Source organism: Actinosynnema sp. NPDC050436 (assembly GCF_040655415.1).
Classification (GTDB): Bacteria; Actinomycetota; Actinomycetes; order Mycobacteriales; family Pseudonocardiaceae; genus Actinosynnema.
The window spans coordinates 1-57,671 of sequence record NZ_JBFAJV010000008.1 but is presented as its reverse complement, the minus strand read 5'-3'; the positions used below and the strand labels follow the sequence as shown (position 1 = coordinate 57,671).

The window sequence follows — 57,671 nt, the reverse complement described above, 5'->3', positions numbered from 1 at the left end:
CCGGCGACGCACCCGCGCTTCGGCGGTGGGCGGCGGGAACGCCCCGCCACGACGACAGTGGCGGGGAACCCGAACCCCGCTCGAACTGTCTCAGTAGGGTGGTGCGACCGTGGAACAGGGGGCGTCGATGACAGCGGACCAACGGTCCGAATTACCGGACTTCGGGCCGTACCGCATCCTCGGGGTGGTGGGCCAGGGCGGCATGGGCGTGGTCTACCGCGCCTACGACACGGTCAACGACCGGATCGTCGCCCTCAAGAAGCTGCCGACCTCGGGCACCGACCCCGAGTTCCGCGCCCGCTTCCAGCGCGAGTCCCGGCTCGCGGCGGCCCTGAGCCACCCCAACATCACGCCGGTCAACGCCTTCGGCGAGATCGACGGGCAGCTCTACCTCGACATGATGCTCGTCGACGGCCTCGACCTGCGCCGGATGCTCGGGCAGGGCGCGGTCGACCAGGACCGGGCGCTGGCCGTCCTGCGCCAGGTGGCGCGGGCGCTGGACGCCGCCCACGGCGCGGGCCTGGTGCACCGCGACGTCAAGCCCTCCAACATCCTGGTCGACGGCGCGGGCAAGGCGTACCTGGCGGACTTCGGCATCGCCCGCGAGACCTCCTCCGACGCGACCGTGCTCACCCAGTCCGGCGACCTGATCGGGTCGTGGGACTACATGGCCCCCGAACGGCTGTCCCGGGGCCTGGTCGACGGCCGCGCCGACCAGTACTCGCTGGCGTGCGTGCTGTTCGAGTGCCTGACCGGCCGGCTGCCGTACCCGATGGACGACATGGCCGCCAAGGTCGCCGCGCACCTGCTGCAACCGCCGCCCGCGCCGTCGGTGTTCCTGCCGACGATCACGCCCGCGCTGGACGCGGTGGTGCTGCGCGGCCTGGCCAAGGAACCCGCCCGCCGGTTCGAGTCGGTCACCGCCCTGCTCACCGCCGCCGAGGAGGCCGCCTACTCCGGCGACACCGCGCGGTCGGCCAAACCGACCCTGCTCGGCCCGTCCAAGGAGCGCGACCAGGCCCGGATCGTCAAGGCGATCGTGCGGGCCTCCGGCGCGCGCCGCCCGGCCACCCGGCGGCTCGGGCAGCCGCCGGTCTGCCCGTACCCCGGCCTGAGCGGGTTCGAGCGCTCCGACGCCGACATGTTCCACGGCCGCGACCACGTCGTGTCCGACCTGCTCGTGCGGCTGGCCGAGCAGGTCGACGGCGGCGAACCCGTCGTGGTGGTCGGCGCGTCCGGCTCGGGCAAGTCCTCCGTGCTGCGCGCCGGCCTGCTGCCCGCGCTGGCCGGCGAGGCGTCCGACGCCGAGTGGCCGCAGATCGTGCTCAGCCCCGGCCCCGACCCGGTCCGGGGCCTCGCGCACGCCATGGCCGCGCGGTCCCAGGTCGGCCCGGAGGAGTGGGCGCGGGTGGTGCGCGAGACGCCCGACCGGTTCGGCGAGCTGTGCGCGCGGTCGGTCGGCGCGACCACGTCCCGGCCGGTGATCCTGGTCGACCAGTTCGAGGAGCTGTTCACCTACGGCACCCCCGAGTCCGACCGGCTCGCCTACGCCACCGCGCTCACCTCGGCCGCCCCGGCGGTCGTCGTGCTCGCCGTCCGCGCCGACCTGGTCGACCGGTGCATCGAGCTGGCCCCGCTGCGGCCCGCGCTGACCGCGCCCGTCCTGCTCGGCCCGATGGACGCCACCGAGCTGCGGCAGGCCATCGTCACGCCCGCCCGGGACGCGGGCCTGGAGATCGAGCCGGGCCTGCCCGAGCGGCTCATCGCCGACCTCGGCGTGCGCGGCGAGATCGGCTACGACCCCGGCGCGCTGCCCCGGCTCGCGCACGCCCTGCGCGAGACGTGGAACCACCGCGAGGGCAACGTGCTGACCCTCGCCGCCTACCGGCGGGTCGGCGGCATCGACGGCGCGGTGTCGCGCACCGCCGAGGAGATCCACGACCGGCTCGACCCGCTGGGCCGGCAGTACCTGCGCGACACCGTGCTGCGCATGGTGACCGTGTTCGACGACGGCACGGCGGTGCGCCGCCGGGTCGACCCGCGCGAGCTGCCCGCACCCGCGATCGTGGACCACCTGATCACCGCGCGCCTGGTCACCGTGGACGGCTCCGGCGCGCGGCTGAGCCACGAGGCGCTGCTCACCGCGTGGCCCCGGCTGCGCGGCTGGATCGACGAGGACCGCGCGGGCCTCATCCAGCACCGCCGGTTCGCCGACGCGGTGCGGGTGTGGGCCGAGTCCGGCCGGCTCGCCGACGACCTGTACCGGGGCGTCCGGCTGGCCTCGCTCACCTCGTGGCTGGACACCGCCCGCGACCGGGTCCGGCTCCAGCCCGTCGAGCAGGAGTTCCTGGTCCGCTCGAACGCCGCCGAGCACGCGGGCCAGGTCGCCGCCCGGCAGCGCACCCGGCGGCTGCGGGTGCTGGTCGCCTCGCTGAGCGTGCTGCTGCTGGTCGCCTCCGGCATGGTGGTCGTCGCGATCAAGCTCCAGCAGAACGCGAACGACCAGCGCGACCAGGCCAACGCCGCCCGCCAGCTCAACCTGTCCCGCCAGCTCGCCGCCGAGGCCGCCCAGACCCGGGGCGTCGACCCCCGGCGCGGCGCGCTGTTCGCCCTCGGCTCGTGGCAGGCGGGGCAGACGGTGGAGAGCCGCAGCGCGCTGCTGTCCGCCCAGTCCGACAGCTACCGGGGCCGGATGAGCGGCCACGACGGCGTCATCTCGACCCTGGCCATGAACGGCGACGCGAGCCTCGCGGTGACCGGCGGCCGGGACGGCACGCTGCGCCTGTGGGACGTGCCCGGCCGCCGCGAGCTCGCCAAGCTCGACGAGTCCGGCGGCTGGTACCGGACCGTGTCGATGTCCGGCGACGGGAAGCTGGTCGGCGTCGCCAACCCCACCCAGAAGGCGGTGACCGTCTGGGACGTCGAAGAGCGCAAGATGGTCAAGCGGCTGCCCGGCGTGGGCATCGACGTCGCCATGGCCCGGGACGGCAAGACCATGGCCGCCCTCATGGACAAGGGCGTGGTCATCTACGACACCTCGACGTGGGCCGAGATCACCTCGTTCCAGGCGTCACCGTCGATCTACCTCGCCTACAGCGCCGACAGCACGCTCATCGCCACCACCAACCAGGACAAGGTGGAGGTGCACCGGGTCGCCGACGGCGCACTGGTCGCCACCCTCGGCGAGCACACCAACATGGTCTCCGCCATGGCGTTCAGCCCCGACGGCACCACGCTGGCCACCGTTGCGATGGACGGCGCGATGCGCCTGTGGGACACCAAGACCTGGGCCTCCCGGCTCACCCTGCCCACCACCGAGGGCGGGCTGAGCGCCGTCACCTGGAGCCCCACCGGGTCCACCGTGGTCGGCAGCGGCATCGGCACCAGCGTCTACGTCTGGGACCCCCACAACGGCTCGCTGGTCGCCCGGCTGGCCACCCGCTCGGTGACCATGTACGGGGTCGCCGTCTCCGCCGACGGGCACACCCTGGCCGGCGCCGACAGCGCGGGCGAGATCACCGTCTGGTCCCTGCTGCGCACCGCGCTGGGCAACCGGTCCGGCGCGGTCATCGGCACCAAGTTCCAGCCCGACGGCGACCTGCTGGCGTCCGTGGACGGCGTCGGCGTGCTGCACCTGTGGGACAGCGCCAAGGCCGACCTGGTCAAACGGGTGCAGGCGCACCAGGGCGCGGCCTACGACGTGGCGTTCAAACCGGACGGCACCGAACTGGTCACGGTCGGCGAGGACGGCGCGGTGGTGCTGTGGAACACGGCAGGCGTCGAGCTGCGCCGGTTCAGCCGGCCCGGCACGGTGTTCACCGCCGTCCGCTACAGCCCGGACGGCAAGCGGATCGCGGTCGGCGGGCGCGCGCCGGTCACGTCCGAGGAGGACCGCGACGAGCTGCTGCTGCTCGACGCGACCAACCTGGCCGAGTCGCCCCAGCGCCGGCCCACCCGCGACAACCCGCGCGGCGAGCGGTCCGACGAGACCAAGTCCAACTACCCCAACGGGATCGCGTTCAGCCCGGACGGCAAGGTGCTGGCCGTCACGCTGTCCGGCGGCAAGGTCGGCCTGTGGAACCTGGTCGACCCCGGTGCCGAGCTGACCATCCTGGAGGGCCACGACGGCATCGCCATCGACGCCGAGTTCAGCCCCGACGGCACCACCCTGGCCACGGCCGGCTCGGACCGCCTGGTGCGGCTGTGGCGGGTCCGCGACGGCTCCCAGGTCGGCACCCTGACCGGCAGTGACTCGACCGTGCGTCGCGTGACCTACAGTCCGGACGGCAAGATGATCGCGACGGCCGGCCAGGACACCGTGGTCCGGGTGTGGGACGCGGTCGACCTGCGACCGCTGGCCCGGATGGACCGGCACGAGGACCAGCTCAACGACGTGGCGTTCGACTCGTCCGGCCGGCGGCTGGCCAGCGGCGGTGCGGACGGCGTCACCAGGCTGTGGGACCTCGACCCGGGCAACGGGGTCGAGGTGCTGTGCGGTTCGCTCAACCGCGACACGCTGGCCGACGAGTGGAACGCGTTGGGCTCGGACCGCGGCTCGCCGCCGTCCTGCCCCAACTGAGGAGAGGTGCGATGCAGCGCGTGGTGGTGCGGGGTTCCGGCATGGCTTCGGTCGTGCTGCGACCGGGCGAGTCCCTGTTGTTCGGCCGTGCCCCGCACGCCGCCGCGACCCCGGGACCCGGCCGGATCGCGCTGACCCTGCCGGACTGCGCGGCCCACGTGTCCCGGCTGGTCGGCGAGCTGGTCGTCGGCGAGAACACGGTGATGCTGCACTGGCTCGGCGCCGGCGAGGCCCAGCTGTCCAGCCTGTTCGACGCGCCCGGCGGCGCGCGCCGGGTGATCCTGGCGCGCGCGATGTCCGCGCTGCTGGACCGGGGCGAGAACCAGCTCGTGCTGCTGCTGGGCCGGCAGAACGGGCAGGGCTTCACCGACCTGGTGGTCAACATCGACGTGGAGACCGCACCGGAGGCGCTGCCCGACCTGCCGGAGGGGCTGGACACCGCCAAGGGACCGGGCCTGGTGCGCGGCAGCCGCGACTGGTTCGTGGCGCTCGCGCTGTGCGAGCCGTGGCTCGCGGGCAACGACGACTACCCGCGCCCGCCGTCCAACCGGGAGATCTACGAGCGGGTCCGCCAGTGGCACGGCTACACCTGGAACCTCCAGCGCCCGCAACGGGTCGACGACGCCATCCGGGCCATCTCGGCCATCGCGTTCGGGGCGTCGGACGACCCGTTCGCGGCACCGCACGTGGGGCGGTTGCAGAACATCCGCTTCTCGGTGGCGCGGCGCGCGGCGGAGGTCCGCCTGGTCACCTCGGCCGACCTGGCCGACGTCGAGCGCATCGCCCGCAATCGGAACTTTCCACCCCCCGAGGGGTCGCCCGCCCCGCCCACCGGCCAATAGCCTCCAGCGACACCCCGGAAACCGTCGATCTGCCCGGAAACCCCTCCCGGGCAACGGTTCCCGCCGTCGTGAGGAGACTCTGCCATGACCCGTTCGCACCCCGACCTGCCGGCGGCCGGCCCGCGCCCCAAGAAGGGCGCGGGCATCGTCGTGATCCTGGTCCTGATGAGCTTGGCGAACCTGTTCACGCTGCTGATCGGCGTCGTCGCGGTGGTGGACGAGATCGACCACGGACGCGACCTGTCCGACGAGGACTTACAACTCGCCCTGCTGGTCACGGTGGTGAGCCTGGTCGCCGTGGCCGGCCTGGTCGGCGCGTGGATGACCCGCAAGTGGGGTCCCCGCCTCTACGCCGTGACGGCGGCGCTCGGTCTGGTCGTCGGACTGGTGACCTCCACCTTCACCCCCGTCAGCCTGGTCGGCATCGCGCTGGCCGTCGCCCTGTGGATCACCGCCGAGAACAACTGGTAGCGCCGAGAGGTCCGGGGCGGAGGTGGACACCGTGGGCGCGTCCTCCGAAGCGGGCACCTTGACCTGTCGCGTGACGGTCGGGTGCCCGTCCGGCGTGGGTGCCCCGTTGGTCGGCGTGCGGGGTACCTGCTGTGGTGGCGCGGGTTGTGGTGCCGGGGCCTGCGCGGTGGGGAACGGCTGCGGCATCACGGCGGTCGGCTTGGGTTGCGCCGCGGGGGTCCGGGCCCACGGCGACACCTGCGAGTACCCGCCGCCCGGAGTGGCGGGGTACCCGCCCGCCGGAGTCGCCGGTGCGTACCCGCCGGCCGGGGTGCCCGGTGCGTACCCGCTGGCCGGCGTGGCCGGTGCGGTGGCCGCGTACCCGGCGGCCGGAGTGGTCGGCGCGTACCCGCCCGGTGGGGTCGGGAGCGGCCCGCCCGGTGCGGCGGCCTTCGCGGCGCGCTTGCGGCGCGCGAGCAGGATCGCGGTCCCCGCCGTCGCGGTCGCCACGGCGATGCCGCCGCAGACGATGGCGAAGACGACCAGCAGCGTGGTCGGCGAGCTGCCCGGCACACCGCCCTTGTCGGTGGCCTGCTTGAGGTAGTCGGCGGCCTGCTGGTTGCCCGGCGACCCGGCCAGCGCGGCGGTGAAGTACGTCGCCGCCCCGTCGTAGTCGCCCTCGAAGAAGCGGTCCAGCCCGGTCCGGTAGTCCTGGTCGTGCTGCCCGGTCCCGACCTGGACCTCCTTGCCGCGCAGCACGTCGGTCAGCGTCTGGGACGACGCGGCGAAGTTGAACGACTGGGTCTCGCCCGGCGAGCCCTGGCTGATCAGGCCGACGATGCCGCCCTGCATGTCGACCACCGGCCCGCCGCTCATGCCGTGCGCGGCGGCGGCGCTGAACTCGTAGAACGGCCGCCCGCCCTGGGTGCGCCGGGCCGAGATCTGGCCGTTCTTGTTGCTGGGCTCCAGGCTCGGGTCGACCGCCTTGTCCGTCGACCCGGGGTAGCCGATCGCCAGGATCGGGGCGCCGACCGGGGTCTGGTCCTGGCGGACCTCCAGGGACGGCAGGTTCTGCCGGGGGATCTTGAGCACCGCCACGTCGCCGTCGGCCGGCGCGACCAGGTCGACCACCGTGGCCGGCGCGACGTCGCGCACCTGCTCGGAGTCGCGCTTCTCCATGCGCTCCACCTGGATCGACCGGTCCACCGGGCTGTCCGGGCCGAAGCCCTCGGCGAGCCCGTTCTCGGCGAACTGCTGCCGCGCCTTGGCCACGTCGCGCACCCGGCCGGCCCTGGACAGGTCGGCGATGGCGGCCTCGAACAGCGCGCCGCCCCCGCCGAGCGGTCCGGTGTGGACGCAGTGGCTGGCCGTGGCGACGTACCCGTCGGGGCTGATGATCGCGCCGCTGCACGAGGTCTTCACCTCGTACCCCTCGGTGCCGCCGAACACCTCGCCGGTCTTCTTGTCGCGCACCCAGCCGTGCCAGGTGACCGAGATGTACACGATGCCCGGCCGGGCCACGGCGGCGGCGCGCTCCTCCGGGCTGGACGGCTGCGCCGCCGCGGCGGGCAGCGGCGTCAGCGCCAGCAGCGCGGCCACGCCGAGCAGGGACCTCATCCGCGCCATCAGCCGTACACCCCGCTGCCGTCGGTGCGCGCCCACCGCGCCCGGTAGCCGCTGGGGTTGGTCTCCGCCGCCTGGTTGCCCTCGCACGCGTAGTCGTCCACCTCGTTGAGGTCCGCCTTCGACTCCTGCGGCTGGGTGGAGATCAGCCCGCGCTGGTCGTAGTAGGAGTACGTGATGGTGGTGTTCGTCCGGGACAGGTAGGTGACCTGCTTGTCGGTCGCGCGCCACTTGAACTCGTTGGTGCCGTTGGCCACGATCTTCAGCTCGGTGCCCTGGTGGCTGCCGGTGAGCGTCACGTTGTCCTGCCGCTCGGTGCCGGTCCCGTCGGGGCGGAACTCGTAGCGCCGGCCGCTGCTGGTGAACAGCATCGGGTCGACGTCGGTGTAGAACTTGACCATGACCTGCTCCTCGACCGAGACCCAGGAGCCGACCAGGCACAGCGGCAGCCCGGCGGCACGGGGCGCGGACGACTCGCGCGGCGTGGGGGAGGGCCGCTCGCCGGCTTCGGCGGCGCTGCCGCGACTCGGGCCGGCTCGGGCCACGGCGACGACGGTCAGCACCGACGCCGCGACGACGGCGGTCGCGGCGACCGCGAACAGGCTCACGACGACGGATCTCGCCGGAGGACGGGACGAATCACTCACGGTCCCATGGTATTGACCCGGTCTGCGGCGCCGGAGCGGAACGGTGCGGAAGTTTCCGACCTGTTGTCCGCACCGGCGCGGTCCCACCGGGGAGGCCGCCGGGCGCGGTGGTGCTTCCAGCGCAACGGGGTTCGACATCCGGCGGCACGACCACTCGCGCGAGGGGTGCTCACGTCAGGCGGGCACGGCGATCTCCAGCCGGGCGAGCCGGCGCGGGTCGGCGATCACCTCGAACCGCGTGACGCGGTCACCGGACACCTCGACGGCCAACGCCAGCACCAGCCGCCCCAGGGGCGCGACGACCGCGCCCACCGCCCCGTCGACGAGCGCGGGCGAGGCGTACCGGGACTTGGCGGCCAGCACCACGGCCTCGTCCGCGACCGCGCGGGCACCGCGCAGGACGGCCGGCGTGCCCGGCGGGACGGCCGCCGGGTCGGCGACCCGCACCACGTCCGGCGCGAGCACCGCGAGCAGGGCGGACAGGTCACCGGTCCGGGCGGCGGCGAGGAACGCCTCCACCACGTGCCGCTGCGCGGTGACCTCCGCGTCGGGCAGCGCCGACGTGCCTTTGACCCGCTGCCGGGCGCGGCTGGCGAGCTTCTTGGTCGTGGCGGTGGTGCGCCCGACGATCGGCGCGATCCGGTCGAATGGCACGGCGAACAGGTCGTGCAGCACGAACGCCACCCGTTCGGCCGGCGCGAGCGCGTCGAGCACGACCAGCAGCGCGCGCCCCACGGACTCGGCCAGCAGCACCTCCTCCGCCGGGTCGTCCCCCGACGGGAGGTCGGGCAGTTGGGCCACCGGCTCCTCCGGCCGGGATCGGCGGGCCCGCAGCACGTCCAGGCTCACCCGGGAGACGACGGTGCGCAGCCACGCGGCCAGGTTGTCGACCTCGCCCACGTCCACCCGGCTCAGCCGCAGCCAGGTCTCCTGCACGGCGTCCTCGGCCTCGCTCAACGACCCGAGCATCCGGTACGCGACCGCGCGCAACCGCGCCCGATGGGCCTCGAAGACCTCCGCCACCTCGTCCATGGGTCACCTTTCCCCGTCGTCGCGCGTCTACCCCGTCGACGGCCCGGAGCCGGGCGAGGTGACAGGAGACGCACGCCGATGACCGACATCACAACCGTTCAACCGCTGCTCGCGCCAGTCGGGCTGGGGGACCTCCGGCTGCCCAACCGGGTGGTGATGGCTCCCGTGACGCGGGCACGCGCGGGAGACGGGCTCGTGCCGACCGAACTGCACGCGGTGTACTACGGGCAGCGGGCGAGCGCGGGCCTGATCGTCACGGAGGGGACGTGGGTCGGCGAGCGGGCCATCGGGTTCCCGAAGGTGCCGGGGGTGTACTCCGCCGAACAGGTGGCCGCGTGGCGCCGGGTGACCGACGTCGTGCACGCGCTCGGCGGGCGGATCGTCGTGCAGCTGTGGCACGCCGGCGCGGCGGCACCGGGGGAGCTGTCCGCCGCCGACATCAGGGACGTGGTGGCCGATTTCGCCTCGGCGGCGGTCCGCGCCCGGGAAGCGGGGTTCGACGGCGTCGAGGTGCACGCGGTGGGCGCGTTCCTGCTGCCGCGCTTCCTCAACGCCCGGACGAACGCGCGGACGGACGGGTATCGCGGCGGACGGCTGCTGTTCGAGGTGGTCGACGCCGTGGGCGCGGTGTGGGGTGCGGGCCGGGTCGGCGTCCGGGTGTCGCCCTACTGGGCCGAGGGCGAGGGCTTTGTGCCGGATCAGTCCACTGTGGATGCTTATGAGGAGTACGCGGCGGGGCTCGGTGCGCGCCGCTTGGCCTACCTGCACGTGAGAGGACCCGAACTGTCCGGCGCGGCACCCGATCCCGCCGACTTCGCGCGGTACCGGAGGGCGTTCGGCGGGCCGTTGATCGCCAACCTGGGCTTCGACCGGGAATCGGGCAACGCGATCGTTCAGGCCGGAGCGGCGGACGCGGTGTCCTATGCCACGCACTACATCGCCAACCCGGACCTGGTGGCGCGGTTCGCGTGGGGGCGGGAACCGGCGGTCGGCGACCCCGCCACCTACTACCAGGGCGGAGCGGAAGGGTACGTGGACTACCCCGGAACCCGGTGGCCCTGAGACGCTCCGCCGTGTGCCGCCCACCCCCAGGACGAGCGGCACACGGCGGAGCGCTGTCCGGGGGCGCTACCCGATGGGCGGCACCTGACCGGAGGCGGCGGGCCGGGTCTCCGCCGCGCACCCGGTGTCGTGGGCCGGAGGTCGGCCACCGAGCAGGTACGCCGTCACCTTCTCGTCGGCGCACCGGTTCCCGGCCCACAGGTAGGCACCGTGCCCGCTGTGGTCGACGGTCACCATCGACGCCCGGTCACCGAAAGCACGCCGCAACGTCCGCGCGCCGGCCAACGGCGTGGCGGGGTCGCGCTCGTTCTGCACCATGAGCACGTTGTGCGGTCCCCGGTCGGAGATGCGCACCGGCGGTTCCACGGGGTCCTGCCAGAACGCGCACGGCTGGATGTTGGCCCCCGCCGCGCCGAACATCGGGTAGCGGACGCGGTCCACGGCCACGTTGTGCTCATAGGTCCGCACCGACCCGGGCCAGCGGGAGTCTCCGCAGATCACGAAGAACCGGGCGGCGATGACGTTCTCCAGCCCGGCCGGCGGAGTGGTGTCGTCCGGCGGCAGCGGGGTGTCGGTGTCCAACGCCTTCCACAGCGCCGCGAGCTTGCCGAACGCCGCGTCACCGCTGCGGTAGAGGCCGGCGAACGTCAGCAGGCGGAACTGCCCGCCGGTGACACCCTGGACCGGTGCCCGGTCGAGCCGGCCGGCGATCTCGAAGTACTTCGCGCGGGCCTGCTGCGGGGTGCTCCCCAGGCCGAGTTCGGGGTGCGCGCCCAGCCATCGCGCGAAGTCCGGGAAGGCGTCCTCCATGCCACGGCCGAACATCCGGCCACCCTCGACGTCCCACCCGCCCGCGCCCAGGTTGCTGTCGAGCACGACGCGGTCGGTGCTGTGCGGGAACAGCGTCGCGTACACCGCGCCGAGGTAGGTCCCGTACGAGTAGCCGAGGAACGACGCCTTCCGCTCGCCCAGCGCGGCACGCACGCGGTCCAGGTCGCGGGCGGTGTTCGCGGTCGTGGCGTGCGGCAACAGGTACGCGGTCGACGACCGGGCGCACTGCCGCGCGATCTGCTTGACGTCGTCGGCGTGCTCGCGGACGTCGGCGGGCGTCACGGCGTAGGGCGGGATGCTGCCGGCGTACTGCTGCTCCTGCGTCAGGTCGCAGGTGACCGGCGTGCTGTGACCGATGCCGCGCCCGTCGACCCCGATCACATCGTAGGCGTCCTGCACGCCCTGCGGCAGGCCGCCCAGCCGGAGCTGTGCCGGGAAGGTCAGGCCGGGGCTCGGCCCACCGGGGTTGGTGAGCAGGATGCCGCGACGCTTCTCCGGGTTCCTGCTCGCCAGGCGCGAGATCGCCAGCTCGATCCGGCGGCCGTCCGGCCTGCTGTAGTCGAGCGGAACCTGCACCCTCCCGCACTCCAGGCCCGGTGCCGCGACGTCCTCCGGGCACGCCACCCACGTGACGGCGTCCGCCGGGGCCGCCGTGGCCACGGCGGGCACCACCAGCCCCGCCAGCACGGCCACCACCGCTGTCAGAGACCACCATTTTCGCATGTGCAAATACCTCCCCGAAGGCGCACCCGTCGTGCGCCTGGTTGACAGATCAGCGGACCATCCGTGACAGGACGTCGAGCTGCGCCGCGTTGTACAGCTCCACCACGGCTTCGGCCATCGTTCTGAGCGCGAACTGCTCCCCGCGCGGCGAACCGGTGAACAACCCGGTCGCGTCCGGGAACGCGGCCTGCATCTCCCGCACGAACGGGTGCTCGCGGAGGCGCTCGGCCAGGCGTTGCCGGGTCTGCTCGTCCGAGTCGTCGGTCAGCCCGTCGAACTCCACCAGCGCGGGGTCCTTGGCGTGCTCCGCCAGCACGCCGGCGTAGGTGGACAGCGCCTCCGGCGTGAGCAACTGGGCCAGCACCACGGTGAACGAGCGGTCCTGCGGCGTGAGGTCCAGCCCGGCGACCAGCGCGGCGACGTCCAGCGGCAGGTCGGTCGGCGTCTCCCGGTGCAGGATCCGGGCGATCTCCGCCCGCACCCGCCGGAGCCGGTCGACCGTGGCGGCCAGTTCGGCGTCCAACCGGCGCAGCGCCTCACCGGGGTGCTCGTCGTCCTCGCCCAGCTCGGAGATGTCGGCCAGCGACAGCCCGAGGTCGGTGAGGCGCTTGATCCGCAGCACGCGCACGAGGTGGGGCACGCCGTAGCTCTTATAGCCGTTGGCCCGGCGTTCGGGCTGGGTGAGCAGGCCCACGTCGTGGTAGTGCCGGATCGTGCGCAGGGTGGTGCCGGCGAGGTCCGCGAGCTGACTGGTGCTCCACGCCACGACGCGCCCCCTTCGGTGTGGCCGGCGCGGTCACGCCGACGAGCTCAAGTGGAAACCATGCCGCTGCGGCACGGTCAAGCCTGGGGGAAACTTTCCGACCAAAGGCCCAGTCGGAAGCCCACTTTCGTATACACCGCCGACGCACTTGGTCTCGCCGCGTCGGAAACTCCGGTGACGAAAGGCCGATCGGTGGGCAAGATCGGGCGGATGCAGGAGATCCACCGCGACGTGATCGCGGTTGCCGGCGCGAAAGCCCTGGTCTGGGTGCAGGGCCGGCTCTACGACGTGGCGAACGGGTGGCAGCCGGTACCGCCCCACGGCCGCACGGCACAGGTGAAGCGAGGCCGGTACGGCCCGCAGTTCGACGCGGCCGTGCCGTCGCCCGGCGGTGACGTCGTCGCGCTCGTGGCGAGCACCGGCACCAAGGGCCTCCTGTTCGGCACCGACGGCGAGCTGATCCGCGAGATCGACCGCAGCTACTACCACGCCGGGACCCACCGCTACCCGGTCGCGCTCTGCACGCTGCCGAACGGCCGAACCGGGCTGGTGCACTGCCCCGAGGCGTACAACCGCCTGGAGGTCGAGGACGCCCTGACCGGCGAACGCCTCACCGCCGCCGCCGGCCGGACGCCCGTCGACTTCTTCCACTCGCGGCTGGCGGTCTCGCCGAGCGGGCGGTACCTGCTCAGCGCCGGGTGGGTGTGGCAGCCGTACGGGTGCCTGGCCGTCCTGGACCTGCACCGGGCGCTGTCCGACCCCGCCGCGCTCGACACCGGCGGCGACGCCGACACCCCGGGGTGGCGGGTGCGGGCGGAGGTGGCCGGTGCCTGCTTCCTCGGTGACGACGTCGTGCTCTCCACGTCACCGGAGCCGAACGACCCCGAAGGGCCGGAGGAACTGCCGCACAACGCACTGGCGCGCTGGTCGTCCACCGCCCGCACGTTCACCTGGCGCGTGCGGCTCGACACCACCGCAGGCGACCTCGTACCGTTCGCCGGTCACGTCCTGGCCCTCTGCGACCACCCGCGCCTCTTCGACGGGAACACCGGCGAACTGCTCGCCGAGTGGCCCGACCTCGACACCGGCGAGGCGGTCAGTGCGATCGTGGGGAAGCGGGCCTTCTCCGGACCGGCGCGGGTCGCGGTCGACCAGGAGGCCCTGCGGTTCGCGGTGACCGACGGCGACCGGGTCACGGTCGTGCAGCTCGGCTGAGCCGACCACCGCAGCATCCGTCCACACCGGACGGTCATCGTCACCGGAGACGGGTGGCGCGGACCACGACGTCGTGCAGCGTGGTCTCACTGCCGCCGTGCGTGCCGAGGGTGCGGCTGGTCTGCTCGGCGGTGACGACGGTCCACGTCCCCTCGTCCAGCCGCGCCGTGATGGCCTCGGCGGTGGCCGACGCCTCGACCGGCGGCCGGTGCTCGTGACCCCCATGGCCGTGCCCGTGACCATGGCCGTGTCCATGGCCGTGTCCATGGCCGGTGTCCTGGTCCGAGTGGCCGACGACCAGAAGGGTGCCGCCCGGTGCCACCCAGTCGGCGATGTGGTGGTAGAAGTCCAGTTGTGGTAGCCCCGAGTGGGCGTAGTGGGTGGTCACCAGGTCGAACTTCCTGCCCGGCTGCCAGGTGTCGAGGTCCGCCTCCACCCACCGCACCCGGTCGGACGCCCCGCTGTCCGCCGCGCGTTCGGCGGCACGGGCCAGCGCCCCGGCCGAGATGTCGACCGCCGTGACCTACCACCCGTGCGACGCCAGCCAGATCGCCTCGGCACCGGCACCGCAGCCCGCGTCCAGCGCGGTGCCCGGCTCCAGGTCGCCGAGTTCGCGCGCGAGGTACGGGTTCGGCGGGTTCGCGCCCATCGACCCGGCGGCACCGTCCCGCCAGTGCTGTTCCCAGTACTCCTTGTCGAACCCGTGCGTCATGGGGTCCTTCCCGTCCGTGCGCCCACAACCTCCGGGCAGTGTCACAGAATTGTCAGGGGAACGTCGTCAACGCGCACCTCCACGTCAACCGGTCTCGGCAGCCCGCAAACACGAGGCCCGTGGCACACCCTCCGTGGGAGCCTGCCCGGCACCGGACACGGCTGGAGGACACCGTGGACAAGATCTTCGACAGCAACGACCTCGCCGGCCCCGACCGGGTGGACGCGTGGCGGCACATCACGTCGTCCGCCCTGGTGCCGACGGAGTTCCACATCCCGGAGCCCGCTTCGTTCGCGGCACGGCTGGACGCCACGACGCTCGGGGTCGCGCAGGTCACCGCGCTGCGCTACGGCTCGCTGCGCAGCACCCGGACCGCCCGGCTGATCCGGCGGTCCGATCCGGAGCAGTACCAGGTGGGCGTCGTCCTCACCGGACGGCAGGGGATCGACCAGAACCGGACCTGCGCCTGCCTCGACGCGGGCCAACTGGTGCTGTACGACAGCTCGCAGCGCTTCGAGGCGGTGGTGGGCGACTGCGCGGCCGAGTCCGTCGTGCTCCAGTTCCCCAAGCGGCTGCTGCCGCTGCCGGCGGCGCGGGTGGACCGGCTGCTCGCCCGGCCGATCCCGGCCACGCACGGCATCGGCCGGCTGGTGACGCGATTCCTGGTCGGCCTGGTCGAGGACCGGGCGGAGTTCAGCCCGCACGACGCGCTGCGCTTGGGGCACACGACGATCGACCTCGTCAGCGCGTTGCTGGCGCACTGCCTGGACGACGACACCCCGCCGCCGCACTCGCCGACCTACCTGCTGTACCTGCGGATCGTGTCGTTCGTGGACGACACCCTGCACCAGCCGGACCTCGCGCCCGCGACGATCGCGTCCGCGCACAACATCTCCGTGCGCTACCTGCACCGGATCTTCCAGCAGCACCACCCCGTCAGCGTCACCGCGCACCTCCGGCACCGCCGCCTGGACCGCTGCCGGCGCGACCTGACCGATCCGACCCTGCGCCACCGGACGATCGCGGCCATCGCGGCCCGGTGGGGGTTCACGCGATCCGGCGAGTTCAGCCGCACCTTCCGCCGTGAGACCGGAATGTCGCCCAGCGACTACCGGACCGAGGCGCTCTCTTCCCGGCAGGACCTGAACTGAGGACGCTCCACGTCGAGTGTCCTGTGTGGAATGAACCACCGGACCGGGAATCGTGCGCGCAAGCCCACCCCTGGTGCGCTCAGAGGCAACGACAGCACCGGGACGCAAGCGCCACCATCAGATCCGAGCACGTCCGCCGGACGTGCCGGACACCCAAGGGGGACGACATGTCGTCAAGGTCAGTAGTCGCCGCAGTCGCGGCGGTGCTCGCGCTCGGCGCGACCACGCTCGTGACCACCGCCGCGAGTGCCGCTCCGGCGACGGGGGAGACCGGGGTCGGCGCGCTGAGCTGCAGCCACGACCACGCCAACAGGGACAGCGCCTGGGGTCGGATCCAGGGCAACAACGTGAACTACCGCTCCGGTCCGCACACGAACTGCTCCTCCTACGGGCAGTTCAACAACGGTGACAAGATCTTCTACCACTGCTACACCACGACCCAGAACGACGGCACGTGGACGTGGGGCCGCAAGGACGGCACGAACCGGCAGGGCTGGATCAAGGACACCCTGCTGGACGACGGCGGCAGCCGAGTGCGCTGCCCGTGACGACCCCGGTCCCACGACGTCGCGCCGGTGACTCCGATCCGGTGACGTCTGCCGGGTGACACGCGGTGGCCCGGCACCCCGGGCCACCGCGTCCGCAGGCTCCTAGCCGGCGATCGCCCGCCACCGCGCGTGGCGTTCCCGCTGCACCACCGGGTCGGCGACCGGCGCGGCGGCGACCAACCTGGTCGTGTACGGGTGCTGCGGCCGGGTCAGCACGTCGGCCGCCCGGCCCTGCTCCACGACCCGCCCGTCCCGCAGCACGGCGACGCGGTCCGCCAGCCGCTCCACCACCGCCAGGTCGTGGCTGATGAACAGGCACGCGAAGCCCAGCCTGCGCTGCAACGACCGGAACAGGTCCAGCACCCGGGCCTGGACCGACACGTCCAGCGCGCTGGTCGGCTCGTCGGCGATCAGCAGCGCCGGGTCCAGCACCAGCGCGCGGGCGATGCCGACCCGCTGGCGCTGCCCACCGGACAGCTCGTGCGGGTAGCGCGACCGCAGGGACACGTCGAGCTGCACCAGCTCCAGCAGCTCGTCCACCCGGTCGTCCGGGTCCCCGTCCCGGGGGTGCAGCAGCAGCGGCTCGGCGATGGAGCGGGCGATCGTGGCACGCGGGTTGAGCGACGACGTCGGGTCCTGGAACACGATCCCGACCCGGCCGCGCGCGGCGCGCCGCGCGGAGCGCCGCAACCCCGCCAGGTCCCGCCCCGCCACCACGACCCGGCCGGACGTGGGGGAGCGCAGGCCGGCGACCAGCGACGCGAGGGTGCTCTTGCCGGACCCCGACTCGCCGACCAGCCCGAGCACCTCGCCGGGCTCGACGTGCAGGCTCACCCGGTCCAGGGCGCGCACCTCGGACAGCCCGAACCGCCCGCCGTAGACCACCGTCACGTCGTCCACCACCAGCGCGGCCCCCGGCGACGGCTCGGCCGGCGGCAGCGCGGACACCACGGCCTCGTCCGGCGGGCTCAGCGACACCACGGCGGACAACAACTGCCGCGTGTAGGGGTGCTCCGGCCGCGCGAACAGGGCCGTCACCTCGCCCTGCTCGACCACCTCGCCGTCCTTCATCACCGCGACCCGGTCGGCCAGGCCCGCGACCACGCCCATGTCGTGCGTGATCAGCAGGATGGCGACGTCGAGCCGGTCGCGCAGGTCGCGCAGCAGGTCGATGATCTCGGCCTGCACGGTCACGTCCAGGGCGGTGGTCGGCTCGTCGGCGATGAGCAGCGCGGGTTCGCACGCCACGGCCATGGCGATGACCACGCGCTGCAACTGCCCGCCGGACAGCTCGTGCGGGTAGGCCCGCAGCCGCTGCTCGGCGTCGGGCAGGCCGACCAGCTCCAGCAGCTCGACCGCGCGCCGCCGGGCGCGCGACCGGCTCCACGGCCGGTGCGCCCGCACCGCCTCCACGAGCTGGTCGCCGATGGTGAACACGGGGTTCAGCGCGCTCATCGGCTCCTGGAACACGACGCCGACCCGGCCGCCGCGCACGGCCCGCAGCTCGGCGGCGCCCATCGCGTAGAGGTCCTGCCCGGCCAGGTGGGCGCTGCCGGACAGCACGGCGGTGTCGGGCAGCAGCCGCAGCAGCGACATGGCCGTCACGGTCTTGCCGGAGCCGGACTCGCCCACCACGGCGAGGACCTCGCCGGCGGCCAGGGACAGCGTGACGCCCCGGACCGCCGGCCGGTCCCGGCCGCCGAAGGCCACCGTGACGTCGCGCAGGGCCAGCAGCGGTCCGCTCACGGGGTGAGACCGACCTGGAGGTAGTTCGGGTAGGCGGGGAAGTCGGCGATGAACAGCCCGGCCACCTTCGACCCGTGCAGGAACGAGTTGCGGGTGTAGATCAGCGGCACGACCGGCGAGTCCCGCAGCACCAGCTCGTCGATCGCCGCCCACTTGGCGCCGGCCTCGGCCGGGTCGACGGTGGCCTGGGCGGCGTCGATCAGCCGGTCGACCTCGGGGTTGCGGTAGCGGGACAGGTTGTACCCTCCGCCGCCGATCTCGGAGGAGGCGAACAGCGGCTGGATGTTGGCGTTGGCGCTGGGGAAGTCGGGCTGCCAGGATGCCAGGGTGAGGTCGAACTCGGCGGTCGGGGAGACGCTGGTCTCCTCGGTGTAGGCGTCGCCGTCCAGCGTCCGGATGGTGGTCTTGATGCCCGCGCGGGCCAGCGACGCCTGGAGCGCCTGTGCTTTCTCCGGGGCGTTGTTGGTCTTGGTGACCAGGAAGTCCAGGGTCGGCAGGCCGTCGGGGAACCCGGCCTCGGCCAGCAACCTCTTCGCTTTCTCCGGGTCGCCCGCCGGCGGTGTCGGGAACAGGTCGAACTTCTTCCGCCCGGTGATGCCCTCGGTGATCAGCGTGGTGGCGACGTCGCCGGCGAGCTGGGCGGTGCCGGCGGAGGCGATCTGGAACGAGGTCTTGTCGACCGCGTACTGGAACGCCTCGCGCACCTTCGGGTTGTCCAGCGGTGCCTTCTCGGTGTTGAGGGCGAGGTAGGCCAGCGCGCCGGACTTCGAGGTCACGACCCGCTGCTTGGCCGACGGGTTGCCGCTGAGCTGGGCGAGCTGCGCGGCCGACACGAACGACGCGCCGAACGCGGACTTGTCGTCGCCGGAGTCGGCGGTGAGCCGCTGGGAGACCACCGACGCGTCCTGCCCGAGCTGGAAGACCACCTCGTCCGGCAGGCCCGCGCGCACCTGGTCGGTCTTCTGGTCCCAGTGCGGGTTGCGGGTCAGCTTCGCCTCGACGCCCTTCTGGTACTTGGCGAGCTGGTAGGGGCCGGAGGCCACCGGGTGCTCCGCGTAGTCCGGTTCCGCGCCCTTGCCCCGGGGCACCGGGGCGAAGGCGGGCGTGCTGACCACCCACGGCCAGTCGCCGTAGGGCCGGACCAGGCGGAACCGCACGGTCCGGGAGTCCGGCGTCTCCACGCCCTTGAGCTCCGCGCCCTCGAACGGCCCCCGGTAGTCCGCGCCGCCTTCGAGCAACTGCTTGTGGTAGCCCAGGCCGCCGGAGAACGCGGGCGAGAACGACCGCTCGACGCCCCACTTGACGTCGGCGGAGGTGATCGGCGTGCCGTCGCTGAACTTCACGCCTTCCTGGAGGGTGAACGTCCAGGTCCGGCCGCCGTCATCGGTTTTGCCGACGTCGGCCAGGTCGGGCACGACCCCGGCCTGCTCGCCCGGCTTGTTGTGCCACGCGGTCAGCCTGCGGTGCACCAGGGCCAGCGAGGTGACCGCGAGGCTGCCGCTCTTGGCCGGGTCGAAGTTGACCGTCTGCCCCTCGGTCAGGACGCGCAGCGTGCCGCCCCGGGTCGCGGTGGCCTGCCCGCCGCCCTGCGGCTGCTCGTTGGCGCCGCAGGCGGTCACGGCCAGTGCGCCCGCCAACGCGGCTGCCACGGCCAAGCGACTTCTGGTCATCTCCGTCGTCTCCTCGGGGTCTCTTCGCGGTCCGGCCCTCGTGGGACCGGGGTCGGTGTGGGGCTGGGGTCGGTGTGGGCTGGGGTGGGGCTGGGTCAGGCGAGGCGCGCGCGGGGGTCGAGCGCGCCGTAGCAGAGGTCGACCACGACGTTGGCCGTGACGACGAGGAAGGCGGCGAACAGCGTGCAGCCCAGCAGCAGCGGCAGGTCCCGCTGGCCGACCGCCTCGATCAGCAGCCCGCCCAGGCCGGGCAGGCCGAACACCCGCTCGGTGATCACCGCGCCGCCCAGCAGCGTGCCCAGGTCGACGCCGAACACCGTGACGACCGGCAGCAGGACGTTGCGCAGCGCGTGCTTGCCGACGACCTCGGTCTCGGTGAGGCCCTTGGCGCGCGCGGTGCGGATGTAGTCCTCGCCGAGCGTGTCGAGCATCTGCGCGCGGGTCAGCCGGGTGTAGACGGCGGCGTGCGAGAAGGCGAGCACGGCCCACGGCAGCGCCAGCCGCCACGCCCAGTCCACGGGACTGGTGGTGAACGGCACGTACCCGCCCACCGGCACCACGTCGAGCGTGAACCCGAACAGCAGGATGCCCAGCAGCCCGACCAGGTAGACCGGCGCGGACACGCCCGCCACCGACGACGCCAGCGCGACCCGGTCCCACGCCGTGCCCCGGCGCAACGCCGCGACCACGCCCGCGCCGACCCCGGTGACCAGCCACAGCACCGCCGCGCCGACCGCCAGCGAGGCGGTCACCGGCAGGCGTTCGCCGATCAGCGCGAGCACCTCGGTGTTCTGCGCGAACGAGTAGCCGAAGCACGGGGCCTCGCAACGGATCGCGGTCGGCCCGGACCCGAACACGCGCCCGGTGAACAAACCGCCCGCGAAGTCCAGGAACTGCCGCCACCACGGGTCGCCGTAGCCCATGAACTCGCGGGCCAGCGCCAGGTTCTGGTCGGTGCACGGCCGGCCGCACGCCTGGATCGCCGGGTCGGCGGGCACCAGGTAGAACACCGCGTAGGTGCTCAGGGCCACCAGGAACAGCACCAGCACGGCCCCGGCGAGCCGGGTGCCGACGAACTTGAGGGTGCCCATCAGCGCAGCACCGCCGTGCGGGGGTCGAGGGCGTCGCGCAGGCCGTCGCCGAGCACGGTGAACGACCAGGTGGCCAGGAACAGCGCCGCGCCGGGGAACACCAGGAACATCGGGTCGGTGGCCACCCAGTCGATGGCGGCGCTGATCGCGCGGCCCCAGCTCGGCGTGGGCGGCGGGATGCCCAGGCCGAGGAACGACAGCGCGGCCTCCAGCCCGATCTTGCCGGGGATGGACAGCGTCGACACCACGATGATCGGGCCCCACAGGTTGGGCAGCAGCTCGTGCCGGAACACGTGCGCCGGGCCCGCGCCCAGCGACCGCGCGGCCGAGACGAAACCCCGGCGGCGCAGGGTCAGCGTCTGGGAGCGCACGATCCGGGCGATCGACGGCCACCCGAAGAACCCGATGACCACGACCAGCAGCAGCGGTCGCGGCACCTCGCCGGGCACCACGGCCGCCAGCGCGATCATGAACACCAGGTACGGGAAGCCCAGGATGACGTCGGCGGTCCACATCACCACCCGGTCCGGCGCGCCGCCGAGGTAGCCGGCCGTCGCGCCGAGCAGCACGCCGAGCAGCACCGACAGCGCGGTCGCCGCCAAGCCGATCAGGAACGACGTGCGCGCGCCGTGCGCGACGACCGCGAACAGGTCGCGGCCGGTCAGCGGCTCGACGCCGAACCAGTGCGCGCCGCTCACGCCGCCCAGCGGCCCGGCGGGTGCGCCGGTCGCCGGGTCGAGCGCCTCGGTGCGGTAGGTGTAGGGGTCCTGGCCCTCGATGGCGGTCCACAGGTCCGCGCCGACGGCGAGCAGCGCCAGCAGCGCGATGGTGACCGCGCCGGCGAGCGCCCAGCGGTCGCGGCGCAGCATCGAGCGGATGGCGGACCAGGACGACCGGAGGGCCGGGGCGGGGGGTGATTCGGGCACGACTACCTGACTTCGCGGAACGGGTGAGTGGCGCTCACCTTAAAGCGGCCGGAAGTGGTTCGGACCTCCTCTCAACAGTTGGGAACTGTGATCCAGGCCGCTCGAACTCCCTTCTCTCAACGGAATTTCACGGCCGCCTGGACTCCACAGTGGAGCCTCGGTGTCCGACATTTCCGTGCCGGGGGCCGAACCAGGGGCGCGGTCCGCACGCGGCCCGGGAGGTTGACCGGATCCACCCGCCTGTGCCAGCATCCGGACGGGGTCGAGAGGCGCTGCGACGGACGGGTGTCCGCCACGCTCGACCCCGCTACCCGGTACGAAGGGCGCCTCCGTCACCAGGAGGCGCGTGGTGTCGCTGTCCACTGTGGTCGGTCGGGTCGCCGCACTGCACCGGTACCCGGTCAAGTCGATGGCGGGTGAGGCGCTGGAGCACGCCGACGTGGCGTGGCACGGCCTCGCGGAGGACCGCCGCTGGGGTTTCCTGCGGGAGGGCCAGGCGCGCAGCGGCTTCCCGTGGCTGACCCTGCGACAACGCCCGGAACTGGTGCTCTACCGGCCGAGGCCGACCGGCCGCTCGGTGGTCGTGCGCACGCCCTCGGGCGCGGAGTTCGACGTGACCGACCCGGCACTGGCGGCCGAACTCGGCGGCCGGCCGATGAAGCTGGACCGGGGCGCGTTCGACTCCGCACCCGTGTCACTGCTCACCGCGCAGAGCGCGGCGGCGGTCGGCGCGGCCGACGAACGGCGGTTCCGCCCCAACGTGCTGGTCGACACCGGTGCTGGAAGCGGGTTCGCCGAGGACGAGTGGGTCGGCGCGACGGTGGCGGTCGGAGAGGCGGTCCTGCGCATCGACCGCGAGGACCGGCGGTGCGGCGTGGTGTCGGTCGACCCCGACACCGCCCACCGCGACCCCGCCGTCCTGCGTGCCATCGCCACGCGCAACGACATGACGCTGGGCGTCTACGCCACGGTCGTGCTCCCCGGCCGGATCACCGTGGGCGACCCGGTGGCCCTGCTCGACCTCGCGCGTCCCCGGGCCGGCACACCGGTCAGGACCTGACCGGTGTGCCGGGGCGGGGGAGTGGTCAGCCGATGTCCGCGCCGTAGACGTGCTCGACGGTGATGGTGATCAGGACGCGGCGGTCGGAGACCATCACCGACCGGTACTCGTCCCAGTCCGGGTGCTCGCCGGCGGCGGCGCGGTAGTAGGCCACCAGGGCGTCGACCTCGGGGCCGTGCGGGTCGGTGGCCGGGCCGGTCAGGGTCGCCGTGCCCTCGGCGGTGGCCCACGCCCTGCCGTCGCCGCTGGTCACCTCCAGCGCGGTGCGCGGGTCGCGGCGCAGGTTCGCCGTCTTGGCCAGGCCGTCCCGGGTCGAGACGAGGATGACGCCCGCCTCGCGGTCGTAGAACGGGGTCACGGGGGAGAGCTGCGGACGCCCGTCCGCCTTGATCGTGGCCAGCACGCCCAGGCGGCTCGCGGCGAGCAGGGCGCGGGGGTCGAAGGTCGTGGTCATCCACCCATGATCGACCCGTCCGCCGGGATCCGGCGAGCGGGGTCCCGCCGGCGGTGCGGCGGGACCCCGGTCTCACGTCCGCGCCGCGACCCCCGGGCGGGGCGTCACCCGGCGCAGCATCGCCGCCGACACCAGGCCGAGCAGCAGCACCGCGATCGGCAGGACGAGCGTGACCCGCGCGGCGTCGGTCAGCCCGGCCTGGACCGCACCGGACGCCAGCCGCCCGGCCTGCGCCGCCAGGTCCGGCGGCAGGCCGGGGATCGCGGCCTGGCCGGTGCCGGAGCCGAACTCGCCGGCACCCGCCGCCGCGTCCGCGATGGCCCGGACGAACGGCACCCGGTACTGCTCGGGCAGCTGCGCCGCCGCCTCGGTCGCCTCGTGCGTGACCGACGTGCTGATCCGCGCCTGCAACAGCACGCCGATCGCCGCGCTGCCCAGCACGCCGCCGACCTGCCGCGAGGTGTTGAAGATGCCCGACGCGGTGCCCGCGAGCTTGGGCTCCACCCCGTTCATCGTCAGGTTGCTCATCGGCGAGAAGATGCAGCCGATGCCCAGGCCGCACACCAGCAGCGCCGGGATGAACGTCCACGGGTTGCTGTCCGGCCGGGCCTGCAGCGCGATGATCCCCATGCCCAGCGCGAGCGCGGCCAGCCCGCCCATCACCAGGTAGCGGCCGTCCACCCGGTCGGACGCCCGCCCGACGAACGGCGCGACCACGCCCGAGACCAGCGACATCGGCGCGGTCAGCAGGCCGGCCATGGTCGGGCTGAGCCCCAGCACGGTCTGGATGTAGATGATCAGCGGCAGGAACATGCCGGTCATGGTGAAACCGACGGTGGCGGCGGTGAGCGTGCCCGCCGAGAAGTTCCGGTTGCCGAACACCGCCAGCGGCATGAGCGGCTCGCGCCGGTTGTAGCGCTGCCACAGCACGAACGCCACCAGCAGCACCACGCCCGCGCCGATGATCTCGAAGATCGTGATGCCCCCGGTGACCGTGCCCCAGTCGAAGTGCTCGCCGTTCTGCACGCCGAACACCACGCAGAACAGCCCCGCCGCCGACAGCACGATGCCGAGCACGTCGAACGAGTGCGAGTGGCGCGGCTGCCAGTCGGGCACCAGCAGCACGGTCAGCACGATGGCGACGACGCCGATCGGCACGTTGACGAAGAAGATCCACTCCCAGCCGAGGTGGTCGACCAGCACGCCGCCGAGCAGCGGCCCGGTGATCGTGGCCAGCCCGGCGACACCGCCCCACATGCCCATGGCCGCGCCGCGCTTGGCGGGCGGGAACAGGTGCGTGATGAACGCCAGCGTCTGCGGCGTCATCAGCGCGGCACCGAGGCCCTGCACCGCGCGGGCGGCGATGAGCATCTCGACGTCGCCGGCCAGGCCGCACCACAGCGACGACGCGGTGAACACGAGCAGGCCGGCCAGGAACACCCGCTTGGGGCCGAACCGGTCGCCCAGGCGGCTGGTGAACAGCATCGGCACGGCGTAGGTCAGCAGGTAGACGCTGATCACCCACACCACCGAGTTCAGCCCGGCGTCCAGCTCGCGCAGCATGTCGGGGATCGCGATGGACACGATCGTCGTGTCCAGCAGGATCATGAAGAAGCCCAGGCACAGCGCGCCGAGCGCCGCCCACGGGTTAGCTTGTCTTGCGTTCATGGTTTTCCTTGACGAGGCTGAGCGTGGGCTCGTGGTCCTGGAACGGGATGCGGCCGGAGCGCAGGTCGTCGATGAGCTGCTCGGTCCACGCCAGCTCGAACGCGCGCTGCGCGGTGGCGTACCGCCAGTCCAGCCAGTACACCTCGGGCGTGCCGTCCTGCTCCAGCCCGGCGAGCACGGTCCGGTCCGACGCGATCTGCGCGCGCAGCTTCAGCACCCGGTGCTCCAGTTCGAGCAGCGCGATCTCGCGGCCCAGCTCGTCCACGACGGCCAGCCCGCTGAGGTAGGCCGGGTACTCCTGCACGACGTCGCCGAGCAGTTCCCGGCCGCGCTGCTCGAACGCGTCGCGCCCGGCTGCGGTCATCCCGTACACCGTGCGCTCGGGGCGGCGGCCGGCGCGCTGGGTGTCGACCACTTCGAGGTAGCCGTTGTCCTGGAGGCGTTCGACGGTGTGGTAGAGCGACCCGGCCCGCAGCTTGACCCGCGTGTCCACGTACCGCTCGCGCATCAGCTGCGCCATCTCGTAGGGGTGCATGGGCCGCTCGTGCAGCAGCTCCAGCACCGCGATCCCCAGTGGCGTCAACTTGGCCGCCGCCATCCGCCCGCCTTCCGTGCCCACTCCGATTATTCCACGCGGACTATACGACGTGGGATAACCGTTTGCGACCTGCGGTGGTCGGGAGCACAGTTCCACGGTGACGGCTGGCGCTGACCCGCGCACGCCGAACGCCCGTCCGCTGCGGCGCCGGCCTGGACGGCGAAGATCGGCAGTGCGCGGGCGGGCGACGGCCGTGGACCGGGCGCCGACCCGCGCCGCCACCCCGACCCGGAGGAACTCCGAATGCCGCACGAGATCGTCAACCCCGACGGCCTGCACGACCCGCTCGACCACGCCTACAGCCACGTCGTCACCACGTCCGGCGACCTGGTCTTCATCTCCGGTCAGTACGCGTCGGGCCCGGACGGGCAGGTCACGTCCGACGACTTCGCCGAGCAGGTCCGCCAGGCGCTGGCCAACCTGCGCACCGCGCTGCGCGCCGTCGGCCTCGACTACGCCCACGTGGTCCGCCTGGGCAGCTTCATCGTGGACCACGACGCGGAGAAGCTCGACATCTGGCTGCGCTCGGTGGCCGAGATCTGGGGCCGCAAGCCGCCCGCCCAGTCCCTGGTCGGCGTGGCCGCGCTCGCGCTGCCGGAGATGCGGTTCGAGGTGGAGGCGGTCGCCGCCCGCCCGTGAGCACCCGGGCCGCCGCCCGCCGGACTGCGCTCCGGCGGGCGGCGGCCCTCACTGGAAACCGCGACCCGTGGTGGGGACCAGGGCGAGGGGCTGCACGTCGGCGGCGAACGCCGACGCGGCCGTCGCCGGTCGCGGCGCTTCGACGGGGTCCGGGCGGTCGAACGCGCCCTCGGCGAACAGGTCCTCGATGAACAGGTCCACCTTCTCCTCGGTCACCGACGGCATGGCGAACACGTGCGCGTAGTGCCGCAGCTCGCCCGCGTTGGTGCGCATCGGCTGGCACGACAGCGACCACTTGGCGACGACCCGGTCGCTCGGCCTGCGGAAGCGGACGGTGAGCGCCATCGGGCTGCGGTCCACGTGCAGGCCGCCCTCGGGCAGCCGGTCCTCGCGGTCCAGCCGGTCCTCCAGCTCGCGCAGCGAACTCTCCAGGTACCGGGTCGTGCGCAGCGCCCGCACCGCGTCGGCCGCGTGCTCCCGAACCGACTTGGCCGCCAGGTGGTTCCACAGCACCAGCGGCGACAGGCCGTTGCGCGACCCGGCGAACGTGGTGTCCGGCGACCCGGTGTAGGCGGGCGTGGCCGACGGCTCCACCCGGAACTTGTTCTTGGTCATGAACACCCCGCACGGGAACGGCGACCCGGCCCACTTGTGCCCGCTCATCACCACCGAGCCGACCACGTCCACGCCCTCGACCCGCAGCCCGAAGTCGAACTCGGGCACCTTGCCCTTGATCTCCCGGCGCAGCGCGACGGCCAGCTCGCTGCGCGGGTCCTCCTCGGCCGCGTACCGCAGGAACGGCATGATCCCGGCGCCCAGCGCGCCGTCGACGTGCACCCAGAACCCGCGCCGGCGGTCGGTGTGCCCCGGTTCGAACTCGATCTCGCGCTCCAGCAGGCCGTGCTCCCGGAACAGCGGCACCAGGCGGGCGGCGACCTTCTCGACGTTGTCGTAGGCACCCTTGAACGTGGTGCCGAAGTTGAGCAGCAGCAGCACCGGGTGCCCGCGCTCGGCGAAGAACCGGACCAGCGCCTCCAGCTTGTCCACGTCGATCTCCCCGCTGCCGTCCGCGCCGCCCTTGGACGGCACCTCCATCGGCCACCGGTCGCCGATCGGGCACGACTGCGGGTACTCGGCGGTGCCGACCGCGCCGAACGTGTCGATCGCCAGCGTCCGCACGGCTTTGATCACCGAGTAGTGGGTGTCCTCGGAGTAGAAGGCGACCGGTCGGTAGGCGTTGCGCGGATCGGGTGCCGCCTCGCCGACCCGGGACGTCGCCGCCTGCTCCGCCGGCGTGGTGGCCACGGGCGGAGCGGCCTGCACGAACACCATCTCCGACGACGATCCCGTGTCGCCCGAGGGCCGGTCGATCAGCTTGCGGCCGGACAGGTAGTCCCGGGCCGAGGACAGCGCGTAGAGGTTGCCCTCGGTGGAGCCCATCGTGAGCACGTAACCCCAGTAGCTGTCGGGGTTCTCGGCGTCGTACGGGCTCTGCGCGCGCCACAGCTCGGCGTAGCGGTCGAGCACCGCGCGTTCCACGACCTTCGTGTTCGGCTTGTAGTGGCCCTGCTGGAACGGGTCGCCGACGTTGTTGAGGTGGAACTCCAGGAACCGCGCGAGATCCGCATGAGCGCGGCCGGTGTCCTGGTTGCCCTGGAAGCCGACCATGTGCTCGTGCTTGCCGACCAGGTAGGTCTCCAACGCGTTGAGCGCCCGCTTGCGCTCCTGCGCGGTGAGCCCTTCGGCGGGAATGGCGAACTCCCGACCGTCCAACACATCTTCCGCGGACACCCGGTCGTCGACTGTCGGCACTTCACCATTCGCAGACGTCGGGGTCTCCGCAGGCACCCGCTCGTCAGCCGCCGGCGGGCGGGGTTCCGGCGCGGTACGGACAGGAACGGCAACCACCGGGCTGCCCAGCGCCGGCGTGGTGGTGGCGTGGGCGGGCCGCCGACCGGTCGACTCGGCGGCGTCGACGGGGGTCGGCGGGTCGGCCCAGGTGGGGTCCGTGATTGCGCTCCTCGGCCCGAGCTGCAGTTCCTCGCTGGTGTGCCGGTTCATGCCGCCACCTCCCGACCCGCGCTGGTCCGTGCTCCGTCCGCCGCCCGACCCTGCCACGGCCGACCAGCCGACCCCCAGGCCGAAACCGCCGATTTCGCCGTTCCGAGTGACAACGTCACCGCCCTGCCGCAACCGGCCGTCGCACGCGGTGAACGGCGAGCAATCCGAACACCGACAGGTGTCATCCACCCGTGACGGACGGGCTTCGAAGAGCGGTCTCCAGTGCGGTGGCCGAGCCGGTGCTCACACCCGCCGGTCCGGGGCGGCCTGCCAGGTGGGGGACGTGGGACGTTCGCCCCCGGTGCGCATGTACTCGTGGGCAGCCCGGCGAACCACGTCCAGCGGGATTTCGGAATCGCCCGGGTATTCGGTGTCCGAGGTCATGTAGTAGTACGACAGGCGTTCGGCCGGGCTGACTGTGGATGGGGCGGCCATGGTGCCCCGGCTGAACCACTTCTCACCCCGGCCGGCGTAGTAGAGCGCTCCGCGTTCGCCTTGGCCGTAGACACCCACGTCGAAGATGGCGCGGCGAGGATCATCGGCCACGAACAGCTCCACGATGACCCGGCCTTCCCACCCGGCCACGGTGTCCAGCACGCGGTCCAGATCGGCCGCCGTGTGGATCATCGCTGGTTCGTCGTGGTCCACGTCGTACCACGCTTCTAGCGCCACCACGGTGCAGCTCCTCCTGTGTAGCGAATGCGCGTGCGGGTGCCGGTCGGGGTGATCCCGTACACGGTGAGTGTGGACCCCTCGGGCAGCAGGACCGGAACGAGGGTTTCACACCCGAGGCGACCCTTGTACGGCACGTTATTGATCACCACGGTGGCGTGTCGGACACCGTTCGCGGCCATGTCGGCGGCCAACTCCATCTCCACATCGGAGTCACGGGCTGTGCCGTCCTCCCATCCCTTGGCGGCCAACTGTTGGTTCACCAGCCTGGTACGGGGATCGTTGCCGCTGACGATCTCTCGGACGGTGCCGTCCGGGCCGATCCACCGCCCGTGGGTCTTCTGTCCGGCCCCGCGCACGACCGGAGGGGGCAGCTCTTGCCGTAGGCGTTCGACCTGTTCGGGCGGAATCGTGGGTGGGTCGACCGGCTCGGCCTGTCGCGGTGGCGCTGGTCGCACGGCGGAGGCGGGGCCGCCGCCCGTTGCCGGGTCGTTCGCGGCGTTCTCCACCCGGACCGCGATGGCTTCCAGCGTCTTGACCGCGTCGTTGAGCATCGGCCACCAGCAGCCCTTGCAGCCGTCCGTGACGCCGACGAACTCGGCCGGCACGCGTTCCACGTCGGCAAGCAGTCCCGACGGGGCGGCACCCCGCAGGGTTGCGGCCAACAGGACAGGTACGACCAGGTATGAAGCGTTGAGGGACAACAGGATGGGCATGAAAGCGCCGGCGACCACGCCGTAGCCGATCTGACCACCTTGAGCGCCCGGCGGAAGCACTCGGTACGTCGAGCAGGCGCGCGGCGATCGGATCGGCGTCAGAGGGCGACGACGACCACCAGCGTGCGCGGGCCGTGGACGCCTTCGACGCGTTCCAGCTCGATGTCGCTGGTGGCCGACGGTCCGCTGATCCACGTCTGGGTCGGCACGCCCGCCAGCGCGGCCACCGCGTCCGGCACGTCGGCCACGATCCGGTCGCGCGGCACGACCACCAGGTGGTAGTCGGGCAGCAGGGTCAGGGCGCGGGCACCCTGGTCGGGGGCGTCGTGGTCCAGCACGATCGTCCCGGTCGCGGCGACGGCGACGTGGCAGCCGGTCACCACCGCGTCGGCCGTCTCCGACGACGACGTCCGCACGGCCGCGGGCACCCACTCGCCCGGCACGCCCGGTGGCGTCACGACGGCGGTCGCACCGCGCGAGCGCAGCGCCTCGGCGACGGTTCTCGGCACGTCGGCGGCCGGCACCACCCGCACCTCGGCCCGGTAGTCGCGGACGCGGTCGGCGAACAGGTCGACGTCACCCGGGCCGCTCGGGCGCCGGTAGCCCCGGGGCACGACCGGCGCGGGCGGGCGGTCGGCCAGCGCGCGGCGGACGCGGGCCAGGATCTCGGCACGGGCGTCGGTCACCGGGACTCCCACCAGTCGCTGAACGTCTGCCGTGGCGGGCGGGGCAGATCCCGGGCGTCGGTCCACGCCGAGAGCGGCGGTGGCAGGCGGCCGATGCGGTCGCGGCGGCGGCCCAGGGCGCGGCCCAGCCGTCCCGCGCGCAGCAGCCGCCGCCACCGGCCCGCGTCCGACATCGCCCACGCCACCGCGCGCATCGCGGCCGACTCGGCGGTGCGGCCGTTCACCCGGGTCACCTCCTCCCGCAGGTGCACCAGCATCGACGGGATGTCGATGGCGACCGGGCACACGTCGTAACAGACGCCGCACAGCGACGACGCGAACGGCAGCGTGCGGTTGTGCTCCACGCCGGTCAGTTGCGGCGAGAGCACCGCACCGATCGGGCCGGGGTAGACCGAGCCGTAGGCGTGGCCGCCGGTGCGCTCGTAGACCGGGCACGAGTTCAGGCACGCCGAGCACCGGATGCAGCGCAGCGCCGCCCGCCCCTGCGGGTCGGACAGGGTGGCCGCGCGGCCGTTGTCCACCAGCACGACGTGCGCGGTCTGCCCCTCGGTCGGCCCGGTCCACACCGAGGTGTACGGGTTCATCCGCTCGCCCGTGGACGAGCGGGGGAGCAGTTGCAGGAACACCTCCAGGTCCTGCCACGCGGGCACCAGCTTCTCGATGCCGACCACGCTGATCAGGGTGCGCGGCAGGGTCAGGCACATCCGGCCGTTGCCCTCGGACTCGACCACGACCAGCGACCCGGTGTCGGCCACCGCGAAGTTCGCCCCCGACACCGCCACGTCCACGGTGGTGAACTTGTGCCGCAGGTACTCCCGCGCCGCCTCGGCCAGCGCGCGCGGGTCGTCGGTCAGGTCCGGGTCCACTCCCGGCATCTCGCGGCGGAACAGGTCGCGGATCTCCGCGCGGCCCTTGTGGATCGCGGGCACCAGGATGTGGCTGGGCCGGTCGTCGGCGAGCTGCACGATCAGCTCGGCCAGGTCGGTCTCGATCGCCTTGACGCCGGCGGCGGCCAGGGCGTCGTTGAGCCCGATCTCCGCCGTGGCCATGGACTTGACCTTGATCACCTCGTTGCTGCCGGTGGCCGCGACCAGGTCGGTGACGACCCGGCTCGCCTCGGCGGCGTCCCGCGCCCAGTGCACGGTGGTGCCCCGAGCGACCAGGTTGGCCTCCAACCGCAGCAGATGAGTGCCCAGGTCGGCCAGCACGGCGTCTTTGATCGCGGCCCCTGCGGCGCGCAGCTCGGCCCAGTCGGGCAGTTCCGCGACCACACCGGCCCGCTTGGCGCGGATCGTGCTCGTGGCCTTGGCCAGGTTGCGCCGCAGTTGCGCGTCCTGCAGGCCGGCACGCGCGGCGACCGGGAACGGCTCGCCGCTGAGCGCGGGCATACCCAGGAACGTCACCGGGCCACCGCTGCCGGCCGGTCGGCGGTGCTCGCCAGCACCTGGGCCAGGTGCAGCGGCCGGACGCCGGCGCGCAGCCTGCTCAGCCCACCGCCGATGTGCATGAGGCACGACGAGTCGCCGGCGGTCAGCACCCGCGCCCCGGTGTCGAGCACCGCGCGCATCTTGTCCGCGAGCATCGCGGTGGACGTGTCGGCGTTCTTGAGCGCGAACGTGCCGCCGAACCCGCAGCACGTCTCGGCGGACGGCAGTTCGACCAGGTCGATGCCGCGCACCTCGCGCAGCAGCCGCAGCGGCCGGTCGCCGACGCCCAGCACGCGCAGGGAGTGGCACGTCGGGTGGTAGGTGACGCGGTGCGGGAAGTACGCGCCGACGTCGGTCACGCCCAGCACGTCGACCAGCAGTTCGGACAGCTCGTAGGTGCGCCGCGCGACCCGGTCGGCCTCCTCGCCGAGCCCGGCGTCACCGTGCGCGCGGGCCAGGTGGCCGTGCTGGTGGCGGATCGACCCGGCGCACGACCCGGACGGCGCGACCACGACGTCGGCGTCCGCGAACGCCTTCACGTGGTTGCGCACGATCGGCAGCGCCTGCCCGGCGTAGCCGGTGTTGACGTGCATCTGGCCGCAGCAGGTCTGCCCGCGCGGGACGACGACCTCGTGGCCCAGGCGTTCCAGCAGCGCGACGGTGGCCTTGCCGACGTCGGGGAACAGCCCGTCCACGAGGCAGGTGACGAACAGCGCGACTCTCACCGCCCCACCCTAGGCTGTGTGGTCCGACCACGCCGGCGCTGTGGTCGGACCACACGGAGGAGGCGTCGGTGGACGGGTACGCGGCCGTGCTGCGGCACGTGGAGGACCAGCTCGCGTCGGGCCGGCTGGGCGTCGGCGGGCAGCTCCCCGCCGAACGGCAGCTCGCCGAGCAGCTCGGGCTCAGCCGCCCCACCGTGCGCGAGGCGATCCGCGTGCTCCAGGCCCTGGGCGTGGTGCGCAGCGGCGTCGGCTCGGGTCCGGCAGCGGGCACGACCGTCATCGCCGACCCGGCGGGCGGCCTGGGCACCGCGCTGCGCCTGCACCTGGCCACCCGCCGGCTGCCGCTGGCCGACCTGGTCGGCACCCGGGTGATGATCGAGGGCCACTCGGCCCGCGCCGCCGCCCTCGCCCCGGACCCGGCCGAGCTCGACCGCGCCGCCGCGCTGCTCGACCGGATGGACCACCCGGACCTGGACGCCGACGCGTTCCACCAGCTCGACGCCGACTTCCACGTGGCACTCACGGCGGCGGCGGGCAACGCGGTCAACACCGCCGTGATGGCCGCGCTGCGCGACGCGATCCACACCACCGTGCTGGACGCCGTCGCCGCGCTGCCGGACTGGCCGCGCACCGCCACCCGCCTGCGCCGCGAGCACCGGGCCGTGCTGCGAGCCGTCCGCGCGGGCGACGGCGACACGGCGGCCAACCGCGTCACCCGGCACGTCGAGGGCTTCTACCGCGAGTGGGCCCGGCACGCCGGCGGCTGACCCGGGTTCCCAGCCCCCCGGAGGAAGCCTGCACACCCGTGGGGTGACCAGCCCGCTCCTCTCGTCCGAGGCACCTGGACCGCAGGTCGACCGCGCGCCCGGCTACCGGGCCGGGAACACCGGGTCGGTGCTCGTGAACCGGTGGGTGCCGTCGCCGACCTCGTGCACCGGCACACCGGGCAGGTCCAGTTCGGCGGTGACGCCGGCGGGCACGGTCACCTCGGCCGCGAACCGCCCGTCCGGCGTGACCTCCCAGTCCACCGCGACCCGGCCGTGCACGGTGTCCAGCGCGGTGCGCGCCCACGTGATGCTGCCGCCGGGGCGCGGCGCCACCCGGACCGCGCGGTAACCCGGTGCGGCCGGGGCGATGCCACCCACCGTCCGGTGCACCCAGTCCGCCACCGCGCCGAACGCGTAGTGGTTGAAGCTGACCATGTCACCGGGGTTGACCGAGCCGTCGGGCAGCAACGCGTCCCAGCGCTCCCACACCGTCGTCGCGCCCATGTCGACGGCGTAGAGCCACGACGGGCGCTCGCGTTGCAGCAGCAGCCGGTAGGCGTCGTCCAGGTGGCCGGTCCGGGTCAGCGCCTCGGTGACGAACGGGGTGCCGGCGAACCCGGTGGCGATCCGGTGGCCGTTGTCCGCGACCAACGCCGCCAACCGGTCCCCGGCGCGCTGCCGCACCGGCTCGTCCAGCAGGCCGAAGCAGATCGCCAGGGCGTAGACGGTCACCGCGTCGCTGTGCACCGTGCCGTCCTCGCGCACGTAGTGCTCGGTAAAGGCGGCACGGGTGCGGTCGGCCAACGCCGCGAAGTGGGCGGCATCGTCGGCGCGTTCCAGCACCCGGGCGGCGTCGGCGACCGCCCGCGCGCTGCGGTACAGGCACGCCGTGGCGACGACACCGGGATCGGCCTTGGCCAGCAACGGGTTCTCCGGCGGCGCGGTCGGGTCCAGCCAGTCGCCGAACTGGAAACCCCTGTCCCACAACCCGGTGTCCGACAGCAACGACTCCACTCGGCGCACGTGGGCGGCCATCGAGTCGAACGCCTCGGCCAACACCACCGGATCGCCGTAGGCCCACCACAACGCGTCCGGCACCCACACCGCCGCGTCGCCCCACACGGCCGTGCTCTCCTGCTCCGGCCACCCCGGCACGTTCAGGTACTTCAGCACGTCCGGCACCACGAACGGCACCCGTCCCGCCGCCCGGGACTGCTCGGCGGCCAGGTCGGCGAGCCAGTCGCGCAGGAAACCCCGCACGTCGAACAGGAACGCGGCGGTCGGCGCGAACAGTGCGATGTCACCGGTCCACCCCAACCGCTCGGCGCGCTGCGGGCAGTCCGTCGGCAGGTCCAGCGCGTTGCCCCGCGCACTCCACACCACGTTGCGGTGCAGCTGGTTCAGCGCCGGGTCGCTGCACTCGAACGTGCCGGTGCGGCGCAGGTCCGAGTGCACCACCACGGCGACCACCGAGTCCTCGGTCAGCTCACCGGGCCAACCGGTCACCTCGGCGTACCGGAAGCCGTGGAAGGTCGCGGTGGGCTCGAACCGGTCGTCGCCGCCGGAGAGCACGAACCGGTCGGTGGCCTGCGCGCCGCGCAGCGTGCGGGTGACGATCTCGCCGCCCTCCACCACCTCGGCGTGCCGGACCGCGATCGTCGCACCGGCCTCGCCGCGCACCGCGAACCGCATCCAGCCCACCAGGTTCTGGCCGAAGTCGACCAGCGTCCGCCCGGCGGGCGAGGTCCACACCCGCACCGGCCGGACCTCCTCGTGGCGGACGACCGGCGGACCCAGGCGCGGCACCAGCACCTCGTGCCGGAAGTCCTGGACGTGCACGCCGACCCAGCCCGCGTTGCTGAAACCGGGCCGCTGCCAGGAGTCGTCGACCAGCCGCGCGTCGACGGTCTGGCCGTCGTAGAGGTCGTTGGCGAGCACGGCGGACGGCCCCGACCGCCACGACTCGTCGGTGACCACGGTCTGCCGGTGGCCGTCGTCGTAGGTGATCTCCAGTTGGGCCAGCACCCCCAGCTCGTCCCCGTAGAGCGCGCGCCGGCCGGTGTCGCCGAGCCGACCCCGGAACCACCCGTTGGCCAGCTCCACCCCGAGCACGGCGGTGGGTCCGGCGGCGCGCAGCAACCCGGTCACGTCGTAGGTGCGGTACCGCAGTCGCCACTCGTAGCTGGACCAACCCGGCGCCAGCACGTCGTCGCCGACCGGCGTCCCGTCGACCCGGGCGGTGAACACCCCGCGCGCGGTGGCGTGCAGCTCGGCGCGGACCACCTGCTCGTTCCCCCTGTCCAACGTGAACTCCTTGCGCAGCAACGGCGCCCCGGCGAAGTCCTGATCCGGGCCGATCATCGCGGCCGTCCAGCTCGGCACCACTGTCGTCCTCCCTCGGCCGGACCGCGCGCGTCCCACCCGCCCGGTCCGGCGGCCATGACCGCACTGGCACTTGCCCTCCCACGATGCCCGAAAGCGCGGACACGAGTCGGCCGGTGGGACAGGGCCCTCTCCGACGCTGGACGGCACCATTGAGCTGATCGAGGGATTTGCCGCAACGGTACTGGCCGGCATCGCAAATCCCTGCGTAGCGTCATTCCCGGTCGGGGCGTCGGAGTGCCGGGGGTGCACTCACGGGACGCGCCCCGCCATGGGGGGTCGTGCACATGCCCGGAATCGTCCGCACCCGTCACCGCGCCTGGGCGTCGACAGCGGTCGCCGTGCTCGCCGCGAGCGTGCTCGCGGCGGTCGCCGCCCCGCAGGTGACCGCGCAGACCGGAAACGGACCGGCCGGGGACGGACCTGCCGGGACCTCCCAGGCGTGGCAGGCACCTCCGGAGGTGAACCGGACCGCCGCAGGCGGCGCACCACCGGGCAGCGCGTGGCGTGACCGGGCCGGGTCGGCGCAGCGGCAGGTGGGTGCGACGGGGTTGGCCGACTGCGGCAACCGGACCGGCCTGCGCCCGTTCTACCCGTTGCAGCGGTTCCGGGTCAGCGACCGGATGGAGATCCTGGTCAACCTCTCCAGCGGCAACCTGGTCGTCACCCAGGACGACTTCACGCTGCGCGGCACCGGGCAGCACCTGGCGATCAGCCACGTCTACAACAACCTGGTGCCCACCCGGGGTTCGTTCGGGTTGGGCACCACCATGTCCGTGGGTGCCGACGTCGGCCTCGCCTTCTCCGGCAACGACGTCGTCCTGCACGGGCCCAGCAACTACTGCGCCACCTACACACCCGCAGCGGGCGGCAGCTACACCGCGCCCAGCGGGATGGACGCCGACCTGCGCAAGGAGCCCGACGGGACGTTCACGCTGACCTTCGACTCCTCCGAGGACGAGTGGCGGTTCACCGCGTCCGGCTGGCTCACCTCGCAGACCGACCGCAACGGCAACGCCAACACCTACCACTACCACGGCAACGGCACGCTGGCCTCGATCACCGACTCCCAAGGCCGGGTCACCACGGTCACCAGCGACGGCAACGGGCTGATCACGAAGATCGTGGACCCGACCGGCACGGACGTCGGCCGCTACACCTACGACACCGATGGTCGGATGACCTCCTTCGTCGACAGGCAGGGCAACACGGTCACGCTGGAGTGGGACTCGGCGTGGAACCTGGTGTCCACCACCGATCCCTCCGGCAACGCCTACCGCTTCACCTACGACGCCCAGGACCGCGTCACCAAGGTCTCGGTGCCCAACAGCGCGGGCCCGCTGCACACCACGTTCACCTACCAGGCGAACGCCACCGTCGTGGTCGACCCGAAACAGTACGCGAGCACCCACCACTTCGACGCCGAAGGCAGGCAGACCAAGGCGGTCGACCCGCTCGGGCACGAGCAGTCCCGGACGTGGACCGCCAACAACGACGTCCAGACGACCACCGACGGGTTGAGCAACCAGAGCGAGAACACCTACGACTCGCTCGACAACCTGATCGGCACCAAGCTGCCCACCGGTGCCACGAACACCATCGGCTACACCAGCACCGCGCACCCGCACTCGCCGACGTCTTTCAAGGACCCGGCAGGCCGGGAGGTGACCCGTGAGTACGACACGGCGGGCAACCTCACCAAGGTCCGCTCTCCCGCGCTCAACGCCGACCTCGACGTGCGCACGTACAACTCTCCCAAGGGAACGCTGGCCACCGCGCGCAACGGCAACGGCAAGACCACGTCCTTCGGCTACGACGCGGCGGGCAACCTGACCTCGGTCACACCGCCCGCCCCGATGGGGCAGACCAGGTACAGCTACGACTCGCTCTCCCGCATCGTGCAGGTGACCGACGGCCGAGGGCACAAGATCGGCTACGACTACGACGCGTTCGACCGCGTCGTCCGGGTGACCGACGACAGCAGTGGCGACGCGACCCTGATGGAGTTCTGGTACGACCACCAGGGCAACCTGATCCGCAAGGCCGCGCCGACCTGGAGCACTTACTACTCCTGGGACCGGTACCCGGCGTTCAACCAGGTCCGCACCGCCGAACGCAGCCAGGGCGGGAACAGCGAGCACGTCACCTACGACTACGACGACGCGGGCAACCTGGACAACGTCTGGACCAGCGAGACCGGCCAACCGCTGCTGTTCTTCTACGACGCAGCCAACCGGCTGATCAAGCTGACCGACCCCGGCGTGCAGGACACCACGTTCGGCTACGACGACGCCGACCGCCGCACGTCGACCACCTGGCCCGGTGCCGGCACCCAGACCACCGCCTACGACAACTCCGGCCGGCAGACGGGCATCACGGTCAAGAACCCCGCCGGCACGGAGACGTTCAAGGCCACCTACAGCTACACGCCCGCAGGCGGCGGGGACAGCGACCTGGTGCAGTCCAAGACCGTCGCCGGGACCACCACCGCGTTCGAGTACGACCCGTTGCGGCGGTTGACGAAGGCAGGTGCGGACACCTTCGCGCACGACCTGGCCGACAACCTGACCACCCTGGCGGGCACCGCCTTCACCGTCAACGACGCAGACCAGTTCACACAGGCCGGACCGTCATCGGTCGGCTTCGACGCCGCAGGCAACCCGACCAGTCGCACTTCCCCGTCGGAGACCTACACCTACAGCGCCACCAACCAGCTTCTGACCGCGACCAGCGGCGGTACCGAGGTGTACCGGGCGGGCTACGACAGCCTGGACCAGACCCAGCCGCGCTCGATCACCGAGAAGGTCGGGGCCACCACCGCCACCCACGTGTTCGGTCAGACGGCGCTGGGCGCGATGTGGGTGAAGGAGAACGGCGCCACCACCACCTACAGCCGTGACCCGCGCGGCACGCCGATCACCGTGCGCACCGGCAGCGGTGCCCGGTACAACGCCGTCACCGACCACCAGGGCAGCGTCCTCGGCCTGGTCGACACCGCCGGGAACCTCGCGGCGACCTACACCTACACGCCGTACGGCAAATCCACCGCGACCGGCCCGGCCGCAGACGCCAACCGCCTGCGCTACCTGGGCCAGTACGAACTCCAACGCGGCGAGCTGCTCCTGGGCTACCGGTACTACAACCCGGCGTGGGGCCGGTTCACCCAGCCCGACCCGACCGGCCTGGAGCGCAACCCCTACGCGTACGGGCAGAACGACCCGGTCAACAACAGCGACCCCACCGGTGCCTACAGCCACTCGGACTTCGAGGACGACCTCGGCGTGGTCGGCGACTGGGCCCAGGGCGGCGCGGCTCTCGGCAGCGGCGTCGGCCTCGGTGCCTGCATCTTCGGCCCCGTGGGGTGCGGCACCGGAACGGGCGTCGGTGCCGGGGCGGGTGCCGCGCTGGGTGCGATCGCCGGCACGTTCTACGTGATCGGGAAGCGGGTATTCGACTGACACCACCCAGGGGAGGACAGATGACGGACCGCGTGAAGACGACGCTGGCAATACTGGGTTTCGTGCTGGCCGCCGTGGTGGCCGGAGTCCTCGGCGGCTACGTCGAGGCGCGCGCCGGCGTGTCATGGCTGAAGTGGGTGCTGCTGGCCGCAGTGGTGGTCCCGGCCGTCATCCTGTTCCTGCGCCGAATTGAAACCAGGCAGAAGCAGTAGGCCGTGGTTGGGGTCGAGTAACGCAGTTGCGCACGCCGGCCACCGGCCAGCAGGGTGAGGACGTGCAGCCACAGAAAGACGAACCCGTAGGCAGCCAACCGCCCACCCGCGCCCGGAACGCCTGCACCATCCGCGAAGCACAGGACGACGACTGGCCCCAGATCTGGCCGATCGTCAGAGATGTCGTCACCGAACAGCAGACCTTCGCCTACAACCCGACCATGAGCGAGCGCGAAGCCAAGCAACTCTGGCTCCTGCCCGCCCCGGCCCGAACAGTCGTCGCCGCCGACCCCACCCGAGTACTGGGCACCGCGAACATGTACGCCAACCGCCCTGGCCCGGGAAACCACATCGCGTCCGGCAGCCTGATGGTCGCCAAGCACGCACGAGGCGCGGGAGTCGGCCGTGCCCTCGTCACCGACATGATCACGTGGGCGCGGCGGGAGCGGTTCGCGGCCATCCAGTTCAACGCCGTCGTGGACACCAACACCAGCGCCATCCACCTCTACGAAAGCCTGGGCTTCACCACCCTCGGCACCGCCCCCGGAGCCTTCCACCACCCCGTCGAGGGAATGGTCGGCCTCCGCATCATGTGGTTGGACCTGTCGGCGAGCACGCCGTGATCGACAGCGGATCACGCCATCGCGGCCACCCGGTCGAACAACAATCGCCGGGTCCGCCACCCCCTGGAGGATGCCGGGCCTGCGGCGGCCCGTGCTCAGCTGGTCGGACGGTTCATCGGCCACGGCGAGGGTGGGACGGATGAAGAAGCTGTTCGGCATCGTCGTCGCGGCACTGCTCACAACCGCCCTCTGCACGCCGGCCGTCGCGCACGCCGATTCCGTGCCACCCGGCGCAGCTTCGACCTCTGCGCAGCTCCGAGTCCCGGAGACGTGGTCCCGCGAAGTCCCCGCCGGCTACACCTACGTGAACTACCGGCTCAACGCGAGCTGCCGCGACGGGCGGGAGTACGACATCGGGGTGCCGACCGACATGCTGTGGGCCTGCACACTCCTGACCACGTTCACCTACACGAGCAGCCGGTACAGCGCGGCCTGGGCGGGAAGGTCCGCCGGCAGTCGGCCGGGTGCCACACCCAGCGCGTCGAGGAAGCCCCGCACCGCTACCGCAGGGTCGAGGGGGTGCCCGTCGTGGTGGAAGCCGCGCAGGTCCACGAACAGTTGCCCGTCCGGGAAGTGGTCGGCGTGGCGATGGGCCCAGTGCAGTGCCAACCATGCCTTGCCGATCCCGCCGGCCCCGCCCAGCGCGGTGATCACGGCCGTGCCCGCAGGCTCGCCGTCGACGGGCGTCAGCGTGTGGTCCAGGGCGGAGAGGTGCTGCTCGCGCCCGACGAACGCTGCCGGTGCCCCGGGCAGTTGTCGCGGCACCGCAACACCGCTGCCGGGTGCGACCGGGTCGGCGGCTGGTCGAGCATCCGCAACCGGATGCGCTGGGCGGACGGACAGCGATCGTTGTGCTCTCGCAACGCATCCGCCAGTGCTCCCGTCAGCACCTGCACGAGCGGTGCCTTGACGTACTCCGGCGGGATCAACGCGAACAGGCCGTCACCCCGGTCCTCGTGGTAGCTCCCCTCCCACGCCACCCCCGCCGCGCGCAGGCCGCCGACCACCAACCGGTACAGCGCCGACCGGGTTCCCACCTGGTGGGGCAGCGTCCGGAGCGGGTCGCCGAACCCCTCCACGTCCACCACGACGATCGTGCGGTGAACGGCCTGACCGGGTCCCGTCATCCAACCCTCCGCGGTGACCTTCCGGGACTGCCAGTCTGCCCAGCTGCGCGGTGACGTGCTCGGTCAGCGCGAGAACTGCGGACATCCCCGTCCGACGCGGTGGTCGGCACCGAGAGACCGACGACGGTGACCGGTTGTCACGGGAGTGAACCGTAGGGCGACTTCGCCGTCCCGACCGGGTGGACGTCGATCGGCGGCCGGGGATGGGGCGTCCGGTTTGCTTCCATGGCCGGGGAATCGGGCCGGGATCCGCCGGTCGCAGCCGCCCCGACCGAGAGGTGATCATGACTGGACGGCAGGACCTCACAGCGGCACTCGCGGCGTTGTCCTCGGTCGACCGCGAAGCGCTCGCGCGCGTGCCGGACGAGGAGCAGCGGTCGGTGCTGTTCCGCGAGCTGCTCGCCGGACAGGGGATATCAGGGCCGGACGACCTGTCGGTCGCGGAGAACGTGCTGGTGTACCCGGAGTTGCGCGAGGCCGTGTTCGCCCGGCTGCCCCCGTTGCCCGAGCGCAACACCCGGTACTTCCCCGGGATCGGCACGCCGGGGTTGCGCAAGGCGGTGGCCGACCGCCTCGGGCGCAGCCTCGGCGCTCCGATCTCGCAAGACGACGTGTTCGGCGCGGCCGGGGTGTCGGGCGCGCTGGCGTCCATCGCGGCGGGTCTGCAACTGGAGGGCGGGCCGGTGCCGCGAGGCAGCTCGGTGCTCCTGCCCGCGCCGTTCTGGCAGGGGTTCTACTGGTGCTTCGACCAGCAAGCGGGCCTGAAGTGCCGACCGGTGCACCTGGCCGACCGGGACACGTTCCAGCCGACCCTCGACGACCTCAAGACCGCCTACCGCGAGAACCCCGACGCCAAACTGCTGGTGCTCACCAACCCGCACAACCCCCTCGGCTACAACTACGACCCGGCGCTGCTCGAATCCGTCTACGAGTGGGCACTCGGCAGCACCGACCTGCACATCATCTCCGACGAGATGTACTGCCACTCGCAGTTGGAGGCCACGCCCGTGCCGTTCGCCAGCGCCCTGGCACTGGAGGCCACGGCCGCCGCGCCCGACCGGGTGCACGTGGTGTGGGGGTTCGCCAAGGACTTCGGGCTGTCCGGTTTCCGCGCCGGCTTTCTGATCTCACGGTCGCCGTGGGTGCACCGGGCGATGCTCGGCGACCGCGCGAACCGGCGGAACTCGTTGGGCTGGTTCAGCCCGTACGACTCGCTCAAGCACTTCTTCACCGAAAGCGTGCTGGCTGCGGAGGACCACACCTTCTGGGAACGCGTGATGAGGCTCTACCGGCGCCGGCTCACCGAGTCGTTCGAAGCGGTCGCGCGCGTGCTGGACGTGCACGCCATCCGGTACGTGCACCGCCCCGACTCCAATTCCACCCAGTTCTTCTGGCTGGACCTGCGGGAGTTCCTGGCCGTCCCACCCGACGACGGACCGGCCGACGACGGACCGGCCGCCGCGACGTCGACCCCGATCCTGTTCGGCGACGGCCGTTCCTGGGACCCGGAGACGTACCTGGCCAACGACATCGCCGACCACGCGGGCGTGAAGCTGTTGACCGGCACCGAGCTGAGCTGCTCCACACCGGGCTACTACCGGCTCTGCTTCACCGCGTTGGACCGGGACCGCGTGGTCGACGCGGTGGAGCGGATGTGCCGGTACCTGATCAGCCGCCCCCGCCTCGGACCGTCCTGAGCGGAGAACCCGCCATCGGGTGCACCACAGAGGGATGGCAGTCGCTCAGGCGCTGTCGTCGGCGAGGAGGATGTTCAGCTCGACGCGCCACTTGGTCTTCATGCGTTCGGTTCGGGGGTCGGTGAGGTACGCCTCGTACCGGCACGCGAAGTGGTCGCCGGCGGACTCGTTCCACCTGTCGGGCTTGATGCCGTTGTCCCTGACCCATTCGACCAGCGCGCGGTTGGCGCGACGGGCGTGGTTGACGTAGGTGAGTGAGGCGTACCGGCCCGCCGGCAGGACGCCCGCGCGCACGCGGTCGTCGCCGTCGAGCGGGTCAGGGACGACGGCTCCGACCTCGACGTCCATCGGGCCGTCCATGTCGATCACGTGCAGCCGGAAGAACAGAGGGCCGACGTCGGGCACGCCGCGCTCGTCCAGCCAGGCGTAGAGCTCGTCCATCAGCTCGTCGCGGACGGCGAACATGCCCCGGAACGGCGTGACGACCCGGATGCCCACGTAGTGGCTCGCGGGTTTCGACACGATCCCCGGGCCGGTGACGATCTCCACGTGTGCACGCTAGCACTGCGGCAGCGCTCGTCGGCGTTCATCCGGCCGGGCGACACTGCGGTAGCTGCACCGGGTGGCCCTGATGCGGATGCGGTACCGCGCCCGCCACCGGGCGAATCCGACGGCCATGACGAACGCCAAGCACACCACCCTGTACTACCAGACCCACTTCGTGAAGGACGGCAAGGCCGAACACCTGGTCTCGCCGCTGGCCCTCGTGACCAACGACGCCGGGGTCACCGACCTCAACCTCGGCGCCGTCCACCTCAACGACCTCGACAGCGACAAAGAGAAGCACACCCCGCTCACCATCAACGACACCGTGCCCGAAGCGGACCAGTTCAAGCCGATGTGGGAGGAGGTGGAGCAGATCCAGGCCAACCGGAGTGCCCAGCGGATGAAGGTGCACGCGTTCGTCGGAGGGGCCGCCGAAGGGACCTTCACCCGGCTGGAGAAGGACTTCGGCCGCTACTACCCGCTGCTCCGGGACTTCCTGGCCAAGTACCACTTCGACGGTGTCGACCTCGACATCGAGACCGAGGGCAGGAAGATGAAAGACCCCACCCAGGCGGTCGGGAAGGTGATCGACCAGCTCTGGCAGGACTTCGGCCCCGGGTTCCCGATCTCCCTGGCACCCGGTGCGACCGAGCTGATCGAGGACAAGGGTGGACTGTCGTACGTGAAGTACCGGGACCTGTACCGCTCGCACGGCAGCAAGATCGCACGGTTCCACGCGCAGTTCTACTGCGGCTGGGGTTCCATGTCCACGAAGGACGACTACCTGGGGGTGGTCCGGGACAGTGGAATCCCGGCCGACAAGATCGTGGCCGGCGTGGTGACGCAGCGCGACCACTGCGAAGGTGCCGGGTACGTCGGCCTGGCCGATCTCAAGAAGGTGATCGCGGCGGTGGAACAGGAGTGCCCCGGTTTCGGGGGCGTCTTCGGCTGGGAGTACCACCGCTCCGGCGAGAGCGACGGCACGCAGTACCGCGACAAGCCGTGGCTGTGGGCGAAGGAAGTCTCGACAGCTCTGCGCGGCGACTGAGCGGCCGGCACGCTCCGCGACGCGTGGTCACCTCGCCGCCCGCTTCCGGTCGGCCTGCTCGGCGGGTTTCGTCTCGCAGGCACCGGAGGCGCGGAAGGGTTCGGCGAGCTGGGCCAGGTACGCGGTGGGGTAGTCGGGTTTCGCGGCCATCCCCAGTTGGTCGGAGGTGAAGCGCCGCGCCGGGTCGTAGGAGAAGGTGCCGAGCAGGTGGTCCCACGTGAGGGTGAACAGCCCGAAGTTCACGTCGCCGACGCCGGCCCACTTCAGGTGGTGGAAGCGGTGACCCTCGTTGAGCGCGAGCACGTACTTCAGCGCCCCGACGCGGTAGTCGGCGTTGGAGTGCTGGAGCAGCAACTGCACGGCGACGGCGAGGGCCAGCGCGGACGCCACGTCGACCGGCAGGCCGATGAGGATGAGCGGGGCGACGCCGGCGCTGGTCTCCAGCGTCTGGTGCAGGGGGTGCTTCATCAGACCGTTGAAGCCGTAGAAGCGCTTGATCGAGTGGTGGACGGCGTGGAAGCGCCACAGCACGCCGATCTTGTGGCTGGCGTAGTGGACCATCGTGATGCCCAGGTCGGCGATCAGCACCGCAGCCAGCACCTGGAACACGAACGGCCACGAGTGCGGCCACAGGTCGGCGACGGTGACGGTGGCCGCCAGCACCGGGATGACACCCACGCTGACGAGCAGCAGCAGCTCGTTGACGCCGGCATGGGCGACGTCACGGCCGCCGTCCCCGGACGGGCTGTTCCACTCCGCCTCGTAGGGCAGGAGCCGTTCGGCGGCGAACGAGCAGCCGATCGCGGCCGGCAGCAGGCCCACCAGCCACAGCTTGGAGGCACCGGAGGCGGCCAGGGCGATGGCGACACCGTTGACGCCGAGCAGCATGAACGGCACGTAGCCGTAGCGGACGACAGGCTTCAGCATGGGCACCAGCGTCGCGGACACCGATCCTATCGGGCTTGGATGGATCCGCTGGACTGCGATCGCGGGCCCGTCGGGAGGCAGGCGGTCGGGCGCACGAGGTGCACCAGGTGGGAGGGGGCCAGGCCGAACATCTCGTGGCAGACGCGGGTCAGGTGGGAGCTGTCGGCGAAGCCGGCGGCGTGCGCGGCCTCGGTGAGCGTGGCACCGCCGCGCACCGCCTCGATCGAGTGCAGCAGGCGGGCCCAGCGCCGCCAGGCCGGGAACGGCAGCCGCAGGTGCTCGGCGAACAGGTGCCCCAGCCGGCTGGCCGACACCCCGATCCGGGCGGCCAGCTCGCCCAACAGCAGCGGCCCGCCGATGAGCTGGGGGACCGCCTCCAGCGCGCGGGCCAGCACGCGGGGGAACCCGGTCGGGTCCGCGACCGGCCCGATCGAGCCCAGCACGTCCGGCAGGGTCGCCGGGCCGTGGACGGCGGCGGCCAGCGGCCGGGCGGCGATCTGCCAGGTGCTCACGGTGCTCGCGTCGCCGGCCGTGGCGATGCGGGCACAGGCCGCGCGCGCGGCGGGGTGGGCCGGGTCGAGGTAGGCCAGCAGGCCCCGGGCACCGGGGGAGGCCCGCAGGCCGTGCCGGACCCCGGCCGGGATGATCGCGGCCTCCGCCCGGCACCGGTGGCCGTGCCGGTCGGTCAGCACCACCTCGCCGTCGGACACCAGGAGGACCTGCACGGCGGCGTGCGCGTGCGGTTCGGCCGACCCGATCGCGCCGGTGAAGGCGAGCAGGCCCGGGGTCGCCGAGGCCGTGCCCGCCCACCGCGCTGCCTGCGCCTGCTCACCCCACGGCATTCCCGGCCCTCCCACTCGCGTCGCCACCCCTCGCAACGTAGCGCTGAGTAGCGGGCGTGGCTTCCTCCGACCGGTCATCCCGACATCGCGCCGTACAGAGCCGCGAGCGCTGCGTCGAGCGGGTGGGGTGCCGCCGGGCGTCTCCATCGGGTACAGGTCCAGCCCGTAGTCGATGACCTTGCCCTCCTGGGAGACGACGCGGACGGTGCGTTGCGTCTCCACCAGCGTCGACGGGCGGACGACCTCCCCGGCGAACAGCACGTCGCGGTCCCTCAGCTCGGCGAACAGGTCCGGCATCCCGGCGCGGTGGACGTTCTCGACGGCGGCGCCCGGCTTCGCCGGGTCCAGCGGATTTCTCACGACAGGCGCCCTTCCGTCTTCCCCAGGGCGGGCACCGCGTCGACCGCCCACCGAGCGGTTCTCATGGCCGCGCTGATCGCCGCCGACGCCGGGTCGACATCCTCGCCCCGGAGGAGCACGACCGGGGCGTGGAACTGTTCCGCCTCGGAGCCGACCGCGAGGCGGCGTTCGAAGAGGTCCTCGCCGCCCACCTCGCCCACATCGAGACCGCCACCCGGTGATCGACCACCTGCCGGTCCGACTCGCCGACGACCGGGCGTCCCACCGGTCGGCGTGGACGCCCGGTCGCCGGGTGGGCGGTGCCCGCTGCGGGATCGGTCAGTCGATCGGGCGGCGTCCGATCTCCAGGCGCGGTTCGGCGTCGTTGTCGTGGCGGGTCACCACGAACAGCGTGCGCCGGTCCTCCGACCAGGCCAGGCCGCGCGGTTGGACGGTCTCACCGCTGTCCAGGGCGAAGGTGCGCACCGGGGTGGCACCGCCCACCTCGTAGACCAGGACGTCGTTGCTGTCGGTGGTGAGCGCGCCCGTTGCCACGTGCGTGGCGTTGGGGGACAGCGCGACCGCCGTGGGACGCGGACGCGTCGCGTACGCGCCTCGACGTGCCAGGTCGGCCGTGGCGAACGCCTCCACCCGGTCACGTGACCCGGCCGCGCTGAACAGCGTCGCCCCGTCCGGGGTGACGTCGAGGTCGGTCAGGCCGGCCCCGACCGCGTCGGTGGTCGCGCCCGCCGTCAACGCACCACCGGACACGGTGTAGACCTGCACGGACGACTGGCTCAGCGCGAGCTGCCCGGCCACCAGCGGGCCGGTCGCGGCCTCCGAGGACGCCAGCAGCGGAGCCCGCTGGAACCGGGCCGCGCCCTGCTGCTCGCCCTGCACGGGCTGGGCGGCGGCCGGGTCGAGCCGGCCGATCTTGCCCGACCAGTTGCCGTCGACGCAGCCGTAGCCGAACCACACCACCTCGCCGGTGCGGGCCAGGTGCGTGGGGCAGGTGCCCGCGCCCGTCGGGTACCGGGTCGTCTCGGCCAGGGTCGTGGTGTCGAGCACCGAGATGCCGTCGCCCGCCGACAGCGCCACGTACAGCCGGGTGCCGTCCGCGCTGAGCTGCAACCCGTCCGCGCCGGGCTGGTTCGCGACGGTCGCGCGGACCCGACCGGAGAAGTCGGTGACCACGATGCCGTTGGACGACGCCCCGCCCGAGATGAACACCCGCTGGTGCGCGCTGTCCACCGCGATGTCGCCGAAGCCGGACAGCGGCAGCCGCTGCGCCGCCGACGCCGGCGCGACCACGGTCACGGCGGTGGCCGCCGCCAGGACGACGGCTCCCAGTCCGGTGAGAATGCCCCGTTTCATGCTGACCCCCTGTGTTGTTCCGGTCGTGCTCGATGACGGCCGGGATCCCGGCCGTGCCCGACCGGCCGTGCCCATCCCGGCCGGGTCGTCCCCAGCCGGGGCCTCGATGACTGTGCCCGGCGGGAGACGCCCGGCACGCCCGTCGGCCGCTCAGCGCGTCGTGCGCAGGCAGTCCTTGAGGAGGTCGAGGACCTCTCGGGCGAAGTCGCTCTCGGCCGGGTCGGCCGCGGTGACCAGCGTGACCGCGAAGGTCTCGCCGGACACCACCTCGGCCGGGTACGTGTCGGTCCCCGGCCGACCTTCCGCGCCCGTGGGCCACTCTTCCACCACCCGGACCGCCACCTCGGTCGCGGCGCGGTGGTAGTACAGCGCGATCGGGCTCTCGCCCGCCGCGTCCACGACGTAGCCGGACTGCTCCTGCGACCGCCGCATCGGCTCGTCGCGGACCAGGTAGACCTCGCCCTCCGGGTCGCCCAGCACGATCCCGCCGGACCGCCACGGCGCGTAGCCGGCGTCCTGGTCGGCGCTGACCGAGACCAGCAGGTCCGGCCAGCGCGCGGCGATCCGGTCGACGAACTCCCGGACGCCCCAGACCCGCACGCGGAAGCTCAGCAGGTGGGTGTCGAACCCGGTCAGTTCCACGTCACGGACTCCATCCGGCCCTGGTCCCGGCGTAGCGGACGTCCGACCTCGGCACGGTCAGGTCGGTGGGGCTGTACTGCACGTACGACCCGCGACCACCGCGCAGCGGTCGGATCTTGTGCTGGTCGACCATGAAGTCGATCACGTGCGTCGCCTTCGAGTTGACCATCCCGATCTTACCGAGGTCGACCTCGCCGGGCGACTTGTTGGTGACGTAGACGCCGTGCGGGTTGCCCTTCTTGGGGCTCGACGACTTGAAGGTCAGGTCCTTGCCCGAGGTGATGCCGCCGAAGCTCTTCTTGTCCGTGTAGTGGAACACCCGGACCTTGCCGTCGCCACCGCCGGCCGCACCCGCCGGGCCACCGCCCTTGCCGCCGCCGGAGCCGCCGCCGCGACCACCCCCGCTACCGCCGTCGGCGGTCTTGGTGGCGCTGGTGCCGCCGCCGTTCGCGGCCTTGCCGCCGCCCGAGCCGCCACCGGACGCCTTCTTCCCGCTCGACGCCGTGCCGCCGGCCTTGCCGCCACCGCCGCCCGACGGCTTGCCGCCGCTCGCGCTCCCGGCCTTGGGCGCTGGTTTCGGGGCGGGGGCCGCTTTCGCGCCGTTCGACCCCGCGTCCGCCGCCTTGCTCGCGGTCTTGGCCGCGCTCTGCCCCGCGCCCGACGCCTTCGCCGCGCCCTGGGCCGCCTCCGCGCCCTTGACCGCGTACTTCCCGGCCTTGACCGCCGTCGCGCCCCACCCGGCGAAGGGAACCGCGGCGGCGGCGGACAGCGCCGCGTTCGCGTGGTCGCCCTCTGCGGCGTACCAGGCCGCGTTCGCCAGGTCGGCGGCCTCGCCGACGCCCGGGATCACCCCCGCCACGTCGAGCGCGGTGTGGCCGAGGTCCTTGGCGTTGTCCTTGACCCAGTCGGCCGCGTCGTCCAGCCACCCGTGGCCGTCGATCTCCACCTGCGACAGGGGGTTGCCCGCGCCGAAGGCGTACCGGTTGTTGGTCCACGGGTCGGTGGTCATGCCCAGGTCGGCGAGCGCCCCGTTGTACAGGTCCAGGGTGAGGAACCGGTTGAGGCCCGGCGAGTAGTCCCGGAACCCCATGTCGTAGGTGCCGGTGCTCTTGTCGTGCCGGGTGGTGTTGAACCGGTAGGAGTTCTCCTCCGGCTTGTCCGGGTCGGCCTGGTCCGGCTTGTCCGCGCCGGAGAACTCCTTCTCGTCGTCCTTGCCGTAGGCGGTGTAGCCGTAGGTGGACTTGGTGTCGCCCTTGTCGTCGGTGACCTGCTCGACGTCGGAGTGCGGGTTGAACCCGTAGACCGAGTCCTCCTCCTTGCCGTCGTCGCCGTACTTGACCTGGGCGAGCAGCTCGCCGTCGTTGGAGTACTGGTAGGACTTGCGCAGCTTGCCGTCCTCGTCCTCGGTCAGCACCTGGTCGGACAGCCCGAGGTAGTGGAACGCGGTGGTCTTGTCGCCCTCCGCCCGGGTCTGCTGCCGGTCCAGCGGGTCGTAGGTGTACTTGGTCGTCTTCGACCCCGCGCCCTCGCCCTTGACGTGCTCCACCTTGCGGTCGAAACCGTCGTAGGTGTACTTCTCGACCTGCTTGCCGCCCTGCCGCACCTGGTGCAGCCGGCCGAACGCGTCGTACTCGTAGTCCGCGCGCTGCCCGTTCGCGGTGGAGGAGACCAGGCGGTTGCGGTCGTAGTCGAACGCGGTGTGCACGCCGTCGACCCGCTGGTCCCACACGTTGCCGTTGTCGTCGTGCTTGTACTCCTCGGTGCGGTCGCCCTCGCCGCCCTTCTTGGTCACCTTGCGCACCCGGTCGCGCGGGTCGTAGGTGTAGGTGGCGTCGGCGTTGATGGTCGCGCCGTGGTTGTCGGCGTTCTGCTTGCGGCCGTCGTCGCGGACCTTGTTGGAGTTGGCGTCGTACTCCAGGTTGTGCTCCACGACGACCTGGTCGCTGTCCTTCTTCTTCTCCAACTGCCGGCGCAGCAGGCCGTCGTGGTAGTAGGTGTAGTCGACGGTGTTGCCGTTGCTCTTGACGTGCCTGGCGATGTGGCCGCGCTCGGTGTAGGTGAACGAGTTCACCTTGCCCTGGTCGGCGTCGTCCTTCTTGTTGGTGACCTTGGCGACCAGGTCCCGCGCGTTGTACTCGTAGAGCGAGGACCTGGCGTCGAACTTGGCGGACGTCAGGTTGTCGTTCTCGTCGTAGCGGTAGTCGGTGGTGTGCTTGACCGCGCCGTTCTTGAGCTCCTCGACCTTCTCGGCCATGTTCACGCCGTTGTAGGCGATCCGGTAGGCGTCGACGGGGGAGTTCGGCGTGGAGTCGGTCAGCTCGACCAGGTTGTCGTTGGCGTCGTAGCGGTGCTCGAAGACCTTCTTCTCGTCGTCGGCGTCCGCGCTGTTGTCGCGCACGAGCTGCACGGCGTCGGCCGCGACGGTGCCGTCGGCCTTGCCGGACAGGGTGATGGTGCGCACCGGGCCCGCCGACATGGCGTACTTGCCGAGGCTGGTCCACTCGCCGGCCCGCCGGCTCTGGTCCACCCGCGCGGTGCTCTTGCCGCCGTCGTGCTCCACGGTGTACGTGGCGTCCGTGGCGGTGGCACCGGGCTGGCGCACCAGCACCTCGTAGGTGCCGTCGGTGGGGACGGCGGCGCTCCAGTCGAACGTGGCGTCGTCGGCCTCGGTGGTGCGGTAGGCGGTGCCCTGGAAGCCCTTCGCGGACTGCTCGTCGCGCCACTCGCCCTTCGCCCGGGTCCGGGCGCGGTCGGCGTTGTCGACCACGACGACGCTGCGGCCGACCGGCACGCCCTCGTCCGAGCGCTTCCTGAGCTTGCCGTCCGGGAAGTACTCCCAGGTCTCCACGCGCTGTGCCCCGCCGCCGGCGCTGGTCACCGTGCGGTTGGCCTGCTGCCCGGTGGCGCTGTAGTCGTAGGCGGTCTTGATGTCCCACGGGTCGGTGGACGTGCGCAGCCAACCGTTGTCGTAGTACGTCTGCCTGGTGACGTTGCGGACCGACTCGCCGTGCGACGGCGGTGCGCTGATCTCGACGGGGTCGCCCGCCTCGTTGTACGTGCGGATCGTGCTGACCGGCGTCTTGTGCTCGGGGTCGTCCGGGTCGAAGGGCAGGACCTCCTCGCGGACCCGGTTCAGCTCGTCGTAGACGGTCTCGGCGACGAAGTCGTCCGGCTTGTCCGGCGTGTCCACGCCGCGCGGGTTGACCGTGCGGGTCAGGTTGCCGACCTGGTCGTACTCGTAGCGGGTGGTGAAGTACCGGATCGTTCCGCCGTCGTCGCCGTGCGGCGAGCGGACCTCGACCTGCAACGCGCGCTCGTCCAGCGTGATGAGCGTTTCCCGGCCCTGCTCGTCGGCGTTGGCGACCACGTTGCCGTCGAGGTCGTAGCGGGTCCTGGTCGAGTGGCCGTCGGCGTCGACCGTCCCGGTCACCTGGTGGTTGGCGTCGAAGGTGTAGCGCGTGGTGTAGTCGTCCGGGTCGGGCGTCTTGTTCTTGCGGGCGTCGACCTCCTCCACCACGTTGCCGACGTCGTCGTACTCGACGCTGATCACGTTGCCGTGGCCGTCCTCGGACCGCACCAGCTGGTCGACCTCGTCGTAGGTGAACCGGTAGGCGAAGTCGTCCGGGTCCTGGGTGGTGAGCACGCCCTTCGGCTCGGTCTGCCGGATCAGGTTGCCCACCGCGTCGTAGGCGAACGCGGTCAGCTTCTCCGGGCTCCCGGCGTCGTCCTTCGGCGCGTACACGCCGACCTGCTGGTCCATCTCGTCGTAGACCATGCGCGTCACCGCGCCGTTGGCCGCTGTGCTGGTCACCACGTTGTCGTTGCGGTCGTAGCGCGGACCGGGCGTGACGATGTGCACGCCGGCCGCCTGGTCCTTCGGCACCCGGGAGTCCAGCGGGCGCTTGAAGACGTCGTAGGTGTAGGTGCTGGTCTTGCCGCGCTGGTCGGTGACCGAGGTGACGTTGCCGACGTCGTCGTACCGGTAGGCCGTGGTGCAGTTGAGCGCGTCGGTGATCAGCCTCGGGAAGCCGTTGGCGTCGTAGTCGCCGTAGGTGGTGGTGTGGCCGTTGGCGTCGGTCTGCTTGATCAGGTGACCGAAACCGTCGTAGGAGTACCGGGACGTGTAGTCGTTCTGGTCGGGGGTCGCGGTGCCCTTCGGGTCGGTGACGGCGACCAGGTTGCCCTTGTCGTCGTAGGTGAAGACCCACTTGCGGCCCTCGGGCGTGACCTTCTCCACCAGGTCGGCGACGTGCCCGTCCAGCTCGGTGCGGTAGCCCAGGCGGGTCGCCGGCCCGCCGGTGCGGTTCGCCTCGCCGTCCCGGATCTCCAGCGGGAAGCCGGTCTTCTGGTCGTAGGACCAGGTCTGCGTCGCCCCGTTGTTCTCCACCAGCCGGATGACGTTGTTGTCGGCGTCCCAGGTGAGCCGCGTGGTCTCGTTCCGGGCGTTGACCAGCCGCTCGGTCCGGCCGTAGCCGTCCAGCGAAGTTCGGGTGGTGTGCCCGTTGCCGTCGACCAGCGTGGAGTCGACCTTCGAGCCGCTGTCACCGTCCGCGTCGGTGTAGTCCAGGCTCGACGCCGCACCGCGCCGGTCGGTGACCGTGCGGACGTTCCACTTCCGCAGCGCATCGCCGGCTGCGGTGAAGTAGTCGATCCGGGTGGTGCCACCGTTCGGGTCCACTGTGGACAGCAGCTTGGCGCTGTCCTCGTCGTAGAAGAACGTGAACGGCTTGGCGTCCGGGTTGCCCAATCCGTCGACCACCTCGCCGAGGTGGCCCTTGTCCGTGTAGGTGAAGGCCACCACCCGGCCGGAGACGTCGGTGACCGACTTGAGCTTGTTGACGATGAACAGGTTGTCCAGGTCGGTGCCGGTCAGCTTCCGGCCGCCCACGATGTAGGAGAAGACGTCCCCGCGCTGGTAGTAGTCCAGCGACAGCACGCGCCGACCGGTGGCGTCGGTGACGTGCTTGAGCACGCCGGTGTTGCGGTTGCCCAGCAGCGCCCGCTCGTAGGTGAACGACATCGCGTTGCCGCTCTTGTCCACAGTGGACGTGTGGTAGCCCTGCGCGTCGAAGAAGAACTGCGTCCGCTCCGGCGTGGTGAACACCCACCGCCGGTCGTCCGGGCCGCCCGGCAGGTGTTGCAGGTACAGGTGCACGCCGGCGGGGGAGTCGTAGGTCCACCGCCGGCTGTCGCCGCTGTCGTGCTTGTCCAGCTCGAACTCGTGGCCGGTGCCGTCGCCGTCCACCAGGGTCACCGAGGTCGGCCACCCGAGCAGGCCCGGCAGCAGCCCGCCGAACTCCAGCGGCGTGCCCAGGCGGTTCAGCGTCGACGCGGTGACCGACCAGCCGTACCCGGCGTAGGCGTCCGAGGTGTCGGAGGAGTTGTAGGACAGGCGCAGGAACCCGGCCAGCCCCTGGCTGGGGTTGGTCAGCACGTCGTAGTTCCACACCGCGTTGCCGGAGAACTGGTTGACCGACAGGTTCCCGCCCGCGCCGGTCGGCACCCCGGCGTAGGAGTAGAACTGCTCCAGGCCGAGCTGGTCGGAGGTCGGCTTCTCCACGCGGACGTCGAGGTCGAGCGCGGGCACGCCGGCCGTGTCGGACAGCCACTTGCGGGTGCTGGTGTCGTAAACGTCCCAGTGCAGGGCGAACTGCTCGCGCTCGTTGCCGATGTCGGCGAGGGTCGGCGCCTTCACCCGCGCGTCCAGCGCCACGTTCGCGCCGGGTGCGAGGTCCGCCGGGAAGGCGGTGTCCAGCCGGGTCCCGGCCGTGGCGTCGGTGCCGTTGGGCAGCGTCCAGCGGTAGGACAGCACGTGCCGGCCCGCCACCAGCGGCTGTGCCGTCGTGTTGGTGACGCCCACCCGCACCCGGTGCTCGTCGCCGGGGATCATCCGTCGCGGGGTCTCCGGGGCGGAGTACGCGCCGGCGGCCTGGTCGGCGAGGACCGGTCTGCCCTCGGGGGCCTGGGCGGTCAGGGCGGCCGTCGTCGGCGCGGCCGACACCTGGGTGCACCTCGGTGACGGTGGTGCGGCCTGCCTGGCACCCGCGTGGGTCGCGGCACCCGCAGCCGGCACGGGCACGAGCCCGGCCGACACCAGCGCCACCAACGAGGTGGCAGACCAGAACAGACGTGCTTTCCCCTTGTTCACGCAATTCCCCCCGCGCCGTTGTCACCAAGCGCGTTCGCACCGCCGCTGCGGTCACCGGAACTGAGGTCACCGGTCCTGGCGGGCACGCCTGGCGGGCGTTCGTGGATCCCCCCGCGAACACCCCTCGGTCACACCGGACCGCAGATCCCCACCCGTCGGCCCTGGCGGCCATTCAAACACAGTGGCGGCTTCAGGGGATGAGCCTTCCAGGTGACGTGCTCCGACCGGAAAACGACGCAGAGTCGAACCGCAGCAGGAAATCTCCCGCCGGGAGGACAGGAATGTCCCGGTGACGATCGGAGGTCGCCCACCGTCTCATTACGAGGCCGCCGCCCATCTGAAGCAGCCGATCTCTTGCGGGTGCAGCACGGCCCGGTGGGTTCCTCACCGCGCGGTGCGGAACCCACCGGAATCCGGCGCTGATGGGATTTCAGCAAGTGATGTAAGTGGCGTGCGCGGCGGTGATGCCGTTCGCACTGATCGTGGCCCTGTACTCGTGCTGGCCCACCTTGCACGGGACGCGCAGGTAGACGTCGACGTCGCCGTACTGCGAGTAGCTGTCGAAGCGGGCTCCGTCGCGGAACATGCCCGAGGTCACCCACGTGGACGAGGAGCACGCCCCCGCCCGGACCCTGGCCCGGACCTCGGAACCCGAGCGAACCGGCTTGGAGACGCTCAACGACCGGCACGCCGCGATGGAGACGTCATCGGACGGTTGCGCCTGGGCCGCCGGCACCGATGTCACCACCATGATCACCGCACCCGCGATCGCCGCAGCCATGCTCGACTTCCGAACGAACTCCTTCACGAGATTCCCCCTCACTCGTCGGAACAGGATGGAACCCGACCCACTGTGGCCGGACGACCTGCAACGAACCTGAGGTGAACCTTGAAAGGCAGAACGGTCGAGCCGGTCACACCGGGGTCTGCGGTGCCTGGTCCGGATCGCCGTGCCGGTCCCGGGCCGCGCGGAGCCGCAGGCGATCCAAAAGCCTGATGGCCGGGGTCGCGGTGATGCCGTGGAGCACGATGGAGCCGATCACGACCAGCCCGACCACACGCCAAATCCCCTCCGGATCGGCGAACTGCCCGGCCTGCACCGCATACGCGACGTAGAACAGCGAGCCGACACCCCGCACACCGAAGAACGAGATCACGAACCGCTCACGCGGCCCCGTTTTCCCGCGCGCCAACGCGACAAGACCGGTCACCGGCCGGACGACGAGGAGGATGACCAGCGCCACCAGCACTTCCCGCCACCCGGTGCCCGCCAGCAGCCCGGTGACCGCCGCGCCGCCGAGCAGGAAGATGATCAATACCGTGAGCATCCGCTCGATCTGCTCGACGTACTGGTGCAGCACGCGGTGGTACCCGTGGGACCGCTCGCCCGCCCTGATCGTGCAGGCGCACACGAACACCGCGATGAAGCCGTACCCGCCCACCAACTCGGTGAGGCCGTAGGCGAGGAACGTCGCGGCGAGCGCGACGAAGCCCTCCGCGTGCTCGGCCAGGCGGAACTTCTCCGACGGCGCGGCGAAGAACAGCTTGCGCAGCCCCCAGCCGGCGGCCAGCCCGACCAGGAGACCGGCGGCCAGCCGCCACACCACGTCCACGGCGAGCCAGTGCGGCAGCCACTCGTCCGGGGCCGCGCCCACGATGCTGATGGCGACGGCGGCGTAGGTGAACGGGAACGCCAAGCCGTCGTTGAGCCCGGCCTCGGACGTCAGCGCGAACCGCGCCTCGTCCTCGCCCGACTCGGGGTCGTCCGGGTTCTCCGCCGGCTCGGCGACCTGGACCTCACCGGCGAGCACCGGGTCGGTCGGGGCCACCACCGCCGCGAGCAGCACCGCCGAGGCCACACCCCACCCGAGCACGCCCCAGCCCAGCACCGCGATGGCGAGCACGGACAGGGGCATCGTGATGGCCAGCAGCCGCCACGTGCTCGACCAGCGGCGCAGGCCGACCGGCCGGTTGAGCGCGAGCCCCGCGCCCATCAGGGAGATGATCACGCACAGCTCGGTCAGGTGCAGCGTCAGGGACCCGTGCTCGACGGGATCGGGATCGGGCAACGAGTCGATGACCGTGAACGCCAGCGTGCCTGCGGCCAGGAACACCATGGGCATCGAGACCGGCAGCCGGCCCAGCACCCGGGGGAGCAGGGCCGCCAACAGGGTGGCGACACCGACACTGGTGTAGGCCACGGCACCGGAACCCGCCACGACACCCCTCTCCACACGTGGGCCCGTCCGATCATCGGTTGGCCGCCGCCCGGTGAGTACCCGGCTGCGAAGACGTCAACCTCGCACTTCAGGCGGTGTGACCGGCGGCCGGGCGGACCCGTCAGGACGTGGTGGGATCGGCTGCCCTGGCCGCCTGCTCGATCGTCGCCCGCCGGTTCTCCCAGAACGCCGCATCACGTCCCGTGCCCTCGGCGGCCACCTCGATCGCACCGTCGACCTGTTCGCGCAGGATGTCGGCGTGCCCGGCGTGCCGGTTGGTCTCCGTGAGCATGTGGACCAGGACGGTGAACAGCATCACGTCCGGCCGTGGCCACCAGGGCACGTGGCCGGGCGAGTCGACGGCGAGGGCGGCGATGGTCGAGTCGGAGTGGGCCCAGACGCGCCGGTAGCGGCCGATCACCTCGTCACGTGTCTCGTGCTCGGTCACCCACAGGTCGGTACCGCGCTGTTCGAGGTCGTCCCACCGGGGGAGGGGTTCGGGGAACGGACGTCCGAAGACCTCGCCGAAGTACCGCGACTCCGACACCGCCAGGTGCTTGACCAGACCGAGCAGGTTGGTGCCGGTCGAGGTCAGGGGACGGCGCACGTCGTACTCGGACAGCCCGTCGAGCTTCCGGAGCATCACCTCACGGATCTCCCGCAGGTCGTTGTGGAGGTACTCTTTTGCGAACTCGTCGATCACGAGTACGAGGATGCACCACCACCGCCACACCCGGCCGCGAGGAACCTGCACCCGCCCCCTGCGCTCGCCCCGTGTCCGGTTCCTAGGAGCTGTTTAAGGTTTGGATCTTGGTCGGGTCCGGTGGTGTGCTGGTCGGGGCTGGTAGAACGCGGGTGTGGCGCGTTTTGATCTGACCGGTGCCGGGTGGGCGTTGATCGAGCCGCAGGTGCCGGTGGCGGCCACGGGGCCGTTGCCGCGTCGGGTGCGGGATCAGTTCAACGGGGTCCTGTGGCGGTTTCGCACCGGGTGGGGTTGGCGTGA

45 protein-coding genes and 1 pseudogene are annotated in these 57,671 nt (G+C 72.1%); 14 read left to right on the top strand and 32 right to left on the bottom strand.

Going from position 1 to position 57,671, the window contains the following annotated elements:
* The first annotated feature begins 127 nt into the window (after nt 1-127).
* Nucleotides 128-4,579: a protein kinase gene (locus AB0I60_RS20365; protein ID WP_360731940.1), complete on the top strand. Its 4,452-nt coding sequence runs from the start codon at nt 128-130 to the stop codon at nt 4,577-4,579.
* An 11-nt stretch (nt 4,580-4,590) separates the two neighbouring features.
* Entirely contained in the window at nt 4,591-5,421 is an 831-nt protein-coding gene (locus AB0I60_RS20360) for a hypothetical protein (protein ID WP_360731939.1), read from the top strand.
* Between the two features lie 255 nt (nt 5,422-5,676).
* Here the strand turns inward: AB0I60_RS20360 and AB0I60_RS20355 are convergent, their stop codons facing one another.
* The 3 genes from AB0I60_RS20355 to AB0I60_RS20345 all read right to left on the bottom strand — a co-directional run bounded on the left by AB0I60_RS20355 (nt 5,677) and on the right by AB0I60_RS20345 (nt 9,173).
* Complete coding sequence (locus AB0I60_RS20355; protein ID WP_360731937.1) at nt 5,677-7,497, bottom strand: trypsin-like peptidase domain-containing protein; 1,821 nt, start codon at nt 7,495-7,497, stop codon at nt 5,677-5,679.
* Nucleotides 7,497-8,141 carry a hypothetical protein gene (locus tag AB0I60_RS20350; protein ID WP_360731935.1) on the bottom strand — a complete coding sequence of 215 codons (645 nt, stop codon included), beginning with the start codon at nt 8,139-8,141 and terminating at the stop codon, nt 7,497-7,499. The genes AB0I60_RS20355 and AB0I60_RS20350 overlap by 1 nt, the downstream gene beginning before the upstream one ends.
* Nucleotides 8,142-8,315: 174 nt before the next feature.
* On the bottom strand, nt 8,316-9,173 hold the full coding sequence (locus AB0I60_RS20345; RefSeq protein WP_360731933.1) for a sigma-70 family RNA polymerase sigma factor: 858 nt from the start codon (nt 9,171-9,173) through the stop codon (nt 8,316-8,318).
* A 78-nt stretch (nt 9,174-9,251) separates the two neighbouring features.
* On the opposite strand from AB0I60_RS20345, the gene AB0I60_RS20340 reads away from it, so the two are divergent.
* The gene (locus AB0I60_RS20340; protein ID WP_360731931.1) at nt 9,252-10,235 is read left to right on the top strand and encodes an alkene reductase; all 984 of its coding nucleotides are present in this window, start codon (nt 9,252-9,254) and stop codon (nt 10,233-10,235) included.
* 66 nt (nt 10,236-10,301) lie between these two features.
* On the opposite strand, the gene AB0I60_RS20335 is transcribed toward AB0I60_RS20340, so the two are convergent.
* Together AB0I60_RS20335 and AB0I60_RS20330 are read right to left on the bottom strand one after the other, a co-directional pair.
* Nucleotides 10,302-11,789, bottom strand: coding sequence for an alpha/beta hydrolase (locus tag AB0I60_RS20335; RefSeq protein ID WP_360731930.1), 1,488 nt, complete (start codon nt 11,787-11,789; stop codon nt 10,302-10,304).
* A 49-nt stretch (nt 11,790-11,838) separates the two neighbouring features.
* Nucleotides 11,839-12,555, bottom strand: a complete 717-nt coding sequence (locus AB0I60_RS20330) for a MerR family transcriptional regulator (RefSeq protein ID WP_360731928.1) — start codon at nt 12,553-12,555, stop codon at nt 11,839-11,841.
* A 171-nt stretch (nt 12,556-12,726) separates the two neighbouring features.
* Between AB0I60_RS20330 and AB0I60_RS20325 the strand changes: the two genes are divergently transcribed.
* Nucleotides 12,727-13,767: a hypothetical protein gene (locus tag AB0I60_RS20325; protein WP_360731926.1), complete on the top strand. Its 1,041-nt coding sequence runs from the start codon at nt 12,727-12,729 to the stop codon at nt 13,765-13,767.
* 40 nt (nt 13,768-13,807) lie between these two features.
* On the opposite strand, the pseudogene AB0I60_RS20320 reads toward AB0I60_RS20325, so the two are convergent.
* Nucleotides 13,808-14,278 (bottom strand): annotated as a pseudogene (locus AB0I60_RS20320) (methyltransferase domain-containing protein); the annotation flags it as partial.
* A 12-nt stretch (nt 14,279-14,290) separates the two neighbouring features.
* A complete protein-coding gene (locus AB0I60_RS20315; RefSeq protein ID WP_360731924.1) occupies nt 14,291-14,479 on the bottom strand; it encodes a hypothetical protein in 189 nt (62 codons plus the stop codon).
* Between the two features lie 173 nt (nt 14,480-14,652).
* On the opposite strand from AB0I60_RS20315, the gene AB0I60_RS20310 reads away from it, so the two are divergent.
* Nucleotides 14,653-15,630 (top strand): helix-turn-helix domain-containing protein, encoded by a 978-nt coding sequence (locus tag AB0I60_RS20310; protein ID WP_360731922.1) that lies wholly within the window; start codon nt 14,653-14,655, stop codon nt 15,628-15,630.
* A gap of 167 nt (nt 15,631-15,797) precedes the next feature.
* Nucleotides 15,798-16,178: a hypothetical protein gene (locus tag AB0I60_RS20305; protein ID WP_360731920.1), complete on the top strand. Its 381-nt coding sequence runs from the start codon at nt 15,798-15,800 to the stop codon at nt 16,176-16,178.
* A gap of 102 nt (nt 16,179-16,280) precedes the next feature.
* Here the strand turns inward: AB0I60_RS20305 and AB0I60_RS20300 are convergent, their stop codons facing one another.
* The 4 genes from AB0I60_RS20300 to AB0I60_RS20285 form a co-directional block, all read right to left on the bottom strand.
* Nucleotides 16,281-17,924, bottom strand: a complete 1,644-nt coding sequence (locus AB0I60_RS20300; RefSeq protein ID WP_360731918.1) for an ABC transporter ATP-binding protein — start codon at nt 17,922-17,924, stop codon at nt 16,281-16,283.
* Nucleotides 17,921-19,594, bottom strand: a complete 1,674-nt coding sequence (locus AB0I60_RS20295; protein ID WP_360731917.1) for an ABC transporter substrate-binding protein — start codon at nt 19,592-19,594, stop codon at nt 17,921-17,923. The genes AB0I60_RS20300 and AB0I60_RS20295 overlap by 4 nt, the downstream gene beginning before the upstream one ends.
* A gap of 95 nt (nt 19,595-19,689) precedes the next feature.
* Nucleotides 19,690-20,685: an ABC transporter permease gene (locus AB0I60_RS20290; protein WP_360731916.1), complete on the bottom strand. Its 996-nt coding sequence runs from the start codon at nt 20,683-20,685 to the stop codon at nt 19,690-19,692.
* Entirely contained in the window at nt 20,685-21,554 is an 870-nt protein-coding gene (locus tag AB0I60_RS20285) for an ABC transporter permease (protein WP_360732313.1), read from the bottom strand. The genes AB0I60_RS20290 and AB0I60_RS20285 overlap by 1 nt, the downstream gene beginning before the upstream one ends.
* Nucleotides 21,555-21,960: 406 nt before the next feature.
* Here AB0I60_RS20285 and AB0I60_RS20280 point away from each other — a divergent pair, with 406 nt between their 5' ends.
* A complete protein-coding gene (locus AB0I60_RS20280; protein ID WP_360731915.1) occupies nt 21,961-22,671 on the top strand; it encodes an MOSC N-terminal beta barrel domain-containing protein in 711 nt (236 codons plus the stop codon).
* Between the two features lie 25 nt (nt 22,672-22,696).
* Here the strand turns inward: AB0I60_RS20280 and AB0I60_RS20275 are convergent, their stop codons facing one another.
* From AB0I60_RS20275 to AB0I60_RS20265, 3 genes are all read right to left on the bottom strand, one after another.
* Nucleotides 22,697-23,125, bottom strand: coding sequence for a PPOX class F420-dependent oxidoreductase (locus AB0I60_RS20275; RefSeq protein ID WP_360731914.1), 429 nt, complete (start codon nt 23,123-23,125; stop codon nt 22,697-22,699).
* Between the two features lie 72 nt (nt 23,126-23,197).
* Entirely contained in the window at nt 23,198-24,793 is a 1,596-nt protein-coding gene (locus AB0I60_RS20270) for a DHA2 family efflux MFS transporter permease subunit (protein ID WP_360731913.1), read from the bottom strand.
* Nucleotides 24,774-25,391, bottom strand: a complete 618-nt coding sequence (locus AB0I60_RS20265; RefSeq protein ID WP_360732311.1) for a helix-turn-helix transcriptional regulator — start codon at nt 25,389-25,391, stop codon at nt 24,774-24,776. The genes AB0I60_RS20270 and AB0I60_RS20265 overlap by 20 nt, the downstream gene beginning before the upstream one ends.
* 243 nt (nt 25,392-25,634) lie before the next feature.
* On the opposite strand from AB0I60_RS20265, the gene AB0I60_RS20260 reads away from it, so the two are divergent.
* Entirely contained in the window at nt 25,635-26,030 is a 396-nt protein-coding gene (locus AB0I60_RS20260) for a RidA family protein (RefSeq protein ID WP_360731912.1), read from the top strand.
* Nucleotides 26,031-26,078: 48 nt separating this feature from the next.
* On the opposite strand, the gene AB0I60_RS20255 is transcribed toward AB0I60_RS20260, so the two are convergent.
* The 6 genes from AB0I60_RS20255 to AB0I60_RS20230 form a co-directional block, all read right to left on the bottom strand.
* On the bottom strand, nt 26,079-27,821 hold the full coding sequence (locus tag AB0I60_RS20255; RefSeq protein WP_360731911.1) for a hypothetical protein: 1,743 nt from the start codon (nt 27,819-27,821) through the stop codon (nt 26,079-26,081).
* 513 nt (nt 27,822-28,334) lie between these two features.
* The gene (locus AB0I60_RS20250; RefSeq protein WP_360731909.1) at nt 28,335-28,766 is read right to left on the bottom strand and encodes an Imm1 family immunity protein; all 432 of its coding nucleotides are present in this window, start codon (nt 28,764-28,766) and stop codon (nt 28,335-28,337) included.
* The gene (locus AB0I60_RS20245) at nt 28,754-29,479 is read right to left on the bottom strand and encodes a DddA-like double-stranded DNA deaminase toxin (RefSeq protein WP_360731908.1); all 726 of its coding nucleotides are present in this window, start codon (nt 29,477-29,479) and stop codon (nt 28,754-28,756) included. The genes AB0I60_RS20250 and AB0I60_RS20245 overlap by 13 nt, the downstream gene beginning before the upstream one ends.
* Nucleotides 29,480-29,577: 98 nt before the next feature.
* Nucleotides 29,578-30,165 (bottom strand): LUD domain-containing protein, encoded by a 588-nt coding sequence (locus tag AB0I60_RS20240; protein WP_360731907.1) that lies wholly within the window; start codon nt 30,163-30,165, stop codon nt 29,578-29,580.
* A complete protein-coding gene (locus AB0I60_RS20235) occupies nt 30,162-31,553 on the bottom strand; it encodes a lactate utilization protein B (RefSeq protein WP_360732309.1) in 1,392 nt (463 codons plus the stop codon). Before AB0I60_RS20235 ends, AB0I60_RS20240 begins: the two co-directional genes overlap by 4 nt.
* Nucleotides 31,554-31,564: 11 nt before the next feature.
* Nucleotides 31,565-32,317: a (Fe-S)-binding protein gene (locus tag AB0I60_RS20230; protein WP_360731905.1), complete on the bottom strand. Its 753-nt coding sequence runs from the start codon at nt 32,315-32,317 to the stop codon at nt 31,565-31,567.
* Between the two features lie 68 nt (nt 32,318-32,385).
* On the opposite strand from AB0I60_RS20230, the gene AB0I60_RS20225 reads away from it, so the two are divergent.
* Complete coding sequence (locus AB0I60_RS20225; RefSeq protein WP_360731904.1) at nt 32,386-33,084, top strand: FCD domain-containing protein; 699 nt, start codon at nt 32,386-32,388, stop codon at nt 33,082-33,084.
* A gap of 102 nt (nt 33,085-33,186) precedes the next feature.
* Here AB0I60_RS20225 and AB0I60_RS20220 read toward each other — a convergent pair whose 3' ends face one another.
* On the bottom strand, nt 33,187-35,466 hold the full coding sequence (locus AB0I60_RS20220; protein WP_360731903.1) for a family 78 glycoside hydrolase catalytic domain: 2,280 nt from the start codon (nt 35,464-35,466) through the stop codon (nt 33,187-33,189).
* 287 nt (nt 35,467-35,753) lie between these two features.
* Between AB0I60_RS20220 and AB0I60_RS20215 the strand changes: the two genes are divergently transcribed.
* Genes AB0I60_RS20215 through AB0I60_RS20205 form a run of 3 tightly spaced genes read left to right on the top strand, consistent with a single transcriptional unit; the run spans nt 35,754 to nt 39,759 of the window.
* Complete coding sequence (locus tag AB0I60_RS20215) at nt 35,754-38,924, top strand: RHS repeat-associated core domain-containing protein (RefSeq protein ID WP_360731902.1); 3,171 nt, start codon at nt 35,754-35,756, stop codon at nt 38,922-38,924.
* A gap of 20 nt (nt 38,925-38,944) precedes the next feature.
* Nucleotides 38,945-39,136, top strand: coding sequence for a hypothetical protein (locus tag AB0I60_RS20210; RefSeq protein WP_360731900.1), 192 nt, complete (start codon nt 38,945-38,947; stop codon nt 39,134-39,136).
* A gap of 26 nt (nt 39,137-39,162) precedes the next feature.
* Nucleotides 39,163-39,759: a GNAT family N-acetyltransferase gene (locus AB0I60_RS20205; protein ID WP_360731899.1), complete on the top strand. Its 597-nt coding sequence runs from the start codon at nt 39,163-39,165 to the stop codon at nt 39,757-39,759.
* A gap of 405 nt (nt 39,760-40,164) precedes the next feature.
* On the opposite strand, the gene AB0I60_RS20200 is transcribed toward AB0I60_RS20205, so the two are convergent.
* Both AB0I60_RS20200 and AB0I60_RS20195 read right to left on the bottom strand, forming a co-directional pair.
* Nucleotides 40,165-40,413, bottom strand: a complete 249-nt coding sequence (locus AB0I60_RS20200) for a hypothetical protein (protein WP_360731898.1) — start codon at nt 40,411-40,413, stop codon at nt 40,165-40,167.
* A 32-nt stretch (nt 40,414-40,445) separates the two neighbouring features.
* Nucleotides 40,446-40,886, bottom strand: a complete 441-nt coding sequence (locus AB0I60_RS20195; protein ID WP_360731896.1) for a hypothetical protein — start codon at nt 40,884-40,886, stop codon at nt 40,446-40,448.
* A gap of 284 nt (nt 40,887-41,170) precedes the next feature.
* Between AB0I60_RS20195 and AB0I60_RS20190 the strand changes: the two genes are divergently transcribed.
* Nucleotides 41,171-42,583, top strand: a complete 1,413-nt coding sequence (locus AB0I60_RS20190) for a pyridoxal phosphate-dependent aminotransferase (RefSeq protein WP_360731894.1) — start codon at nt 41,171-41,173, stop codon at nt 42,581-42,583.
* Between the two features lie 45 nt (nt 42,584-42,628).
* Here AB0I60_RS20190 and AB0I60_RS20185 read toward each other — a convergent pair whose 3' ends face one another.
* A complete protein-coding gene (locus AB0I60_RS20185) occupies nt 42,629-43,132 on the bottom strand; it encodes a GyrI-like domain-containing protein (RefSeq protein ID WP_360731893.1) in 504 nt (167 codons plus the stop codon).
* Nucleotides 43,133-43,259: 127 nt separating this feature from the next.
* On the opposite strand from AB0I60_RS20185, the gene AB0I60_RS20180 reads away from it, so the two are divergent.
* Nucleotides 43,260-44,177, top strand: coding sequence for a glycosyl hydrolase family 18 protein (locus AB0I60_RS20180; RefSeq protein WP_360731891.1), 918 nt, complete (start codon nt 43,260-43,262; stop codon nt 44,175-44,177).
* Between the two features lie 27 nt (nt 44,178-44,204).
* On the opposite strand, the gene AB0I60_RS20175 is transcribed toward AB0I60_RS20180, so the two are convergent.
* The 8 genes from AB0I60_RS20175 to AB0I60_RS20140 all read right to left on the bottom strand — a co-directional run bounded on the left by AB0I60_RS20175 (nt 44,205) and on the right by AB0I60_RS20140 (nt 57,371).
* The gene (locus AB0I60_RS20175) at nt 44,205-45,104 is read right to left on the bottom strand and encodes a sterol desaturase family protein (protein ID WP_360731889.1); all 900 of its coding nucleotides are present in this window, start codon (nt 45,102-45,104) and stop codon (nt 44,205-44,207) included.
* A gap of 26 nt (nt 45,105-45,130) precedes the next feature.
* Nucleotides 45,131-46,306 carry a helix-turn-helix transcriptional regulator gene (locus tag AB0I60_RS20170; protein ID WP_360731887.1) on the bottom strand — a complete coding sequence of 392 codons (1,176 nt, stop codon included), beginning with the start codon at nt 46,304-46,306 and terminating at the stop codon, nt 45,131-45,133.
* 318 nt (nt 46,307-46,624) lie between these two features.
* On the bottom strand, nt 46,625-47,659 hold the full coding sequence (locus AB0I60_RS20165; RefSeq protein ID WP_360731885.1) for a hypothetical protein: 1,035 nt from the start codon (nt 47,657-47,659) through the stop codon (nt 46,625-46,627).
* A 150-nt stretch (nt 47,660-47,809) separates the two neighbouring features.
* Nucleotides 47,810-48,301 carry a hypothetical protein gene (locus AB0I60_RS20160; RefSeq protein ID WP_360731883.1) on the bottom strand — a complete coding sequence of 164 codons (492 nt, stop codon included), beginning with the start codon at nt 48,299-48,301 and terminating at the stop codon, nt 47,810-47,812.
* Between the two features lies 1 nt (nt 48,302).
* Complete coding sequence (locus tag AB0I60_RS20155; RefSeq protein ID WP_360731881.1) at nt 48,303-54,449, bottom strand: RHS repeat-associated core domain-containing protein; 6,147 nt, start codon at nt 54,447-54,449, stop codon at nt 48,303-48,305.
* Between the two features lie 430 nt (nt 54,450-54,879).
* Entirely contained in the window at nt 54,880-55,257 is a 378-nt protein-coding gene (locus AB0I60_RS20150; RefSeq protein ID WP_360731879.1) for a hypothetical protein, read from the bottom strand.
* 106 nt (nt 55,258-55,363) lie between these two features.
* Entirely contained in the window at nt 55,364-56,650 is a 1,287-nt protein-coding gene (locus AB0I60_RS20145) for a cation:proton antiporter (RefSeq protein WP_360731878.1), read from the bottom strand.
* 139 nt (nt 56,651-56,789) lie between these two features.
* The gene (locus AB0I60_RS20140) at nt 56,790-57,371 is read right to left on the bottom strand and encodes a DinB family protein (RefSeq protein ID WP_360731876.1); all 582 of its coding nucleotides are present in this window, start codon (nt 57,369-57,371) and stop codon (nt 56,790-56,792) included.
* Nucleotides 57,372-57,671 lie beyond the last annotated feature (300 nt).

Excerpts from the sequence above, each read along its gene's own strand:
- AB0I60_RS20365 (WP_360731940.1), top strand. The coding sequence starts at position 128 with ATGACAGCGGACCAACGGTCCGAATTACCGGACTTCGGGCCGTACCGC.
- AB0I60_RS20360 (WP_360731939.1), top strand. The coding sequence starts at position 4,591 with ATGCAGCGCGTGGTGGTGCGGGGTTCCGGCATGGCTTCGGTCGTGCTG.
- AB0I60_RS20355 (WP_360731937.1), bottom strand. The coding sequence starts at position 7,497 with ATGGCGCGGATGAGGTCCCTGCTCGGCGTGGCCGCGCTGCTGGCGCTG.
- AB0I60_RS20345 (WP_360731933.1), bottom strand. The coding sequence starts at position 9,173 with ATGGACGAGGTGGCGGAGGTCTTCGAGGCCCATCGGGCGCGGTTGCGC.
- AB0I60_RS20340 (WP_360731931.1), top strand. The coding sequence starts at position 9,252 with ATGACCGACATCACAACCGTTCAACCGCTGCTCGCGCCAGTCGGGCTG.
- AB0I60_RS20335 (WP_360731930.1), bottom strand. The coding sequence starts at position 11,789 with ATGCGAAAATGGTGGTCTCTGACAGCGGTGGTGGCCGTGCTGGCGGGG.
- AB0I60_RS20315 (WP_360731924.1), bottom strand. The coding sequence starts at position 14,479 with ATGACGCACGGGTTCGACAAGGAGTACTGGGAACAGCACTGGCGGGAC.
- AB0I60_RS20305 (WP_360731920.1), top strand. The coding sequence starts at position 15,798 with ATGTCGTCAAGGTCAGTAGTCGCCGCAGTCGCGGCGGTGCTCGCGCTC.
- AB0I60_RS20295 (WP_360731917.1), bottom strand. The coding sequence starts at position 19,594 with ATGACCAGAAGTCGCTTGGCCGTGGCAGCCGCGTTGGCGGGCGCACTG.
- AB0I60_RS20290 (WP_360731916.1), bottom strand. The coding sequence starts at position 20,685 with ATGGGCACCCTCAAGTTCGTCGGCACCCGGCTCGCCGGGGCCGTGCTG.
- AB0I60_RS20285 (WP_360732313.1), bottom strand. The coding sequence starts at position 21,554 with ATGCTGCGCCGCGACCGCTGGGCGCTCGCCGGCGCGGTCACCATCGCG.
- AB0I60_RS20275 (WP_360731914.1), bottom strand. The coding sequence starts at position 23,125 with ATGACCACGACCTTCGACCCCCGCGCCCTGCTCGCCGCGAGCCGCCTG.
- AB0I60_RS20270 (WP_360731913.1), bottom strand. The coding sequence starts at position 24,793 with ATGAACGCAAGACAAGCTAACCCGTGGGCGGCGCTCGGCGCGCTGTGC.
- AB0I60_RS20265 (WP_360732311.1), bottom strand. The coding sequence starts at position 25,391 with ATGGCGGCGGCCAAGTTGACGCCACTGGGGATCGCGGTGCTGGAGCTG.
- AB0I60_RS20260 (WP_360731912.1), top strand. The coding sequence starts at position 25,635 with ATGCCGCACGAGATCGTCAACCCCGACGGCCTGCACGACCCGCTCGAC.
- AB0I60_RS20245 (WP_360731908.1), bottom strand. The coding sequence starts at position 29,479 with ATGCCCATCCTGTTGTCCCTCAACGCTTCATACCTGGTCGTACCTGTC.
- AB0I60_RS20235 (WP_360732309.1), bottom strand. The coding sequence starts at position 31,553 with ATGCCCGCGCTCAGCGGCGAGCCGTTCCCGGTCGCCGCGCGTGCCGGC.
- AB0I60_RS20215 (WP_360731902.1), top strand. The coding sequence starts at position 35,754 with ATGCCCGGAATCGTCCGCACCCGTCACCGCGCCTGGGCGTCGACAGCG.
- AB0I60_RS20210 (WP_360731900.1), top strand. The coding sequence starts at position 38,945 with ATGACGGACCGCGTGAAGACGACGCTGGCAATACTGGGTTTCGTGCTG.
- AB0I60_RS20195 (WP_360731896.1), bottom strand. The coding sequence starts at position 40,886 with ATGACGGGACCCGGTCAGGCCGTTCACCGCACGATCGTCGTGGTGGAC.
- AB0I60_RS20190 (WP_360731894.1), top strand. The coding sequence starts at position 41,171 with ATGACTGGACGGCAGGACCTCACAGCGGCACTCGCGGCGTTGTCCTCG.
- AB0I60_RS20180 (WP_360731891.1), top strand. The coding sequence starts at position 43,260 with ATGACGAACGCCAAGCACACCACCCTGTACTACCAGACCCACTTCGTG.
- AB0I60_RS20175 (WP_360731889.1), bottom strand. The coding sequence starts at position 45,104 with ATGCTGAAGCCTGTCGTCCGCTACGGCTACGTGCCGTTCATGCTGCTC.
- AB0I60_RS20165 (WP_360731885.1), bottom strand. The coding sequence starts at position 47,659 with ATGAAACGGGGCATTCTCACCGGACTGGGAGCCGTCGTCCTGGCGGCG.